49 protein-coding genes and 2 pseudogenes are annotated in these 57,152 nt (G+C 73.4%); 26 read left to right on the forward strand and 25 right to left on the reverse strand.

Features of this window, described 5'->3' with window-relative positions; translation table 11 throughout:
- The 6 genes from TR49_RS15105 to TR49_RS15130 all read right to left on the reverse strand — a co-directional run.
- Positions 1 to 791, reverse strand: a 791-nt coding sequence (locus tag TR49_RS15105; RefSeq protein WP_042381871.1) for a glycine-rich protein, incomplete at its 3' end; no start/stop codon positions are given.
- Positions 792 to 914: 123 nt separating this feature from the next.
- Positions 915 to 1,994, reverse strand: coding sequence for a hypothetical protein (locus TR49_RS15110; RefSeq protein ID WP_042381873.1), 1,080 nt, complete (start codon positions 1,992 to 1,994; stop codon positions 915 to 917).
- Positions 1,995 to 2,194: 200 nt separating this feature from the next.
- Positions 2,195 to 2,608: a hypothetical protein gene (locus TR49_RS15115; RefSeq protein ID WP_152627275.1), complete on the reverse strand. Its 414-nt coding sequence runs from the start codon at positions 2,606 to 2,608 to the stop codon at positions 2,195 to 2,197.
- 303 nt (positions 2,609 to 2,911) lie between these two features.
- Positions 2,912 to 3,169, reverse strand: a complete 258-nt coding sequence (locus TR49_RS15120; RefSeq protein WP_042381877.1) for a hypothetical protein — start codon at positions 3,167 to 3,169, stop codon at positions 2,912 to 2,914.
- A 200-nt stretch (positions 3,170 to 3,369) separates the two neighbouring features.
- A complete protein-coding gene (locus TR49_RS15125; protein WP_042381879.1) occupies positions 3,370 to 4,311 on the reverse strand; it encodes a hypothetical protein in 942 nt (313 codons plus the stop codon).
- On the reverse strand, positions 4,308 to 4,751 hold the full coding sequence (locus TR49_RS15130; protein WP_052434311.1) for a hypothetical protein: 444 nt from the start codon (positions 4,749 to 4,751) through the stop codon (positions 4,308 to 4,310). Before TR49_RS15130 ends, TR49_RS15125 begins: the two co-directional genes overlap by 4 nt.
- A gap of 262 nt (positions 4,752 to 5,013) precedes the next feature.
- Between TR49_RS15130 and TR49_RS15135 the strand changes: the two genes are divergently transcribed.
- The 4 genes from TR49_RS15135 (at position 5,014) to TR49_RS15150 (ending at position 8,606) form a co-directional block, all read left to right on the forward strand.
- Complete coding sequence (locus tag TR49_RS15135; RefSeq protein ID WP_042381880.1) at positions 5,014 to 6,132, forward strand: tyrosine-protein phosphatase; 1,119 nt, start codon at positions 5,014 to 5,016, stop codon at positions 6,130 to 6,132.
- Between the two features lie 152 nt (positions 6,133 to 6,284).
- Complete coding sequence (locus tag TR49_RS15140) at positions 6,285 to 7,262, forward strand: LacI family DNA-binding transcriptional regulator (RefSeq protein ID WP_042381883.1); 978 nt, start codon at positions 6,285 to 6,287, stop codon at positions 7,260 to 7,262.
- A gap of 101 nt (positions 7,263 to 7,363) precedes the next feature.
- The gene (gene merB, locus TR49_RS15145; RefSeq protein WP_042381884.1) at positions 7,364 to 8,059 is read left to right on the forward strand and encodes an organomercurial lyase; all 696 of its coding nucleotides are present in this window, start codon (positions 7,364 to 7,366) and stop codon (positions 8,057 to 8,059) included.
- Between the two features lie 40 nt (positions 8,060 to 8,099).
- Positions 8,100 to 8,606 carry a phosphatase domain-containing protein gene (locus tag TR49_RS15150; protein WP_042381885.1) on the forward strand — a complete coding sequence of 169 codons (507 nt, stop codon included), beginning with the start codon at positions 8,100 to 8,102 and terminating at the stop codon, positions 8,604 to 8,606.
- Between the two features lie 46 nt (positions 8,607 to 8,652).
- Here TR49_RS15150 and TR49_RS15155 read toward each other — a convergent pair whose 3' ends face one another.
- A complete protein-coding gene (locus tag TR49_RS15155) occupies positions 8,653 to 8,907 on the reverse strand; it encodes a hypothetical protein (RefSeq protein ID WP_152627276.1) in 255 nt (84 codons plus the stop codon).
- A gap of 232 nt (positions 8,908 to 9,139) precedes the next feature.
- On the opposite strand from TR49_RS15155, the gene TR49_RS15160 reads away from it, so the two are divergent.
- The 3 genes from TR49_RS15160 to TR49_RS15170 all read left to right on the forward strand — a co-directional run bounded on the left by TR49_RS15160 (position 9,140) and on the right by TR49_RS15170 (position 11,714).
- Positions 9,140 to 9,661 carry a hypothetical protein gene (locus tag TR49_RS15160; RefSeq protein WP_042381889.1) on the forward strand — a complete coding sequence of 174 codons (522 nt, stop codon included), beginning with the start codon at positions 9,140 to 9,142 and terminating at the stop codon, positions 9,659 to 9,661.
- A 65-nt stretch (positions 9,662 to 9,726) separates the two neighbouring features.
- Complete coding sequence (locus tag TR49_RS15165) at positions 9,727 to 10,950, forward strand: sensor histidine kinase (RefSeq protein WP_236653370.1); 1,224 nt, start codon at positions 9,727 to 9,729, stop codon at positions 10,948 to 10,950.
- The gene (locus tag TR49_RS15170; RefSeq protein ID WP_042381891.1) at positions 10,947 to 11,714 is read left to right on the forward strand and encodes a response regulator; all 768 of its coding nucleotides are present in this window, start codon (positions 10,947 to 10,949) and stop codon (positions 11,712 to 11,714) included. Before TR49_RS15165 ends, TR49_RS15170 begins: the two co-directional genes overlap by 4 nt.
- Positions 11,715 to 11,719: 5 nt before the next feature.
- Here TR49_RS15170 and TR49_RS15175 read toward each other — a convergent pair whose 3' ends face one another.
- The 5 genes from TR49_RS15175 to TR49_RS15195 all read right to left on the reverse strand — a co-directional run bounded on the left by TR49_RS15175 (position 11,720) and on the right by TR49_RS15195 (position 19,159).
- On the reverse strand, positions 11,720 to 12,283 hold the full coding sequence (locus tag TR49_RS15175; RefSeq protein ID WP_042381893.1) for a dihydrofolate reductase family protein: 564 nt from the start codon (positions 12,281 to 12,283) through the stop codon (positions 11,720 to 11,722).
- Positions 12,284 to 12,323: 40 nt separating this feature from the next.
- Complete coding sequence (locus tag TR49_RS15180; RefSeq protein ID WP_063770096.1) at positions 12,324 to 13,880, reverse strand: SpoIIE family protein phosphatase; 1,557 nt, start codon at positions 13,878 to 13,880, stop codon at positions 12,324 to 12,326.
- A gap of 185 nt (positions 13,881 to 14,065) precedes the next feature.
- On the reverse strand, positions 14,066 to 17,983 hold the full coding sequence (locus TR49_RS15185) for a Pls/PosA family non-ribosomal peptide synthetase (protein ID WP_084724914.1): 3,918 nt from the start codon (positions 17,981 to 17,983) through the stop codon (positions 14,066 to 14,068).
- A 431-nt stretch (positions 17,984 to 18,414) separates the two neighbouring features.
- The gene (locus tag TR49_RS15190) at positions 18,415 to 18,960 is read right to left on the reverse strand and encodes a CGNR zinc finger domain-containing protein (RefSeq protein ID WP_042381895.1); all 546 of its coding nucleotides are present in this window, start codon (positions 18,958 to 18,960) and stop codon (positions 18,415 to 18,417) included.
- Position 18,961: 1 nt separating this feature from the next.
- Positions 18,962 to 19,159, reverse strand: coding sequence for a hypothetical protein (locus TR49_RS15195; protein WP_042381896.1), 198 nt, complete (start codon positions 19,157 to 19,159; stop codon positions 18,962 to 18,964).
- Between the two features lie 222 nt (positions 19,160 to 19,381).
- Here TR49_RS15195 and TR49_RS15200 point away from each other — a divergent pair, with 222 nt between their 5' ends.
- The 4 genes from TR49_RS15200 (at position 19,382) to TR49_RS15215 (ending at position 24,320) form a co-directional block, all read left to right on the forward strand.
- On the forward strand, positions 19,382 to 19,918 hold the full coding sequence (locus TR49_RS15200) for a gluconokinase (protein WP_084724915.1): 537 nt from the start codon (positions 19,382 to 19,384) through the stop codon (positions 19,916 to 19,918).
- A gap of 145 nt (positions 19,919 to 20,063) precedes the next feature.
- On the forward strand, positions 20,064 to 21,098 hold the full coding sequence (locus TR49_RS15205; RefSeq protein ID WP_304941186.1) for an NAD(P)-dependent alcohol dehydrogenase: 1,035 nt from the start codon (positions 20,064 to 20,066) through the stop codon (positions 21,096 to 21,098).
- 25 nt (positions 21,099 to 21,123) lie between these two features.
- Entirely contained in the window at positions 21,124 to 22,953 is a 1,830-nt protein-coding gene (locus TR49_RS15210; protein ID WP_042381899.1) for a glycoside hydrolase family 15 protein, read from the forward strand.
- Complete coding sequence (locus TR49_RS15215; RefSeq protein WP_042381901.1) at positions 22,950 to 24,320, forward strand: glucose-6-phosphate dehydrogenase; 1,371 nt, start codon at positions 22,950 to 22,952, stop codon at positions 24,318 to 24,320. Before TR49_RS15210 ends, TR49_RS15215 begins: the two co-directional genes overlap by 4 nt.
- On the opposite strand, the gene TR49_RS15220 is transcribed toward TR49_RS15215, so the two are convergent.
- Positions 24,308 to 25,438, reverse strand: coding sequence for a PP2C family protein-serine/threonine phosphatase (locus TR49_RS15220; RefSeq protein WP_052434313.1), 1,131 nt, complete (start codon positions 25,436 to 25,438; stop codon positions 24,308 to 24,310). The genes TR49_RS15215 and TR49_RS15220 overlap by 13 nt on opposite strands.
- Before the next feature lie 167 nt (positions 25,439 to 25,605).
- Between TR49_RS15220 and TR49_RS45560 the strand changes: the two are divergent.
- The 6 genes and pseudogenes from TR49_RS45560 to TR49_RS15245 form a co-directional block, all read left to right on the forward strand.
- A pseudogene (locus TR49_RS45560) lies at positions 25,606 to 26,199 on the forward strand (ATP-binding cassette domain-containing protein); the annotation flags it as partial.
- Positions 26,200 to 26,337: 138 nt separating this feature from the next.
- Positions 26,338 to 27,447 (forward strand): annotated as a pseudogene (locus TR49_RS45565) (ATP-binding SpoIIE family protein phosphatase); the annotation flags it as partial.
- 194 nt (positions 27,448 to 27,641) lie between these two features.
- Positions 27,642 to 28,100: an ester cyclase gene (locus TR49_RS15230; RefSeq protein WP_042381902.1), complete on the forward strand. Its 459-nt coding sequence runs from the start codon at positions 27,642 to 27,644 to the stop codon at positions 28,098 to 28,100.
- A 10-nt stretch (positions 28,101 to 28,110) separates the two neighbouring features.
- Positions 28,111 to 29,205 carry a LuxR C-terminal-related transcriptional regulator gene (locus tag TR49_RS15235; RefSeq protein ID WP_042381904.1) on the forward strand — a complete coding sequence of 365 codons (1,095 nt, stop codon included), beginning with the start codon at positions 28,111 to 28,113 and terminating at the stop codon, positions 29,203 to 29,205.
- Between the two features lie 123 nt (positions 29,206 to 29,328).
- Complete coding sequence (locus tag TR49_RS15240; RefSeq protein ID WP_042381907.1) at positions 29,329 to 30,348, forward strand: ATP-binding cassette domain-containing protein; 1,020 nt, start codon at positions 29,329 to 29,331, stop codon at positions 30,346 to 30,348.
- Complete coding sequence (locus TR49_RS15245) at positions 30,345 to 31,181, forward strand: ABC transporter permease (protein WP_042381909.1); 837 nt, start codon at positions 30,345 to 30,347, stop codon at positions 31,179 to 31,181. Before TR49_RS15240 ends, TR49_RS15245 begins: the two co-directional genes overlap by 4 nt.
- Before the next feature lie 72 nt (positions 31,182 to 31,253).
- Here the strand turns inward: TR49_RS15245 and TR49_RS15250 are convergent, their stop codons facing one another.
- Positions 31,254 to 34,838 carry an AfsR/SARP family transcriptional regulator gene (locus tag TR49_RS15250; RefSeq protein ID WP_042381911.1) on the reverse strand — a complete coding sequence of 1,195 codons (3,585 nt, stop codon included), beginning with the start codon at positions 34,836 to 34,838 and terminating at the stop codon, positions 31,254 to 31,256.
- Positions 34,839 to 35,239: 401 nt separating this feature from the next.
- Here TR49_RS15250 and tdh point away from each other — a divergent pair, with 401 nt between their 5' ends.
- The 5 genes from tdh (at position 35,240) to TR49_RS15275 (ending at position 39,870) form a co-directional block, all read left to right on the forward strand.
- Positions 35,240 to 36,271 (forward strand): L-threonine 3-dehydrogenase, encoded by a 1,032-nt coding sequence (gene tdh, locus TR49_RS15255; RefSeq protein WP_042381913.1) that lies wholly within the window; start codon positions 35,240 to 35,242, stop codon positions 36,269 to 36,271.
- 52 nt (positions 36,272 to 36,323) lie between these two features.
- Positions 36,324 to 37,517: a glycine C-acetyltransferase gene (locus TR49_RS15260; protein ID WP_042381916.1), complete on the forward strand. Its 1,194-nt coding sequence runs from the start codon at positions 36,324 to 36,326 to the stop codon at positions 37,515 to 37,517.
- A 195-nt stretch (positions 37,518 to 37,712) separates the two neighbouring features.
- Positions 37,713 to 38,624, forward strand: a complete 912-nt coding sequence (locus TR49_RS15265; RefSeq protein WP_042381917.1) for a LysR family transcriptional regulator — start codon at positions 37,713 to 37,715, stop codon at positions 38,622 to 38,624.
- Positions 38,625 to 38,867: 243 nt separating this feature from the next.
- Positions 38,868 to 39,443 (forward strand): MarR family winged helix-turn-helix transcriptional regulator, encoded by a 576-nt coding sequence (locus TR49_RS15270; RefSeq protein WP_042382077.1) that lies wholly within the window; start codon positions 38,868 to 38,870, stop codon positions 39,441 to 39,443.
- Between the two features lie 25 nt (positions 39,444 to 39,468).
- On the forward strand, positions 39,469 to 39,870 hold the full coding sequence (locus TR49_RS15275; protein ID WP_042381920.1) for a hypothetical protein: 402 nt from the start codon (positions 39,469 to 39,471) through the stop codon (positions 39,868 to 39,870).
- A 4-nt stretch (positions 39,871 to 39,874) separates the two neighbouring features.
- Here the strand turns inward: TR49_RS15275 and TR49_RS15280 are convergent, their stop codons facing one another.
- From TR49_RS15280 to TR49_RS15325, 10 genes are all read right to left on the reverse strand, one after another.
- A complete protein-coding gene (locus tag TR49_RS15280; protein WP_268874082.1) occupies positions 39,875 to 40,597 on the reverse strand; it encodes a gamma-glutamyl-gamma-aminobutyrate hydrolase family protein in 723 nt (240 codons plus the stop codon).
- On the reverse strand, positions 40,594 to 42,084 hold the full coding sequence (locus tag TR49_RS15285) for an aldehyde dehydrogenase (protein ID WP_042381923.1): 1,491 nt from the start codon (positions 42,082 to 42,084) through the stop codon (positions 40,594 to 40,596). Before TR49_RS15285 ends, TR49_RS15280 begins: the two co-directional genes overlap by 4 nt.
- A 101-nt stretch (positions 42,085 to 42,185) precedes the next feature.
- A complete protein-coding gene (locus TR49_RS15290) occupies positions 42,186 to 43,646 on the reverse strand; it encodes an APC family permease (RefSeq protein WP_042381925.1) in 1,461 nt (486 codons plus the stop codon).
- Between the two features lie 216 nt (positions 43,647 to 43,862).
- The gene (locus TR49_RS15295) at positions 43,863 to 44,507 is read right to left on the reverse strand and encodes a TetR/AcrR family transcriptional regulator (protein WP_042382080.1); all 645 of its coding nucleotides are present in this window, start codon (positions 44,505 to 44,507) and stop codon (positions 43,863 to 43,865) included.
- 47 nt (positions 44,508 to 44,554) lie between these two features.
- Positions 44,555 to 45,400: a fumarylacetoacetate hydrolase family protein gene (locus TR49_RS15300; RefSeq protein WP_042381928.1), complete on the reverse strand. Its 846-nt coding sequence runs from the start codon at positions 45,398 to 45,400 to the stop codon at positions 44,555 to 44,557.
- The gene (locus TR49_RS15305; RefSeq protein WP_042381930.1) at positions 45,400 to 46,350 is read right to left on the reverse strand and encodes a 3,4-dihydroxyphenylacetate 2,3-dioxygenase; all 951 of its coding nucleotides are present in this window, start codon (positions 46,348 to 46,350) and stop codon (positions 45,400 to 45,402) included. The genes TR49_RS15300 and TR49_RS15305 overlap by 1 nt, the downstream gene beginning before the upstream one ends.
- Positions 46,343 to 47,824: an aldehyde dehydrogenase gene (locus TR49_RS15310; protein ID WP_042381934.1), complete on the reverse strand. Its 1,482-nt coding sequence runs from the start codon at positions 47,822 to 47,824 to the stop codon at positions 46,343 to 46,345. Before TR49_RS15310 ends, TR49_RS15305 begins: the two co-directional genes overlap by 8 nt.
- Positions 47,821 to 48,642 (reverse strand): acetoacetate decarboxylase family protein, encoded by an 822-nt coding sequence (locus TR49_RS15315; RefSeq protein ID WP_042381936.1) that lies wholly within the window; start codon positions 48,640 to 48,642, stop codon positions 47,821 to 47,823. Before TR49_RS15315 ends, TR49_RS15310 begins: the two co-directional genes overlap by 4 nt.
- Before the next feature lie 52 nt (positions 48,643 to 48,694).
- Complete coding sequence (locus TR49_RS15320) at positions 48,695 to 49,951, reverse strand: NAD(P)/FAD-dependent oxidoreductase (RefSeq protein ID WP_174501578.1); 1,257 nt, start codon at positions 49,949 to 49,951, stop codon at positions 48,695 to 48,697.
- A gap of 3 nt (positions 49,952 to 49,954) precedes the next feature.
- Positions 49,955 to 50,143 (reverse strand): ferredoxin, encoded by a 189-nt coding sequence (locus TR49_RS15325; protein WP_042381938.1) that lies wholly within the window; start codon positions 50,141 to 50,143, stop codon positions 49,955 to 49,957.
- Between the two features lie 309 nt (positions 50,144 to 50,452).
- Here TR49_RS15325 and TR49_RS15330 point away from each other — a divergent pair, with 309 nt between their 5' ends.
- The 4 genes from TR49_RS15330 (at position 50,453) to TR49_RS15345 (ending at position 55,489) form a co-directional block, all read left to right on the forward strand.
- On the forward strand, positions 50,453 to 51,802 hold the full coding sequence (locus TR49_RS15330; RefSeq protein WP_042381940.1) for a glutamine synthetase family protein: 1,350 nt from the start codon (positions 50,453 to 50,455) through the stop codon (positions 51,800 to 51,802).
- Between the two features lie 17 nt (positions 51,803 to 51,819).
- Positions 51,820 to 53,103, forward strand: coding sequence for a cytochrome P450 (locus TR49_RS15335; protein WP_042381943.1), 1,284 nt, complete (start codon positions 51,820 to 51,822; stop codon positions 53,101 to 53,103).
- A gap of 131 nt (positions 53,104 to 53,234) precedes the next feature.
- On the forward strand, positions 53,235 to 53,717 hold the full coding sequence (locus TR49_RS15340; protein WP_236653371.1) for a MarR family winged helix-turn-helix transcriptional regulator: 483 nt from the start codon (positions 53,235 to 53,237) through the stop codon (positions 53,715 to 53,717).
- Positions 53,714 to 55,489: an MFS transporter gene (locus TR49_RS15345; RefSeq protein WP_236653372.1), complete on the forward strand. Its 1,776-nt coding sequence runs from the start codon at positions 53,714 to 53,716 to the stop codon at positions 55,487 to 55,489. The genes TR49_RS15340 and TR49_RS15345 overlap by 4 nt, the downstream gene beginning before the upstream one ends.
- 507 nt (positions 55,490 to 55,996) lie before the next feature.
- Here TR49_RS15345 and TR49_RS15350 read toward each other — a convergent pair.
- Positions 55,997 to 56,959, reverse strand: a complete 963-nt coding sequence (locus TR49_RS15350; protein WP_236653373.1) for a helix-turn-helix domain-containing protein — start codon at positions 56,957 to 56,959, stop codon at positions 55,997 to 55,999.
- Positions 56,960 to 57,152 lie beyond the last annotated feature (193 nt).

Raw genomic sequence — 57,152 nt, forward strand, 5'->3', positions numbered from 1 at the left:
CCGCCGTTGCCACCGCGTGCGCCGTTGCCACCGGGGCCGCCGCTGCCGGGATCGGGCAGACCGGTGTTGGGGTCGGTGTCGCCGCCCGCGACGCCAGGGCCGCCGAGGGCGGAGTTGGGGCTGCCGATGCCGGGCGCCGTCTGGCTTCCGCCGCCTCCGGCGACTCCCGATCCGTCCGGGCCGCCGCCCTGGCCGCCGTCCTGCCCGATCGGGCCGCCGCCCGCGCCGCCGTACAGCAGCGGCCCGCCGTTGCCGGCCCCTCCGCCGCCGCCCGCGACCAGGACCCGGTCGGACCCGTCGAACGCGCCGACCCTCAGGTCGGACGCCCCGCCACCCGACCCGCCCCCGCCGTGTGCGCCGCCCCCGCCGGAGCCGTGGCCGAAGCCGCCGGGGCGGGCGAACTCCCCGTGTCGGGAGCTCCCGGGTATGCCGGCGGCGCCGACCGTGATCTGGAGCGTCTGGCCGGGCTGCACGGCAAGGGTGGCCCGCGTCTCGCCGCCGAGCCCGCCGGGGGCCCCGGTGTTCGGCGGGTTGGGGTCCACGTAACCGGCGGCGCTGCCCCCCTCGGCCCCGAACAGGTCGACGGTCACGGCGGTGACGCCGTCGGGCACGGTGAAGGTGTCGGTCCCGGTGGTCCGATAGGTGCAGGTGGGCACGGAGGCGGTGAACACGCCGGAGGCCCCGCAGGGCGACGGATCGGCGGCCGAAGCCGGGGTCACCGTGGCGGGCGCCAGGACGGCGGTCAGCAGCCCGGTCGTACCGGTCAGGACGGTCAGGACGGTTCTTCTCATGGGGTGTTACTGCCTCTCCGGACCGGCTCGGGGCCGGTCCGTGGTGGTTCGCAGGGTCGCGGAGCGGGCGACCGCACGATCCGGCCGCCCGCCGGGCAGAGGGGTGGAGGTGCCGGTCGGGCGTCAGACGCCGTCGTCGGCGCACAGCGCCCAGACGTCGGTGTGGTTGCCGGTGGAACCGGCACCGCCGGTGTGGGCGTAGGCGGTCCAGTCGGAGGCGGAGGTGGCACCGTCGCCGACCGGGTTGCCGCCGGAGTCGCTCGGGTAGCTGCCGTTGAGGTGGTCGCCGCCCGATCCGGGCCCGGTGAAGTCCGTGGTGGTGACGTCGCCTCCGCTGACAGCGGCGCCGCCGCTGACCAGCGTGCCGTCGTCGACGCCGCACCCGACGGTCGCACTCTGGCCGCTGTTGGCGGTGTTCGGGCCGCTCACCTCGCCGAAGCGGACGGTCACCGTGACTCCGCTGACGTCGATGCCGTTCCCGCTGCAGATCGCGTACGCGTAGGTGGTGTTGGTGCTGCCACCGCCGCCGCCGTTCCAGCCGACGGCGGCCCAGGAGTCAGGGTTCGTCTCACCGTCCGCCGCGGCCTTCAGTCCGTGGTCGTGGGCCGCGTCGTCGAATGTGGGGTAGCTGGCGGCAGGCTTCAGACTCCCCACGCCGGCCGGGGTGGTCCTGGCGCCGCCGCCGAGCAGGCGCGTGCCCGAAGGGCAGGTGGCGACCGCCAGGCCCACCGTCGCGGCGGAGCTCGGACCGGCGATGTCGTTCATGACCACCTGGGTGTGGTCGATGAGGTCGCTGGTGAAGCAGACCCCGTACGGGGTGCTGGAGAAGGAGCTGTTGACCGCGCCCCCGCTGCCGCCGATGCCGAGCCAGTGGGTCACGTCGGTGCCGACCACGCCGGTGGACCCGGTGTACTCGGTGCTGCCGTCCGGGCTGGGCTCGGTGCCGTTGACGTGGTTGCCTGGCGCCGCACTGCCGGTGCCGATGGCCTGGTCGATGCCCCCGCCGGAGATCAGTCCGGCGGCGCAGTCCGCGTGGGTGGAGATCTCGGAGAAGGTCGAGGTGGGGCCGAGGGTGGCGCCAGGGGTCCGTACGGTCGCACCGACGGTGTCGGCGTGGGCGGTCCCGGGCGCCGCCGTCACGAGGAGGACGCCGACAGCGAGCGCTTTCGCGGCCGCGCGGCGGCACGACAGGCCGATGGACATGGAGCAGTCCCTTCTCGCGCCGACGCGGTGAGGCGACCGTCGGCGCCGTGTGAGGCGTCTGGTGGGCGAGCAGGGACAGACTCGCGGCTGACCCACGGGTAGGCCATTGGTGATCTGCACGGTGCGTCAGCTGCCGCACTGGGTGATCAACCAGCCGCCCGGCCCCCCGATCCGCACCGGCACCCGCACCGGCACCGGCGTCAGGAACGCGTGGCGAGGCGCCGGATGCGGGCCGCCGCCTGGCGCGCCGTCCGGGAGTGGGAGCCGACGACGAAGGCGACGGTCAGCCAGAGCGCCACGTTCAGGTGCCATGACGAATGGTCACCCGGCAGATCCGCGAACAGGTAGAAGTTCCACCCGAGAAAGAACAGGATGACCAGCGCCTCGCCACTCGACCCGCCGGCAAAGAAGCGGGAGACGGACATCGGCTGCTCGACGAACCACTCGAACAGCGTCGCCACCAGCGCCGAGATCCCGAAGAGAAAGAAGTCACCGTCGCGCAGGGACTCGCCGTAGCCGTGCTTGATCCCCAGAGCGGCGAACGGAACCCCGAGCACCACGTAGAGCCACACCGCCTCGACGGTCTCGGGGCGCAGCCTCTCCCTGAACGTCATGGCCTCAGGCGGCTCGGTCCGGACCGGACGCGCCATCGTGGTCTCCTGCCATCCGTACCCAGCTGCTCGGTCCCGCCGCAGGCGGTCGACCCGGGCCTGCTGCTCCTCCAGCCTGACGCGGAGCCACTCGACCCGCCTCTCCGCCAGGCTCTCGCGGCGCTGATCGGGGCTGCCCTCGGCCTGTCCGCGGACGCGATCGACGACAACACCGACGGCTCGTGCCGCTGACTCCGATCGGCGTAGTTCCGCTCGGCGCGCTCGGGCCGCCCGGGGCACGTGCTCACACAGCCCCCAGGTGTGAGGTCAAGCCGCCTCCGTGGTCCCGGCCCCGACGGTGGTGCCAGGCGGGTGGCCGGTCGATGCCACGGTCGCCTCCTGCACCGTGTGCCACAGCTCCAGGGCCATGGCGTGCTCGCACTCCAAACCGGTGCGCCCGGGATCGCCTTCGGTCAGTGAGAGGTAGGCGTCCACCGCCTTCAGCGCCTGCTCGACGGCGCGCGGCACGCCGCCGGGGCGCTCGCGCAGCCGAGCCGTCAACGCGTCGAGTTCGTCCCTGGTCACAGCACCTGCCTCCCTGCAAGGTCGGACCCCGCGTGAGACGACGTGGTCCGGGCCGTGGGGCCTCCCCAAGGCTCGCTTCTGGTCCACTCGGCTGTCAACCATAACGCGAAACATGTGTCACGTTTCGCATGCCGTGACACTTGTGTCGCAATCCCGCAGATCCCGGATCCTGCTGACCGGACGGGTCCTCAGGCAGGTCCTCAGAGCGACCAGATCACTCCCGCGGCGGAGACGCCGGGGGACGTGGCGGTCACCGTGAAGAAGCCGATCGTGTCGGCCTCCGTGGCGAAGCACGCCGTCTGGCCCACGCGCACGGGGACGGAGGTGGACACGGACCGGCCGGCCAGCGCGGTGACGCACTGGCTGTAGGTCGGCGGTTTCGCCCCGGCCCAGTGCGCGACCAACTCGCCATCGATCACCGGCGGCTGACACGACGACGCACACAGCGACAGGGCCGTGCCGTCGGCCAGCGACGGTGTGGCCGGCGTCGCGACCACCGACAGGTCGCTCATGCCGGGCTGCGCGACGAAGGTGAGGCTGCCGCGCCACACCACCCGACCCCCGGGCGCGCCCGTCGACGCGGAAGGCGTCGGCTCCTCGGTGGCGGGGGGTGTGCTGGCGTCGGCCGTGGAGCCCTCGGAGGGGCTCGCTCCCACGGTGACCGTCGGCGCGGGCTGGCTCAGGTCCGGACCGGGATGGCGCAGCGTCACCGTGAGCACACCGGCGAGCACGCACACCATGGCCGCCGCGACAGCCCACCGCCACGGCCCCGGGCCCTGCGGCGACACGACCACCTTCCCCGCGCCGAACGAGGTCCTGCGCGTCCCTGCGCGCCTCCCGTCGGCCGGGGTGGGCGGCACGGCTCTCCGGTTCGACTCCGTGCCGGCCCGGAACTCCGCCCCGCGGGACGGCCGCTGAAGCCCGACGTCGACGCCGCCCTCGAGCCCGCCCTCGACGCCGTTCTCCAGCGCGGACCGCAAGGCGCCCGCCCGGGCCGGTGCGCGGACCGCGGGCATGTCGAACAGGGACGCCAGGTAGCGGCGCCACCAGCCGACGCCGGGGGCGCGACGCGGCGCGAGGTCCGGCGCAGGGCGCGACTCCGCGGAGAGCAGCGAGTCCGCATAGCGCCGCCTGAAGCTCAACTGCCCACCTCCCCGGGCGTCTCCGGCGTCTGCGGCGGCTGCGGATGCGCCGCCGCGGGTGGGACGGGCTCGGACGTGTCCGGGTTCCGCTCCCCCGGGCTCGCGGCGCCGCCCTGGACGACCTCCTGCACCGTGCGGAAGGACCCCAACTGCCGCAGGAGCGCCGGGGCCGAGGCGCCCGCCGCCACCGCCGCGTACAGGCCGGTGATCTGGGAGCGGAGCAGCCAGCCGACCACCGCGCCCAGCAGGACCCTGCTCAGCGCCGCGGCCACGTCCGCCGGCGGGTCGACGTAGGCCCGGAGCGGCGGGAGCTTCCGCCGCCTGGACTCACGGGCCTGCCGCCTGGCCGCCTGCCAGGCCAGCACACGTCCGTTGAACACCAGAGCTTCGATCAGTGCGCCGCCGACCGCCCCGTAGGCCGCGCCGTGGAACCAGTCCACATGGCCCCCCATCCGTCGCGGGACATGATCCAGCAGTTGACGCCCGCGTATCAACCGCATCCGGGCAACCGGCCCGCTGACAACGGCCTTGGCGCCGGGACGAGTTGAGCCGTCACCCGGACCCCGGCCGCAGATGGGTGCCGCGCCGCCCCGCGGCCCGGCCGTCGAGGCGCGGGGGCGGAGCCTCCACTTCATCCAGGCGCCATCATCCGGCCACTCATGGACCTTTACTAATTCGCATTAGTTCCTTAGCTTCCCCGCCATGAGCCTCTCCTCCCAGCTGTCCCGAAGCGCCGCCCTGCTCGCTGCCGTGACCGTCGTCGCGACCGCCGTCACCGGTACCGCGACGGCCTCGGCCGCCCCGGCCGCCCCCGCTGCCGCGCACCGCGCCGCGCACGGCGCGGACCACCGACTCGTTCCGTTCAGCTCGGCCGACGTGGTCGCCGGCACCACCGCGGGCACCCTCACGGTCACCTGGTCCACCTCGCACCCGCACGTCCGCGTGGCGGTCTTCGCCGGTTCGACCTCGACCGCCCAGCCGTACTTCCTCGGCGCGGGTTCCGGCGACCGGTCGCTCACCGTCACGGCGGCCCACGGCGACTGGATCCGGCTCGTGCCGAGCGCCGGTGAGCCGCTGGTGCTGACCGTCCGCGACCGCGGCCTGGCCAGCGACCCGAACCTGCGCGACATCGGCGGCTACCGCACCAGCGACGGCCGCTGGGTGCGCATGGGCGCGGTCTACCGCTCCCAGGCGCTCTCGCTCACCGCCGCCGACCTCGGCGTGGTGAACACCCTCGGCGTGACCGCCGACTACGACCTGCGCACCACCTCGGAGATCGCGCAGGCTCCTGACGTCGTCCCGAGCGGCGCCACCTACACCAACCTCAACGTCCTCGCGAACGTCACCCTGACCCCGACGCTGACCAGCCCTGCGGCGGCCGAGTCGTACATGGAGGCGATCGAGCAGGACTTCGTCACCGACCCCACCGCCCGGGCCGCGTTCGGCAAGCTGCTGACCGACATCGCCGACGGCCACGGCGCCGCGCTCTACCACTGCACCGCGGGCAAGGACCGCACCGGCTGGGCCACGGCCGTCCTGCTCACCCTGCTCGGCGTGCCGCAGGAGACGGTCATGCAGGACTACCTGCTGAGCAACACCTACTACTTCGACTCCCCCGCCGTGCAGGGCATGCTGAAGGCGATGCCCGGCGCGCAGGCCGCGATCTACACCCCGATGCTCCAGGTGCAGGCTTCGTACCTCCAGGCCGGTCTCGCACAGGTGACGGCGAGCTACGGCTCGATGGACGGCTACGCCGTGCACGGCCTCGGGCTGAGCCCGCGGACGATCGCCAAGCTGCGCGCGAAGCTCCTCGTCGGCTGACACCCTCGTCCCTCCGGCCGCCCGCCGCCCGCCGCCGAGTGGCCGGGTGGCCGGGTGGCTCCCTCGCCGGTGTCGCCCGTTCGGAGCCCGTCTCGCCCTCGCCTGACCAGCGCGCGTCGGCGCTAGAGTGTGGCCGGACGAACAGGGGACCGATGAGAAGAGCCTCCAAGCGGATCACCAGCGCCGACGTGGCCAGGGAAGCCGGGGTTTCGCAGACCACGGTCAGCTTCGTGCTCAACGACACGCGCGGTCAGACGATCCCCGAGGAGACCCGGCGCCGCGTCGTGGAGGCGGCGAAGCGGCTGGACTACCGCCCGCGCGCCTCCGCCCGGTCGCTGGCCGCCGGACGCAGCGACGTGGTGCTGCTCGCCCTGCCCGGCCTGCCCATCTCCGCGAACCTCTCCCGCTTCATCGAGCAGCTGGCCGCGGCCCTCGCCGGTCGCGGCCTCTCCCTGGTCACGCACCTGGCGGAGGGACACGGCCGGTCGTTGCCCGACCTGTGCGCGGCGGTCGACGCCTCGGCCGTCGTCTCGCTGATCCCCTTCGACGAGGAGACGACCGAGGCGCTGCACCGCGCGGGGGCCGAAGTCGTGCTCGGGACCGGGGAGCAGGCCAGAGCCGAACTGCAGGAGATCGGGCGGCTGCAGGCACAGCACCTGATCGGCACGGGGCGCGACCGACTCGGCTACGCCCTCCCCGACCAGCACCCCTCGCAGTTCAGGGTGCAGCAACGCCTGCACGGCGCCGCGGCGGCCTGTGCGGAACAGGGACTCGACGCGCCCGTCGCCCTGGCCGTCGCCCTGGACCCGGCTCAGGCCGCCGCGGCCGTGGACGAGTGGACCCGCCTGCGGGTGGCCGGCCTCTGCGCGTACAACGACGAGACGGCCATGGCCGTACTCGCCGGAATGCACCTGCGCGGCCTGCGCGCCCCGGACGACATCGCCGTCATCGGCGTGGGGGACATCGCCGCAGCGCCCGTGAGCATCCCGCCGCTCACCACCGTCGGCTTCGACTACGAACTGACCGGGCGCGAACTCGCGCAAGCCGTCGTGGACGGCCTCGGCGGCGCGCAGCAGACGACGCACGACAGCCTCTCCCGGCCCCTGCTGATCCGCCGGGCCTCGGCCTGAGCGCGACGGCGCGCGCGGGCCCGTCCTCCGGTCAGGGGCCAGGAGACAAGGCCAGGAGACAATAGGGGCTGGGAGACCCCCCGGACTCCAGGAGCGGAACGATGAACGACGCCGTCCCCGAGGCCGCGAAGGCGGAGCAGGTCCGCGTGGCCGTGTACGCCCACTTCGCCCGCACCGGCCTCGCCCCGTCCCCGGCGGGCCTGGCCGACCGGACCGGTCTGCCGGTCGCGGAGGTGCGCGCGGCGCTGGAAGCCCTGCACGAGCACCGTGACGTGGTGCTCGACGCGGCGGACCGCGACCTGATCCTGATGGCGCATCCCTTCGCCTCGGTTCCGCTCGGCTTCTCCGTCATGGGTGCGCGCACGCTGTGGTGGGGCGGCTGTGCCTGGGACTCCTTCGCGGTGCCGCATCTGCTCGGGGAGGAGCGGGACGTCCTCGTCGCCACGCGCTGCCCGGCCTGCGACGCTCCCCACGCGTGGGTGGTCACCCGGGACGGCCCGCCCGACGGCGGGCAGGTGGCCCACTTCCTCACCCCGGTCCACCGGATCTGGGACGACGTCGTGCACGCCTGCGCCAACCAGCGCCTGTTCTGCTCCACCGACTGCGTGCACGCCTGGCTCGGGGCGACCGGACAGACGCGCGGTTACCTCATGGACCTGGGCACGCTCTGGAGGCTCGCACGCGACTGGTACGCCGGCCGCATGGAGCCGGGGTACACCCGTCGCGACCCGACCTCCGCCGCGGCGTACTTCGCCGGGGTGGGCCTGCACGGGCGGTTCTGGGGCCTGGACGACTGAGCCGTCGGCGAGGGCGCGCCGTCTGACATGCTGTCGCACTGTGAGGCAGACGACGAAGAGCAAACCCCTGGCCGTCTTCGACCTGGACGGCACGCTGGCCGAGACCGGGCATCGGCAGCACTTCCTGGAGCGACAGCCCCGGGACTGGAGGGGCTTCTTCGGCGCGCTGCACCGGGATCCTCCGCTGGACGAGGGCGTGCGGCTGCTCCTGGAGGCGGCCGCGACCTGCGAGATCGTCTATCTCACCGGCCGCCCCGAGCGCTGCCGCCGGGACACCGCGGACTGGCTCACCCGTCAGCGTCTGCCCGAGGGACGTCTCCTGATGAGGGGCGACGCCGACCGGCGCCCGGCCCGCACGATCAAACTGGAGGCGCTGCGCGGCCTCGACCGCGGCCGGGAGCTGCGCATGCTCGTCGACGACGACGAACTGGTCTGCGACGCCGCCGAACGGGCCGGCTTCCGGGTCGTCCGGGCCCGATGGGCGAGCACGTCGCAACTTCCGTCGACCGCCCTGCGGGACGCACAGGAACGCGAGGGCCGGACCTGACCGACGAGGCCGCACGCCGAGGTCGCCGGAGAGCCGACCGCCCTGCTCAGGTCTGCGGAACGCACCGCACGGCCCACGTGCACGCCATGAAGCCGCCGAGCAGGTGGACCACCTGTGTGTCGACCCAGGCGGGATCGTCGAGCGCCGCGTCGACCAGGACGGCGTCGACGGTGTGCCCCTCGTCCTCCAGCATCTTGCGCAGGTAGGCGCCCGGTGCGGAGCGGAGCTCCTGCCGCTCGTCCTCGTTCAGGTCGAGGCGGTAGGCCTCGACGGTGTGGCCCGCCGATCGGGTCCGGGTCATCCGCGCCATGGAACGGTGTCCTTCCTGGTCAGGCCCCCATTGGGCACCACGCTAGGCCGCGCGCACCCGGCCTGCGCGGTGGACCGGCTGAACAGAGCAACGCCCGGCGCCCACCGCGCGCACCACGGGCTGCCGGCCGCGTCGTCTCAACCCACGGGTTGAGGCGACGATCCACCCGAGGTCAACTCCCGGGCCGAGGTGCCGCGCTCCCGCGAACGGCAAGCTCGAAGCCATGACGACGACCGACTACCTGATCTCCGCCGCGCTGGTCCTCCTGGTGATCCCGCAGGTCCGCGGCACCCGCCTGACCGTGCGGAACATGCTGCTGCCGCTGGTGGCCGTCGCCGCCGCGGCGGCGTACTACCTCAAGTCCTTCCCGACGCAGGGCCACGACATCCAACTCGACGTCGCTGGTGTCCTCGTGGGCGCCGCCCTGGGTGCCGCGTGCGGCGCCGCGACCGACCTGAGCCGGGTCGTGGACGGAGTGGCCGTGGCCAGGGCCGGGGTGATCGCGGCGGCGCTGTGGATCGTGGGCATGGCCTCGCGGGCCGGGTTCGAGTTCTGGGCCACGCACAGCGGCTCGTCGACGATCGCGTCCTTCAGCCGCTCCAACCTGATCACCGGTTCCGCCGCCTGGACGGCCGGGCTGCTGCTGATGGCGCTGGCGCAGGTCCTCGCGCGGCTGGCCGTGGTCCGGGCCAAGGCGCGGCGGGTCGCGACCCTGACGGCCGCTCCGCAGCCGCACCGGGTCTGACCAGGATGGCCTCGCGGTCCGGCCCCGGTCTCCACGTCCGCCCGGCTGCCCCTATCCTTCGGACCATGGCGGATCTTGGGGAGGGCACGTCGGTCGCGGTCAGCCCGCGGCTGGGCGCGGCGATCGACCGTGCCCGGGCGCGGCGCGAGCAGCGCGCCCGGCGGCTGCGGCCGGTGGTCTGGGGCATCCTGGTCGCGATTCTCGTGCAGACCGTCCTCGCCGCTCCGGGGCCGGGGCTGCACGGGACGCGCCTCGCCGTGGCCCTGCTGCTGACGGGATGCCTGCTCCCGCTGGCGGCCGTGGCCTCGGCGCGCTGGACGATCACGAACCCCCGTTCCTGCATCGCCTTCTCCCTGACCGTCAGCGGTTTCGGGCTCGCGCTCGGCGGGCTCCAGCACGGGTCGACGACCGTGCTGCCGCTGTCCGTCGCCGTGCTGACCGCCTTCCTGGTTCTGCCGCGCCGGTCGGCAGCCGGGCTCAGCGGCGTCCTGGTGGCCGCCCTGGTCGGCGTCTGGGTCGCCGGAACGGACGGCGACGCGGGGCAGCTGCTCGGCCAACTGCTGTTCTGCGCGGTCCTGGCGCTGATGGCCCTCAGCATGCGGCAGGCGGGCGACAACGAGGAACGCGCCGAGCTGCTGCTCGCCCAACTCGAGGACGCTCGGGAGGCCGAAGCCGAGGCCGCCGCCCTGGCCGAGCGCACGCGGATCGCCCAGGATCTGCACGACCTGCTCGCGCAGACGCTGTCGGGCCTGGCCATCCAGGTGCAGGCCGCGCGGCAGATGGCCCGGCGTCAGGGGGCCGGTCCGGAGCTGAGCGAGATCCTGGACCGGGCCGGCGGGCTCGTCAAGGACGGGTTGGGGGAAGCCCGCCGGGCCGTCGGCGCGCTGCGTGGGCAGCAGGCCCCCTCGCTGGAGCGGCTCCAGGAGCTGGTGGAGCGCTACCGCATGGATCTGGAGCTCGACGTGGCGCTGTCCGTCGTCGGGGCGAGCCGCCCGCTGCCGGCCCCCGCGGATCTCGCGCTGTACCGGGGCGCCCAGGAGGCGTTGACCAACGCGGCCCGCTACGCCCGCGGCGCCCGCACCACGGTGACCCTCCGCTACGAACCGGCGGTCACCGTGCTGACCGTCGAGGACCGGCGGCTCATGCCCGGTCCGGCCCCGGTGCCGCCGGTCGTCGGCTCCGGTCTGGGCCTGGTCGGCATGCGCGAGCGGCTGAGCGAGGCCGGCGGCAGTTCGGCGGCGGGGCCGACGCAAAACGGTTGGCTGGTGCGGATGGAGGTTCCGGCATGACGGAGACCGGCGTCGACGCGGGGACCGGTGTCGACGTGGCACCCGCGGGCCCGATCCGGGTCCTGATCGCGGGCGACCAGCAGGTCGTCCGCGGCGGTCTGGTGCTGCTGATCGGCATGTTCGACGGCATCGAGGTGGTCGGCTCCGCCCGCGACGGCGCGGAGGCGGTGACGCTGACCGAGCAGCTCCGCCCCGACGTGGTGCTGATGGACCTCGACATGCCGGTCCTCGGCGGGGTCGCGGCCACGGCCCTGGTGCGGGAGAAGGCCCCGGGCACGGCGGTGCTCGTGCTGACCACGTATGCGGACGACGACTCCGTCTTCCCGGCGCTCCGGGCCGGCGCACGCGGCTACCTGACCAAGGACGCCGACCACGAGGACGTCGAGCGGGCCATCCGGCACGTGCGCGGCGGAGGCACCTGGCTCGACCCGGTGGTCCAGGCCAGGCTCGTCACCGCCTTCCGGTCCGGCGACCCCGCACCGACGGCAGCCGGCACCGCAGGCACGGCCGCGGGCAGCGCCGCGTCGGACTCCGCCGCCTCTGGACCCGATGCGTTGCCCGACGGCCTGACCCGGCGCGAGGCCGAGGTCCTGGCACTCATCGCCCAGGGCCTGTCCAACGCGCAGATCTGTGCCCGCCTCGTCGTCAGCCCGGCCACGGTGAAGACCCACATCAACCACATCTTCGCCAAGATCGGCGCCACCGACCGCGCCCAGGCGGTGGGTTACGCCTACCGCAACCGGCTGACCGAGCCGACCGCCTGACGGGCCTACCGCTGCACGCGGTAACGGAGGTGGACGACCTTCGAGGGGAAGGTGCGGGTTCCGAGGAGTTCGAGGTCCACGCGGCGCCCGCGCCGGGGGAAGAACGGAACGCCGCCGCCGACGAGCAGCGGGTGGACCCGGACGCGGTACTCGTCGACCAGACCGAGCGCGGCCGCCTCGGCCGCGAGCGTCGCGCCGCCGATCGCGACGGCGCCCTCCCCCGGCTCGGCCCGCCACCGCTCGATCTCCTCCGCAACGCCGCCGGAGGCCAGGCGCGCGCGGCCCTGCACCGCCGTCAGCGTGGTGGAGAACACCACCTTCGGCAGGGGCTTCCAGAGCCCGGCCCATTCCAGCTTCGCCGCGTCGAGCTGCGGATCCTCATCCGCCGTCTCCCAGTACAGCATCGTCTCGTAGAGCCGGCGTCCCAGCAGGTAGACGCCGACCTCCCGGATCTCGTCGGTGACGAAGCCGAAGAGTTCCTCATCAGGCGCCGTCCAGTTGAAGTCGCCGTCCGGGCCGACGATGTAGCCGTCCAGCGAGACGCCCATGGAACAGATCACGGTGCGCATGGGACCTCCTCCTCGGTGATCCCAGCAGCCTCGCAGAGCGTCAGCCGCTCCCCGGCTCGCAACACGCCGGAGTCGGACCAGGGCACGCAGGGGTCTCGCAGCTGCACGGCAGGGACAGCCACACCGCCTTGCCCTCGGCGGTCGCCCGCGTCCCCCAGCGGTCCGCGAGCGAGTCGACCAGGCGCAGGCCACGCCCCGACTCCTCCGCCTCCTTCGCATGGCGTGCGCGCGGCAGGAACGGGCTGCCGTCGCTGACCTCCAGACTCAGCTCCCCGTCGGCGAGGCGCAGGCGGACCCGGATCGGGCCGCAGGCGTGGCGGACGGCGTTGGTGACCAGCTCGGAGCAGAGCAGCGCGGCGGTGTCGGCGACGTCGGGGGCACAGGACCAGCGGGCCAGGGCGTCGCGCAGGAAGCGCCGGGCCGCGCCCGGCGCGGTGGGGTCGGCCGGGAGGTCGGAGGAGTGCGCGGCCTGCGCCGGCTCGGGGATCCTGGCCAGCAGCAGGGTGACGTCGTCGCCGTAGTCGTCCGGCGCGGGCAGCAGCGAGGCCAGGATCTCGTCCGCGGCGCGTTCCAGGTCGTCGTCCTCGGCGAGGAACTTCTTCAGGCTGCGGGCCAGGCCGTCGATCTCGGCCTGGAGGTCGCCGACGGGCGTCTCGACGAGGCCGTCGGTGTAGAGGGCGAGCACCGATCCCGCCGGCACGGGCAGGGTCACCTGCAGGTGCGGCACCTCGCCCACCCCGAGCGGCACGCTGACCGGGACGTCCAGGATCCTGGCCTGCTGGTCGGGCTCCACCAGCAGCACGGGCAGGTGCCCGGCCGAACAGAGCGTCAGCTCGCCCGCGTCGGCGTCGAGGACCAGGTAGCAGCAGGTCACCAGCTGGTCCGGCAGTTCCGCGACGACGGCGTCCAGCGCCTGCATCAGTTGCCACGGCGCCATCCCGGTCTTGGCCAGGGCGTGTGCCGCGGAGCGGAGTTGGCCCATGACCGCGGCGGCCTCCAGGCCCCGGCCCATGACGTCCCCGATGAGGATGCCGACGCGGCCGGCGCCGAGCGGGACCAGGTCGAACCAGTCGCCGCCGACCCCGGCGCCCTGCCGGGCCGGCAGCCACCGGGCCGCGGTCACCACCCCCGGCACCGGCGGCGGCGAACCCATCAGGCTGCGCTGGAGGGTGAGCGCGACGTGGCGCTGCTGCTCGTAGAGCCCGGCCAGCGCCGCCTCCACCGCCTTGCGGTCGCTGACGTCGCGGATGGCGGCGGACAGCAGCGTCCCGTCGGCGGTCTCCAGCGGACTGAGGCTGATCTCGACGGGGAACTCGTCCCCGTTCTTGCGCAGTCCGAAGAGATCGAGGCCCGCCCCCATGGGGCGGACCCGGCGGTCGGCGACGTAGCGGTGGCGATGGCCCGCATGGGCCCGGCGGAAGCGCTCGGGGACCAGCACCTCCACCGGGGCGCCCAGCAACTCCTCGCGGCAGTAGCCGAACAGCGCCTCCGTCTGCGCGTTGACCAGGGCGATCCGACCGTCCCTGTCGCAGATGACCATCGCGTCGGGCGCCGCCTCCAGTAGCGCCCGGAAGGTCTTCTCCGTCGTCGTCCCCACCGCACCGCCTCTTGCTCCGAACCCGCTCGCGGACCTCCCGAGCGGCCCATTGGAGCACGACTTCCCAGGGCATATGCCGCCGTGTCGGTTATTGTCCGCAAGCCCGCTGTTTTCCGTCGACTTCCACCGACGCGACGCTCTCCTCGACCTTGCTCAGCCGACCGGTCGGCCCGGCCCTGTCGCGGTCACCCCGTCGCGGGGTCGGCGCCGGTCTGCCAGCGGGCGACCGGGTTGCCGAGCCAGCGGCCGTGGTCGGGGACCGACTCGCCGCGCATGACCAGCGAGGACGGGCCGACCACGGTTCCGTCGCCCACCCGCGAGCCGGGCAGTGCGATGGCGTGCGGGCCGACCGTCGCGCCCTCGCCGACGGTGACGCCGTCCATCCGCATGAGGCGGTCGTGGAAGAGGTGCGTCTGGACCACCACGCCGCGGTTGAGGGACGCGCCGTCGCCGATGCGGACCAGGTCGGTCTCGGGGAGCCAGTGCGTCTCGCACCACACGCCGCGGCCGATGCGCGCGCCCAGCGTGCGCAGCCACAGGGCGAGGAAGGGGGTCCCGATCAGGGAGCCGCCGAGCCAGGGCATGGCCAGCACCTCGACGAAGGTGTCGAAGAGCTCGTTGCGCCACACGAACGAGCTCCACAGCGGCTGCTGCCCCACCCGGAACCTGCCGACCAGCAGCCACTTCGCCGCGGTGGTGAGCAGGCAGGCCGCCACCCCGCCGCCGACCATCAGCACCCCGGCGACCAGCACCCCGACCGTCAACCCGTCGACGTCGAGCGTCCGCTGGAGCAGCAGCACCGCGACGTCCGCCAGCAGGGCGCTGAGCAACACCGGCACGGTCCGGCACAGTTCGACGGCCGCGCGGGCCCACACCAGGCGGCGGGGCGGCTCGTAGGTGCGCGCCGTCTCCGCCTGCTCGGGGCTGCGGTGCATGGGGAACCCGGGGCGGCCGAGCCAGGAGCCGCGGGCCGCGGCCTGCGGGGGCGCGTCGGACAGCACGCCCACCAGCGCGTCGTCGGCCAGGCCCCGGCCCGGTCCCACGATCGCGGAGTTGCCGACGAACGAGCGCCTGCCGACGGTGGCGGTGCCCAGGCGCATCCAGCCGCCGCGCGTCTCGAAGGGCGCGAGCAGGGTGTCGTCAGCGAGGAACGCCTGGTCGTCGACGTGCATCAGGCCGGGCAGGCCCAGCACCGTCGAGGCCTCCACCTGGCGGCCCACCCGGGCGCCGAGCAGGCGCAGCCACGCCGGTGTCAGCAGGCCGGCGTAGAGCGGGAAGAGGGCTCCCCGGGCGGCGCCCATGAGCCGGTGCACCAGCCACGCGCACCAGGCCTCCTTGCCGTGCGCGGGGTGGATGCCGGGGACGAGCGGACGCGAGAGCACCCGTACCGTGGCGGCCAGCAGCAGGGCGTAGAGGACCGCAGTGGCCAGGACCAGCGGCATGCTCAGCTCCAGGAGTGCGACGCAGACCCGGCTGAAGTCGGCCGTGCGCCCGACCGCCAGGTAGAGCACCCACAGGGCCGGGGCCGCGGCGAGCAGCGGCAGCAGCTGCCCCAGCGGCAGGGCGGCGGCGTACGCCGCGGTCCAGCGCCGGGAGCGGCGGTGCCGCGGGGCGGGCCAGGGGGCGAACGGCGAGGACGCGTCCGGCCGGGCCGGGGAGCCGTGCACGCGCTGGTGGGCGGGGACCGTGCCGTTCACGCAGCTGCCGGGTGCCACGTCGGCGCCGTCGCCGATGTCGGCTCCCGGCATCAGCATGCTGCGGGTGCCGACGCGCGCTCCGGCGCCGATGCGGACGGCGCCGAGGTGCAGCACGTCGCCGTCGAGCCACCAGCCGGCCAGGTCGGCCTCGGGTTCCACGGAGCAGCCGTCCCCGAAGGTCGCCAGGCCGGTGACCGGCGGCATGGCGTGGAGGTCGACGTGCGCGCCGACCCGGCAGCCCAGCATCCGGGCGTAGCGGGGGGCCATCGGGGTGCCGATCACGGAGGCGATGTTGAAGCTCGCCGCGATGCGCTCGGCCGTCCACAGGCGCAGGTGCGCCGATCCGCCGCGCGGGTGGCTGCCGGGCCGCAGACGGGCCGTCAGCGCGCGTGCGCCCAGCACGCCGATCGTCGCGCGCCCCGGCGCGCTGGCCAGCACCAGCCAGCCCGCGCCGATCAGCCACCAGGAGGTGTGCACCGTCCACGGCAGTGGGCCGATCACGTCGTCCAGCGCCCCGAGCACGAGCACCCAGCGCAGGCCGGACAGCACGGAGAGCACGGCCAGGACCAGGGCCTGGTAGACGGCGGCCCGGCGCGGCGTGGGACGGACCTCGCGCCGGTGCCCGGTCGGCGCGGACGCCTCGTCCAGGCGTGCGGCGAACTCGCCCAGCCGCGGGCTCTGGTACAGGTCGGCGACGCCGACGCCCGGGTGGCGGTCGCGCAGCGCCGAGATGAGCCGGGCGGCGCTCAGGCTGCTGCCGCCCAGGAGGAAGAAGTCGCTGTCGGCGTCGACGGGGACGCCGAGCAGCTGCTGCCACTGTTCGGCCAGCCACCGGGCCGTGCCGGTCAACTCCGGTCCGTCACCGAACGGTTCGTCCGTGGCCGGCAGCGGCCAGGGCAGTGCGGCGCGGTCGACCTTGCCCGAGGTCCTGGTGGGCAGTTCGGGGAGCACCGCGAGGACCGGCACCAGGGCCGCGGGCAGGCGCTCCAGGAGCAGTCGGCGGCCGTCCGCGCGGTCGGGCGGCGTCGCCGGGTCTTCCGGAACCAGGTAACCGACGAGGACCTGGCCGCCCGCCGCGGTGCTCTTCACCGACGCGGCCGCCGCGCGGACGCCGGGCAGGGCCAGCAGCGCGGCCTCGACCTCGCCGAGCTCGATCCGGCGGCCGCCCAGCTTGACCTGGTCGTCGGCGCGTCCGACGAAGACCAGGCCCTCCGGGTCGGCCCGGACCAGGTCGCCGCTGCGGTAGACGCGTTGGCCGGGCAGGGCCGGGTGGGAGCGGAACTTGGCGCGGTCCTTCTCCGCGTCGAGGTAGCGGGCGGTGCCGACGCCCGCGATGAGCAGCTCGCCGGTGCCGCCCCAGGGGACCTCCCGTCCCTCCGGGTCGACGACCGCCACCTCCCAGCCGGCCAGCGGGTGGCCGATGCGCACGGGCTGCCCGGCACGCAGGCGCGCGGCGCAGGCCACGACCGTGGTCTCGGTGGGGCCGTAGGTGTTCCACACCTCGCGTCCCGGCACGTCGAGCCGTTCGACCAGCTCGGCGGGGCACGCCTCGCCGCCGACGATCAGCAGCCGGACGCCGTCCAGGGCCTCGACCGGCCACAACGCGGCCAGGGTCGGCACTGTGGAGACCACGCTGATCCCGCGCTCCACGAGCCACGGGCCGAGCTCGGTACCGGCCTTGACCAGCGAACGCGGCGCGGGGACCAGGCACGCGCCGTGCGCCCAGGCGAGCCACATCTCCTCGCAGGACGCGTCGAACGCGACGGAGAGCCCGGCCAGCACCCGGTCGCCGGGGCCGAGCGGGGCGTCGGCGAGGAAGAGCCGGGCCTCGGCCTCCACGAAGGCCGCAGCACTGCGGTGGCTGACCGCCACGCCCTTGGGGCGGCCCGTGGTCCCCGAGGTGAAGATGACCCACGCGTCGTCGGACGGGGCAGGCGGGCCGACGCGCTGTCCGGGGATCCCCGGCCCGTCCAGGATGCGGCCCGCAGGGCCGAGGACCGCGCAGACGCCCGCGTCCTGCCACACCATGGCGGCCCGTTCGTCGGGGTCGTCGACGTCCACCGGGACGTAGGCGGCTCCGGCGTGGAGCACACCGAGGACGGCGACGTACAGCTCCGCCGTGCCGGAGGGCACGCGCACCCCCACCCGGTCGCCGGGACCGATCCCCCGCTCCGCGAGCGCGGCGGCGACGTTCCCGGCCGCCGCGCGCAGCCCCGCGTAGTCCAGCACCGCCCCGTCCGCGTCCAGCGCGGGCGCCGACGGCGCCGCTCGCACGCTGGCGTCGAGCAGGTCGAGGAGCGTCGCAGGTGGCGCCGGTGGCCCAGCGGGCCATCGAGCGGGTGGCAGGCCGACCTCGACCGACGACATGGGTGTCGGGATGCGCGTCGGGGCAGGGGTGAGCGTCATGAGCGGTCCTTCGGGGAGCGGCGGCCGAGGAGTGTCCGGCCGGAAGGCACGACAGAGCGGGCGCTCTGCACGAGTGAAGGGTGATCGCAGCTCAACTCCGCATGCGAACGGTCACGTTGGAGCGTTCACGTGCGGGTGGGGGTGTGCGAGGTGAAGGAGGAGGTCCTGTGACGGCGTGCGTCTACCGGGCGGCTATGGAAGGGCCGAACCCCGGGTGTATGGGGAATGCCGCGTCCGTCCGGGGTGCCGGGCATTCAGAAACCGCGGCCGACAGGGCGAACAGCAGGACGGTTGGTGCCATGGACCAAGTCTTCGGGATCCAACGCCGCAGCTCGTGCGGTTGCCGCACCATCTCAGTCTCTTCCCACCGGACTTCCAGGAAATTCTCAGAAACCGTCGCCTGACCCAAGCGCCCACCGAGGCGGAGGAGTTCAGCCTGCGGCATGGACGCGGGCCCGGTACGCGGCGGCCTTGACGCGGTTGCCGCAGGTCCGCATGGAGCACCACTCGCGGCGGTGGCCACGCGAACGGTCCAGGTACACCTGCGTGCACTCCGGACGGGAGCACTCGCGCAGCAGTGCGCCCACCACGCCGCCGAGGATCTCGACGGTCTCGCGCGCGAGCGCGGTCAGCCCCTGTGCGACGGAGCCGGTACGCGTCGCACCGTCCCCGTCGAGACGCAGCGTGATCTGCGGCCCCGCGGCGTGCCCGTTCACCACGGCGACAGCGGACGCGGGCAGGCGCGCCCCGTCGAGGCGCGCCGCGACCAGTGCGTAGATCGCCTCGCGCACCTCGACGGCGAGATGCAGGTCGACGCGGTCGGCGCCGGGGGCGGTGTCGAGCATCCCGGACTCGACGAACCAGCTGTCGAGCCGGTCGGGCGAGCCGAGCATCTCCGCCGGCGCGGCGTTGCGCCGGGCGCGCAGCGTGCCGGCGAAGTCCAGGGACAGCGTCCCACAGGGAAACGCGTGGTCCACCTCACAGCCCCAAGTCCACGGCGAGACAGGAGAAGTAGATCCACGACCGCTCGGGGTCGTAGCAGCCGGGGCCGCCGTGCGCCGACACGTCCTTCGTGGCGATCATGTCCTCGAAGCGGATCCGCTCGGGCAGCCTGCGGAAGCGCGCACGCCCCGCCTCGACCGCGGCGTCGTGCGCGCGGGGGTCCTGTGCGTCCATGGCCTGGCCTCGCTCCGTCGACGGCGTGCATCCATGCGTGAATAACCGTTCTGAACAGTGACGAGGATCCGCCGCCTGCACGTCACCTGTCAAGCAGGTGACGTGCGGGCGGTGCAGGCCGTGGCCGCCGCACACCGGCCGGGGCCGGCGGGCCCGGCTGCCGACGACGCCGTCGCGTCCTACGTTGGTGGCACGGACGCCCCTCGAGTCAGGAGACGCGCGATGCCCGTCCGCGACTCGCACCGACCGCCCCGCGTGGTGGTGATGGGCGTGTCCGGGGTCGGCAAGAGCACCGTCGCCCGCGGCCTCGCCGAGCGGCTGGGTGTTGCCCTGGGCGACGCGGACGACCTCCACCCCGCGGCCAACATCGCCAAGATGTCGGCGGGCGTCCCGCTCGACGACGCGGACCGCCGGCCCTGGCTGGAGGCGATCGGCCGGTGGCTGCACGAGCGCGACGACACCGGCGGGGTCATCGCCTGCTCGGCCCTCAAGCGGAGCCACCGGGACATCCTGCGCGCCGCCTGTCCGGGCGTGGTCTTCCTCCACCTGTCGGCGGGTCGCGAGCTGCTGGCGCGGCGGCTCGGCGGCCGCACCGGCCATTTCATGCCGGCGTCGCTGCTCGGCTCGCAGCTCTCGGAGCTCGAACCGCTCGGCCCCGACGAGCCCGGCGTCGCCCTCGACGCCGCCGGGGAGCCGGACCAGGTCACCCGGACGGCTGCGGAGCTGCTGGACCGGTGGGACGACCGGGATTCCGGGTGAACGCGGCCGGACACCCAGGGCCGTCGCCGGTTCCCCGAGTGCGCCGCATCGCCGCTCGGTCGAGCATGAAGCGGTACCTGGCAGCAGGACGCGTCGACGCGGGCGCGCCGCAGGAGAGGTCTGGGAGCGCATGAAGGCGTTCGTGATGAGGGAGATCGGGCGCGTCGGCGTGATGGAGAAGCCGGTGCCGCGGCCCGGTCCCGGCGACGCCGTGGTCCGGACGACCCGGGCGCTGATCTGCACCTCCGACACCCACACCGTGATAGGCGGCATCGGCCCCCGCGAGGACCTGACGCTCGGCCACGAGGCGGTGGGCGTCGTCCACGAGGTCGGGGCCGAGGTCCGGCACTTCAAGCCCGGTGACCGGGTCCTCGTCGGCGCCATCACGCCGGACTGGGGTGATCCGGCCTCCCAGAACGGGCACTCCTCGCAGTCCGGCGGCCCGCTCGGCGGCTGGAAGTTCGCCAACGTCAAGGACGGCGTCTTCGCCGAGTACTTCCACGTCAACGAGGCGGACGCCAACATGGCGAAGATCCCCGACGACGTGTCCGACGACGCGGCGGTGTACTGCGCGGACATGCTCTCGACCGGCTTCATGGGCGCGGAGCACGGCGCCATCCCGATCGGCGGGACGGTGGCCGTGCTCGCCCAGGGCCCGGTGGGTCTGATGGCGACGGCCGGGGCGCGGCTGCGCGGGGCCGGGCTGGTCATCGGGGTCGAGTCGGTGCCCGGCCGGCAGAAGCTCGCGCGGCACTACGGGGCGGACGAGATCGTCGACTTCACCCGGGAGGACGTGGTCGACCGGGTCATGGAACTGACCGGCGGCGAGGGCGTCGACACCGCGATCGAGGCGCTCGGCGCCGACGCGACGTTCCAGACCTGCGTCAAGATCACCAAGCCCGGCGGGACGGTGTCCGTCACCGGCTACTTCGGCGAGGGCGAGTTCGTCCGGATCCCGCGGGTCGAGTGGGGCGTCGGGATGGCCGGCAAGACCATCGCGACGGGCCTGTGCCCCGGAGGGCGGCTGCGCATGGAACGGCTGCTGCGCCTGCTGGAGGCCAAGCGGGTGGACCCCACGCACATGACGAGCCACCAGTTCGCCTTCGACGACATCGAGCAGGCCTTCGAGGTGATGTCCAAGAAGCTCGACGACGTCGTCAAGCCCCTGATCGTGTTCTAGGGCCTGGCAGGAAGCGCAGGGCAGCATGCTTAACGTCGATCCGCCGTTCCGGCCGGTGCGCGCACGGGACGGCTATCTCCCGCTGGAGGACTTCGGGCTCGTCGGGGACGGCAGCACCGCGGCCCTGGTCGGGCTGGACGGCTCCATCGGGTGGATGTGCCTGCCCCGGTTCGGCTCCGAGCCGCTCTTCTGCGGCCTGCTCGACCACGCCCGCGGGGGCCACTTCACCGTGGCGCCCGACGGCCTGACGGAGGCCCGGCAGCGCTACGAGCCCGACACCGGCGTCCTGGTGACCGAGATGCGCGGCCCCGCCGGCCTGGTCAGGGTCACAGACGCCCTGCTCCTGCGCTCGGGCGCGGACCTGACCGACGACGCCCCGCAGAGCCGGTCCGAGCTCGTCCGCTCGGCCCTGGTGCTCGACGGCGACGTCCGCCTGCGGGTCGATTTGGAGCCGCGCGGCGGCGCGTTGACCCGCGCCCTGTTCAGCGGCCTGGAGATCCAGGTGCCGCGGCGGCCGGACCTCCGGCTGCACCTGCGCTCCAACCTCCCCCTGGACTCGCTGCACACCACGCACGACCTGCATCGGGGCGACCGCCTCGACCTGGTCCTGTCCTGGGGCCGTTTCCACCGCCACCACCGCTTCGACGCGGAGGCGATGCTGCGCGGCACCGCCGACGCCTGGCGCCGCTGGATGGCGGGCTTCGCCTACGCCGGCCCGCAGGAGCCGCTCGTGCGGCGCTCGGCGATCACGCTGAAGCTGTGCGACGACTGGGCCAACGGCTCCCTGGTCGCCGCGCCCACCTCCTCCCTGCCCGCGCCCATCGGGGGCGTGCGCAACTGGGACTACCGCTACACCTGGATCCGCGACGCCGCCTACGCGGTGTTCGCCATGCGCCGTGTCGGCTTCGGCGGGGAGGCCGACGCGTTCCTGGGCTGGGTGCTCGACGCGTTCGAACGCAGCGGCAGCCCACGGATCATGTACGACCTCGACGGCCGTCCCGTGCCCGACGAGATCGAGGACGCCGAGCTGGAGGGTTACCGGCGCTCGGCACCGGTGCGCTGGGGCAACGGTGCGGCCGACCAGCGCCAGCACGACGTGTACGGCGAGGTGCTGGACTGCGCGGACCAGTGGCTGCGCGCCGGCGGCGAGCTGGAGCCCGCCCTGTGGGCGGGTCTGTCGGGCCTCGCCGACGCGGCCGAGAAGGCCTGGATCCAGCCCGACCAGGGCATCTGGGAGGTGCGCAGCGAGGGCCGGGTGTTCACCTACTCGGCGGCGATGTGCCAGGTGGCATTGGACCGGGCGGCCGTGATCGGCGAGCGGCTGGGGCGCTCCGAGAAGACCGCGGGATGGCGGACCTCGGCCGAGAAGCTGCGCCGGCTGATCCTGGAGGAGTCCTGGGACGAGGACGCGCAGACCCTCAGCGAACACCTCGACGGCGGTGGTGGACTGGACGCCAGCCTGCTGGCCCTCCCGCTGCGCCAGGTCGTGCCGGCCGACCACCCGCGCATGGTGGCGACGACCGCGGCCGTCGCCGGCCGGCTGTCCGCGGGCGGCGGCCTGCTCTACCGCTACCTGCACGACGAGTCGCCCGACGGCCTGCCCGGCGACGAGGGCGCCTTCGTGCTGTGCAGTTTCTGGCTCGTCGACAACCTGACCGCGCAGGGACGGCTCGACGAGGCCGCCGAGCTCTACGACGTACTGTGCCGCCGGGCGAGCCCGCTCGGGCTGCTCTCGGAGCAGATCCACCCCTCGACGGGAGAGTTCATGGGCAACTTCCCCCAGGCGTTCAGCCACATCGGCATCATCGCCAGCGGTGTGAACCTGGCCCGCGCGGCCGCGGGCGGCCCCGCATGATCGACCGGCTCGTCGTCTTCGGCGCGACAGGCGACCTCAGCGCGCGGTACCTGCTGCCCGGGCTGGCCGCCCTGCACGCCTCCGGCTGCCTCGGCGCGGGCTTCCGGCTGGTCGGCGCCGACCGCAGCAGCTGGGACAGCGGACGGTTCCGCGCCTGGGCCGAGGAGCAGCTCGACCGCTACGGCGCCGAGTTCCCGGCCGACGCGAGGCGGGCCGTCGCCGACTGCGCCGAGTTCCGGCGCGCCGACGTCACCGAGCCGGCCGACGTGGCGGCGGCCGTCGCCGGCGAGGGGCCGGTCGCCGTCTACCTCGCCCTGCCCCCGGCGCTGTTCCCCGCCGCCGTCACCTCCCTGCACCGTGCGGGCCTGCCCGCGGACAGCAGGATCGTGCTGGAGAAGCCGTTCGGCGAGAACCTGGACGGCGCGGTGGAGCTCAACAGGCTCCTGGCCGACCTGGTCCCCGAGCCCGCGGTGTTCCGGGTCGACCACTTCCTGGCCATGACCACCGTCCAGAACCTGCTCGGCATCCGGCTCGCCAACCGCGTCCTGGAACCGATCTGGAACAGCACGCACATCGCCGAGGTGGACATCGTCTGGGACGAGACCCTCGCCCTGGAGGGCCGGGCCGGATACTACGACGGCGTCGGCGCGCTCAAGGACATGCTCCAGAACCACCTGCTGCAACTGCTCTGCCTGGTCGCCATGGAGCCGCCGGTCAGCCTCGACGAACGCGACCTGCGCAACCGCAAGGTCGACGTGCTGCGTTCGGTGCGGCCTCTCACCGAGGCGGACGCGCTGCGCCGGACCCGCCGCGCACGCTACACCGCAGGCCGGATCGACGGACGCGCCGTCCCCTCCTACGCCGCCGAGGACGGCGTGGACCCGGCGCGCCGCACCGAGACCTTCGCCGAGGTGGAGCTCGAACTCGACAACTGGCGCTGGTCGGGAACCGTCTTCCGGCTCCGCAGCGGCAAGGCGCTCGGCGCCGACCGCAAGGAGGTCGCCGTCCGCTTCCGGCCCGTCCCCCACCTGCCGTTCGGCGAGGACGAGGAGGCGGCTCCCAACCTGCTGTGCTTCGGCCTCGATCCCGAGGACCTGACCCTCCAGCTGACCGGCACGGGCGCCCACACCCACACCCTGGCGCCGCTGACGCTCCAAGCCCGCATGCAGCCTCCGGAACTGCCCGCCTACGGCCGCCTGCTCCTGGATGTGCTGACCGGAAACCCCGCCCTGTCCATCCGCGGCGACGAGGCGGAGGAGGCCTGGCGCATCCTCGCCCCCGTGTTGTCGGCCTGGAACCGCGACCTCGTCCCGCTGCAGGAGTACCCCGCCGGCTCCGCCGGGCCCGTCGAGAACTACGGGCGCTGACCGGCCACGGCCTCGGACTGGCGGATCGCGATGGCGGCCGCGTCATCGCCCAGTCTTCCGCCGCAGTGGGCGAGCAGGTCTCGCCTCAGGTGCTGCAGCAGCGCCTCGGGGGCCTGGTCCGTCCACCGGCGGACACGTTCGGCCAAGGGGTAGAACTCCCCCACGCGGTTCCGGGCCTCGACGACTCCGTCGGTGTACAGCAGCAGGGTGTCCCCGGCGCCGAAGGGGACGCTGTCCACGACGTACTCGGTCACCGCCAGCAGGTGCATGCCCAGCGGCGGGATCGGGTTGGCGCTGTCGAGGACGCGCACCTCGCCGTCGTGGATCAGCAGCGGCGGCGGGTGCCCGCAGTTGGTGATCTGCACGAAGGGCTCGTGGTTCGGGATGTGGAGCAGCAGCGCGGTGATGAAGTGTTCGGCCGCGTGGGCGTAGTCGTCGACGAAGTCGGCCAGGTAGCGGCTCACGCTGAGGTCGAGCGCCGCGGCGAGGTCGGGCAGTTTGGCGTGGCTGTCCGCGGCCTCGCGGAACGCGCCGATCAGCAGCGCCGACTCGCCGACGGCGGTCAGGCCCTTGCCCCGGACATCCCCGATGATCATGCGGGTGCCCTGGTGGGTGCGCGTGGCCGTGTAGAGGTCGCCGCCGATCTCGGCCTGGTCGGCCGCGGCGAGGTAGAACGAGGCGACCCGCAGCCGACCGAGGCGGTTCGGCAACGGGCGCATCAGCGCACGCTGGGCCGCCTCGGATACCGACCGGATCTGCTCCAGCTCCTGCAGCCGCCGGTCACGGATCCTGGACGCCACCACCACCAGCGTGGACAGCGCGGTGGTGGCCATGATCTGGACGGCCTCCTCACGCTGGATGTCGAGGACGTCCAGGCGGGCGGCGATGAAGATCTGGGCGCAGACGGCCGCCAGCCCGACCACGGCCGTCAGCCAGGCTCCGCCGATCAGCGCCGCGATCAGGGGCGCCAGCACCAGCAGCACCCCGTAGTGCACGTCGTCGGGGGTCAGCACGTCGACGAGGGTGACCGCGACGACGAAAGCGAGCGGCACCAGGGCCAGCGCATGGCGGGGCCGCCACGACGGCCACCGCGGGTGACTGCCCTTGCGTTCTGCCACACGTCCACCATGCGCCCTCCGGATCGGCCGTTCCAGGCGACGAGGGGCTCCCGCGGGCGACCGCCAAGCCCCTCGGTCGCCCGAACAGCCCGGCGCGTGGGGGTCGGCTGCGCGGCCGCTTCGCGGGAGACTGGAGGGACTCGCACCGGGAGAGGACATCGCGCCGCATGGCTGATTCACCGTTGCTGTCCCTGCGTGGCGTCTCCAAGCGCTTCGGCGCCGTGCGAGCACTCGTGGGCGTCGACCTCGACGTGAGAGCGGGCGAGGTGGTCGCGATCGTCGGCGAGAGCGGCGCCGGCAAGTCCACGCTGATCCGGGTGATGGCCGGCGTCGAGGCGCCTGACAGCGGCGACGCCCTGTGGCAGGGCGAGCCCCTGGACCTGCGCAAGCCGCGTGCGGTCCGACGGCTCGGCGTGGCCGCCGTGCACCAGGACCAGCAGCTGTGCCTCAACCTCGACGTGATCTCCCAGCTCTTCCTGGGGCGGGAGCTGCGCCGCTTCGGGCTCCTCGACGAGGTCGGCATGGAGCAGCGGGCGCGTCGGCTGCTGGACTGCCTGCGGGTGCGCATCGCCGACCTGCGGGCGCCGCTGGCGGCGCTGACCGCCGCGGAGCGCCAGTCGATCGCGATCGCCGGGGCGCTGATCGACGATCCGGCGCTGCTCCTGCTGGACGAGCCCACCGCCGGGCTGGACCCGCAGCAGAGCGCGCTCCTGCTCCAGCTCGTCCGCCGGCTGCGCCGCAGCCGGCTGGGGATCGTCCTGGTCAGTCACAACATCGACGACGTGCTGGAGGTCGCCGACCGCGTCGCCGTGCTGCGGCTGGGCCGCAACGCGGGGGTCTTCGAGACCCGCTACGCCGGCCAGGAGCAGATCGTCTCGGCGGTCTCCGGCAACCAGATCCTCGCCGCCGCCCTGCAGCGCAGCCTGCTGCCCCTGGACCTGCCGAAGCTCGAGACGGTCGACACGGCCTTCCGCTACCTGCCGGCGCAGGCCGGGGCGGGCGGGGACTGGTTCGACGTCATCCCGCTGTCCGGCGCCCGGGTCGCGCTGGTCGTCGGGGACGTGGTCGGGCACGGTCTCAGCGCCGCCGCGACCATGGGGCGGCTGCGCACGGCCGTGCACAACGTGTCCCACCTGAACCTGCCTCCCGCCGAGTTGCTGGCCCACCTCGACGACGTGGTCAGCCGTCTCGACGAGGAACGCGGCGCGGCCGGAGGCCACAACGACATCATCGGCGCCACCTGCGTCTACGCCGTCTACGATCCGGTGGCCCGACAGGTGGCGGTGGCACGGGCCGGGCACCTGCCGCCGCTGCTGGTCCAGCCGGACGGCCGGACGGCCTTCGCCGACGTCCCAGCCGGGCCGCCGCTCGGTCTCGGCGGGATGCCCTTCGAGGCGGTCGAGCTGCCGCTGCCGGACGGGGCTCAACTCCTGCTCTTCACCGACGGTCTGGTCGAGCGTCGGGACCGCGACATCGACGTCGGCCTGGACCTGCTGCTGCGGACGGTCCGTCAGGACGGGGACTCCTCCCCCGGGCGTCTGTGCGACGCGGTCATCTCGGCGCTGCTGCCCGCGGACGAGGCGGGCGAGGCGCCCGACGACGTCGCCCTGCTCGTCGCGCGGGCCCAGGGGCTTCCCGCCGACCACGTGGCCACCTTCGACGTCCCCGCCGACCCCGCCGAGGTCGCGGAGGTCCGGGCGAAGGCGACCCGCCAGCTGCACCGCTGGAACCTCGACGACCTCGCCTTCACGACCGAACTGATCCTCAGCGAGCTGATCACCAACGCCATCCGCCACGGCCGCGGCCCGATCACGGTCCGGCTCCTCCGCTCACGCTCCCTGGTCTGCGAGGTCTCCGACGGCAGCAGCACGGCGCCGCACGTCCGCTACGCGGCGAGCACGGACGAGGGCGGTCGCGGCCTGTTCCTGGTGGCCCACATGTCGGAGCGCTGGGGCACCCGCTACACCGACCGCGGAAAGATCATCTGGACGGAACAGCGGCTCCCCTGAACCCCGCCGCTCCCGCCCCGCGGTCTCACCTACGTTGGCCGCAGCCGACGTCGAGGGCCTGCTACGGACAGTCCGCCTGCGCTACGCTGCGCTCCAGACCATACGGAGCCCAGAGTTCCAAGCCGGCGAACCCCACGTGGAAACCCCAGAGAGCTGGGGTTCCGCGTCCCTCACCGCGCGTCGAGGATCGCGGTATGGACACCAAGACCGACACCACCGAACAGAACACGATCGAGCAGAACAAGCAGGCGGTGACCGCGTTCATCGACGCCCTGTTTACCAGGGGCGACCTCGCGGCCGTCGACACCTGGCTCGCCGAGGACTTCGTCAACCATGATCCGCCTCTGGGTCTCGGTGCGGACCGGGAGGGCATGCGGGCCGCCGGAGCCATGTTCCGGGAAGCCTTCCCCGACTGGCACTCCGAGCTGGACTTCCTGGTCGGCGAGGGTGACCTCGTCGTCGAGCGGTTCACGGCCTCCGGCACCCAACGGGGCGAGGTGATGGGCGTCGCCGGAGACGGACGCACGGTGGTCCTCCAGGGGATCAACATCTTCCGGATCCGGGGCGGCCGCATCGTCGAGCGCTGGGGACGGCTGGACGACCTCGGCCTGCTGCGCCAGCTCGGGCTCGTGCCGGCGCCGACCCCGGCGTAGCGTCGGTGTCATGGCCACCGGCCTTCGGGAACGACACGTCGAGCGGTTGATCGACTGCTGCTACACCGGTCTGGACGCGCCCGGGCTCACCGCCGAGGTGCTGCGCCGCCTGCCGGGGGTCCTTTCCGTCGAGGCGGCGTTCCTCGGCACCGTCGACCCGGCGACCCTGCTGTTCACGTCGGCGGTCGCCGAGGAGCCGCTGTCCGGCGTCACCCCGCTCTTCCTCGACAACGAGTTCGGACGCGACGACGTCAACAAGTTCGCCACGCTCGCCCGGGGGCCGAACACGGTGACGTCGCTGGACCGGGCCACCCGGGGTCGGCGCGCGGCCAGCGCCCGCTACCGGGAGTTCATGGCCGGTCTGGGGCTCGGGGACGAGCTCCGGGCCGCCCTGGTCGCGGGCCACGACTGCTGGGGCGTGCTGTGCCTGCACCGCGCGGACGCCGAGGCGGGCTTCTCCGGGCAGGACCTCGCCGTCCTCAGGAGGATCGCCCCGCACCTCGCCGAGGGACTGCGCCGCAGCGTCGTCCGGGGGACTGCGCCGCGCGGGGCTCCGGGGGCGTCGGGCGCGGGCGCCCCGGGCGTCATCGTGCTCGACAGGGACCTCACCGTGCTCTCGACCAGCGCCGAGGCGGAACGGTGGCTCGCCCGCATTCCGGGACCCCGGGTCCGTGGGCTGCCCCTGGCCGTCTACTCCGCGGCCGTGCGCCTGGCGTGGCCCGAGGACGCCCCGGGGCCGGGGGCCCAGGGGCCGAACGCGCCGGACCGCGCAGGCTCGGTGCGGCTGCGGACCGGCGACGGCCGCTGGCTGGCCCTGCACACCACCCGCCTGCGGGGTCCCGCCGGGGACCAGGTCTGCGTGCTGGTCGAACCCGCCCGCCCCGCCGAGGTCGGATCCCTGCTCCTGGCCGCCCACGGGCTCACCCCCGCGCAGCACCGGGTGACGGCCCTGGTCCTTCAAGGGTGCTCGACCAGGGAGATCGTGGCCCGGCTGCACGTGTCCGCCTACACCGTCCAGGAGCACCTGACGGCGGTCTTCGCCCGCTTCGGCGTGGGCAGCCGACGGGAGCTGATCACCGTCCTTCTCTCCGCGGGCGGGTCCTGAGCCGCCGTCGCGGAGCACCGGCCTGGGGCTGTCAGCGGTTTGTCAGCGGAGGCTGTCAGCGTTTCGTCAGCGGCCTCGGGGCCGTATCAGCGCGGTGTCAGCGGGGTCCCGCACCTTGAGGGCATGACGCGAACCGACAAGAACCCCGAATCCGGCCGCCCGGTGGCCGTGTCCGTGCGGGGGCTGGTCAAGCACTTCGGCGAGACCAAGGCACTCGACGGGGTGGACCTGGACGTGCACGAGGGCACGGTCCTCGGTGTCCTCGGCCCGAACGGCGCCGGCAAGACCACCCTCGTCCGCTGCCTGTCCACCCTGATCACCCCCGACGCCGGCCAGGCCGTCGTCGCCGGGTACGACGTGGTGCGGCAGCCCCGGCAGCTGCGCCGGGTGATCGGCCTGACCGGCCAGTACGCCTCGGTCGACGAGAAGCTCTCCGGCCGGGAGAACCTCTACCTCATCGGCCGACTGCTGGACCTGTCCCGCAAGGAGGCGCGCTCCCGCGCGGACGCGCTGCTCGAGCGCTTCTCGCTCACGGACGCCGCGACCCGTCCCGCCCGTACCTACTCCGGCGGCATGCGCCGCCGCCTCGACCTCGCCGCGTCGATGATCGGCCGCCCGCACGTGCTGTACCTGGACGAGCCGACGACCGGCCTCGACCCGCGCACCCGCAACGAGGTGTGGGCCGAGGTCACCGGCATGGTGCGTGACGGCGTGACGGTGCTGCTCACCACCCAGTACATGGAGGAGGCCGAGCAGCTGGCCTCTGAGCTGACCGTCATCGACCGCGGGCGGGTCATCGCCAACGGCGGGATCGACGAGCTCAAGGCGAAGGTCGGCGGCCGTACCCTGCGGATCCGCCCGGCCGACCCGCGCGAGCTGCGCCCGCTGGCGGACGCCCTGGAGGAGCGCCGACTGGCCGGCGCCGGCGCGGTGATCGACCCCGAGTCGGGCGAGGTCCTCGTGCCGGTCGTCAGCGACGACCAGTTGACCGCAGCCGTCGGCGCGGTCACCGCCCGCGGCATCACCATCGGCTCGATCTCCGTCGAGCTGCCCAGCCTGGACGAAGTGTTCCTGTCCCTCACCGGCCAGAAGGCGTCCGCCCCGCAGCAGGCCGCGCGCGAGCTTGAGGAGGTCGCCGTATGAGCACCGCCACCCTGTCCCCCACGGCCCCCACGATCACGATCCAGGCCGACCCCAAGATCAGTCTGCGCGGCCATCTGCGCCACACCGGCGCACTGATCCGCCGCAACCTGCTGTGGATCAAGCAGGATCCGGAGTCCATGATGGACGCGGTCCTGATGCCCATCATCTTCACCCTGCTCTTCGTCTACGTCTTCGGCGGCTCGATCGGCCAGGCGCTCGGCGGCGGTCAGGCGGCGTACGTCCAGTACGTGATCCCCGGCATGATCGCGATGATGAGCATGAACATCGCGCAGGGCGTCGGCACCGGCTTCAACGAGGACTTCAACAAGGGCATCATGGACCGCTTCCGGTCCCTGCCGATCGGACGCGGCTCCGTGCTGATCGCGAAGATCTCGGTGGAGCTGGTCCGTCTCCTCGTCGCCGTGACCATCCAGATGGTCGTCGCGCTCCTGGTCGGCTTCGACATCCACGGCCACTGGGGCGGCCTGCTCGGGGCCATCGGGCTGACCGCGCTGTTCGGCTCCGCCATCATGTGGATCTTCCTGGTCCTCGGTGTGACCATGAAGAACGCCCAGTCCGTCCAGGCGATGGGCTTCCTGGTGATGATGCCGCTGCAGTTCGGTTCGTCGATCTTCGCGCCGACCAACTCGATGCCGGGCTGGCTGGAGAACTTCACCAAGTACAACCCGATGTCCGCCCTCGCGGACGCGTCCCGTGGCCTGATGACGGGCGGCCCCATCGGCCACGGCCTGACCGTCACGCTCGCCTGGACCGCCGGACTGACGCTGGTCATGGCGCCGGTCGCGATCCGCAAGTTCACCAAGAAGGCCTGACCGGCCGCACCCGGGTCCGCGACGGGCCGCGTCGGTCCGGGTCGGATCCGCGTCGGCCCGCATCGGTCCGCGTCACAGCAGGGCGGTGGCCTCCTCCGGGGAGAGGCCGCCGCCCTCGGCGTAGGCGCCGTCGTACCGTTCCCCGCCGAGCAGGGCCCGCACCTCCGCCTCGGCCGCGGTCCGCCAGCGCCGCTCCGTGGGCGCCCGCACGTGCCCGTCCGGCAGCGACGCGTCCGCCGCGCCGACGAGCCGGGCGGCCCGCAGCGCGCCGGCCTCGTCGCCGCGCTGGGTGAGGGCACGGGCCGCGGTGAGCAGATGCTGCGCCCGCAGATGCGGCATGATCACTGAGACCAGCGGGTCGTCGCCGAGGTCGAGGGCGCGCGCCACCTGCTCCAGGGCGGCCTCGGTGCGCCGGTCCAGGACGTCGATCATCGCCTCCATCCCCGCGAGCACGCCGTGGACGAACGGGACGTCGTTCGAGGTGGCGTCCGTGCGCAACAGGGTGAGCTGCTCGCGGGCCTGGGCGGTACGGCCGGTCTCGCCGAGCCGCAGGACCAGGAACATCCTGGCCGCAGGCCGCGCCTCGTTCGCCAGCCGGCGCGACGACTCCAGGGTCTCCCACAGCATCCGCTCGCCGCGCTCCCCCTCGCCCTGCTCGATCAGCACCTGCCCGAGCCGCACCTGAAGGATCGTCACCTGGGTGTGGGCGCCCATCTCCTCGGCGAGCTCGCGGGCGCGGGTGTAGTCGGCCGTGGCCTCGACGTAGCGGCCGAGCTTCTCGTGCGCCTCCCCACGGGCCGATAGCGACTCGGCGACACCCCACTCGTCGCCGAGCCGGGTGAAGATCCCCATCGCCTCGTCGGCGTCCGCGAGCGCCTGCTGCGCCCACTCGCTGCGGTTGGCCAGGAGGTTGGCGCGCAGCTGGAGGACCAGGGCGAGCTCCCAGTCGTAGCCGAGTTCGCGGCAGGTGCGCGCGGTGACGTCGGTGAGCTCGTGGAGCCGGTCCGGGTTGCCGGACATCAGCACCGCGAAGTACCACACGTTTCCGGGCGGGCGGCAGGCCTGCGGCAGGTCGGCGCGGTAGGTGTCGATGATGGCGCGCAGCCGGGCCCGGCCCTCCTCCGACTGCCACCACTCCGTCTCGGTGTCCAGGTACGCCAGCCGGTGCAGCTGGACCTGCCGACGGGCCTCGTCGAGCAGGTCCCCGCTCAGCGGGGGCGGGACGTCCGTGCAGCGCTCGAAGAGCGGCGGCGCGGGGCGCACGGGCCCGGCGAAGGGGTCGGGGCCGAGCGCGGAGGCCGCCTCCGCCCACGCGCGGGCGTCGGCGCGCAGGTCGCGCATCTGCCAGAACCAGCTCAGCGACAGCACGAGGCTGATCGCCTCCTGCTCGTCACGGGCGTCGACGGCGCGGCGCAGCGCGGTGCGCAGGTTCTCGTAGTCGCGCTCGAGCCGGGCGACCGCGGCGCGCTGGCCGTGCCCGCGCAGCAACGGATCGGTGGTGCGGGCGAGTTCGCGGTAGTAGGTGAGGTGCGCGCGCTCGGCCTCGGCGCGCCGGCCGCGCTCGTCGAGCCGGTCGCCGGCGTACTCGGCGACGGTCTCCAGCAACCGATAGCGCATGCCCGCGTCGCCCTCGTCGGGCCGGGCCACGACCAGGGACTTGTCGACCAGCGACGCCAGGGCGTCCAGCGCGTCCGGCCCGCACACGGCCTCGGCCGCCGCCAGATCGCAGCCGCCGCGGAAGACGGACAGCACCGAGAGCACGGCCCGCTCGGACTCATCGAGCAGGTCCCAGGACCAGTCCACGACCGCGCGGAGCGTCTGCTGCCGGGGCAGCGCGGTGCGAGCGCCGGAGGTGAGCAGCCGGAACCGGTCGTCGAGCCGGTCGGCGATCTGCCGCGGCGTGAGCATCCGCAGCCGGGCGGCCGCGAGTTCGATGGCGAGCGGCAGCCCGTCCAGGCGGCGGCAGATCTCCGCGACGGCCTCCGGGTCCTCCTCCGGGGTGAACCCCGGGCGCACCGCGCTGCCACGCTCGCCGAACAGCCGCAGCGCGAAGGGCTGCGGCAGCGGCTCAACGGGCCGCAGCAGCTCCCCCGGCACTCCGAGCGGCTCGCGGCTGGTCGCGAGGACGGTCAGCCCCGGGCAGCGGGCGAGCAGTTGCTGGGCCAGCTCGGCGGCCGCGTCGATCACGTGCTCGCAGTTGTCCAGGATGAGCAGCATGCGCCGGTCGGCGCAGTGCTCGACGAGCCGCGCGAGCGGGTCGTCGCCGTGCCGCTCGGAGACGGCGCGCAGCTCCTCAGCGCCCGCGCCGTGGAGCACCGTCTCCCGGACACCGAGCGCGCTGACCACGGCCTCCGGCACGGCGCGTGGGTCGCGCACGGGAGCCAGCTCGGCGAGCCACACGCCGTCCCGCGCGCCCTCGCTCCCGGCCAGCCCCTCGGCGGCCTCCTGCGACAGCCGCGTCTTGCCCGCCCCGCCGGGCCCGAGCAACGTGACCAGCCGCACCCGCCCCAGATCCGCCCGGATCGCCTCGATGTCGGCCCCACGCCCGACGAACGAGGTGAGCCGCGCCCGCAGATTCCCCGGCTTCCGGGCCAGCCCGGCGGCGATCCCCGCGCCGGAAACGTCCGCTGCTGGGGGTGCGGGGGCGGGACCCGGCGCGTACCCAGAACCCGGAGCGGGTGCGGGGCCGTGCGTCCCCTCAGAACCGGGCGCAGGCGCGGCCCCGGAACTGGGCGCGAGTTCAATGCCGTCCGCCGTGCCGGGCGCCGTCCCGGCACCAGGCGTGAGCGGTGAACCAGGCACGGCCGCAGACCCAGTGCCCTGGGCGGGCGCGAAGCGCGGCGCGGACGCGGTGCCTGGCGCGGGGGTGGAGCCCGGCATCGGCGCAATGCCGGGGGCCATGCCTGGCGCGGGGCTCGGGGTGGGGTCGACCGGGGAGAGCATCTGGGCGTGCAGGGCGCGGAGCGCGGCGCTCGGGTCGGCGCCCAGGCGGTCGGCGAGGGTGCGGCGGACGTCCTCGTACGCGGCGAGCGCCTCCGCCGTGCGGCCCGCGTCGCGCAACGCGCGCAGACGCTGCGCCTGGAACGGCTCGTCCAGGGGGGACGCGTCGCACAGAGCGGTCAGCTCCGGCAGCACCGCCTCCGCGCGGCCGAGCGCGAGCAGCGCTTCGAAGCGGGCCCGGCGCGCGTCCGTGTGCCGGACCTCCCAGCGGCGAGCCTCCGCCTCACGGTCGGGCAGGTCGGCCAGCGCGGGCTCCTGCCACAGGGCGAGGGACTCGTCCAGCAGGGCAGCGGCCCTCGCGGGGTCGCCCTGGGCGAGGGCCCTGGCCCCGTCCGCGGCGAGGCGGTCGAAACGGAAGAGGTCGACGTCCTCGGGGACGGCGGCAAGCCGGTACCCGCTGTCGACCGAGACGATCGCGCCCGGCCCGAGAGCCCGGCGCAGCCGCGTCACCAGGGCCTGCAGCGCACCGTGGGCCTCGGCGGGCGGCTGCGCGCCCCACACCTCGTCGACGAGCACGGCTACGGGCACGCCACGCGGCGCCCGCAGGGCGAGCACGGTGAGCAGGGCACGAAGTCGCGCCCCGCCGACGGGGAGGGGCGTGCCGTCGTCGCGGACGGCCTGGGTGGTGCCGAGGATGCGGTAGCGCACGGGCCCCATTGTCCCTGCTGCCCGAGGGGTGCCCCCGGGCGGGATGCGATCTTGCGACACCGCACCTGCCGCCCCGTCAGAACGCCGTCGGAACGCCGTCAGAGCGCCGTCAGAGCGCCGTCAGGACGCGACGCGGATTCGCCGCGGAACTCGCCGCGGAACTCGGCGTCGAACCGAGCGCGGCTCGGGCCGCCGTCGACCGTGGGCCGACCGGGGCAAAGGAGCGTCGCACGGCCGCAGGTCGGACGCGATCGTGAAGCGCTGCTGTGACGCCTGTTAAGAATTCCTCGATGGACCGCACCCCCTCCCACCAGGCACATTGGCGTTGCCCGGACCGGAACGCACCGTCGCGGGCCGTGCCGCGCCTCCCCACGCGGCCCCGTCTCCGCTACGCCTCAGGAGTCGCAGCTGTGAAGGCACTGGTCAAGAAGCACGCCGAGCCCGGCCTCTGGCTGACCGACGTCCCCGAGCCGGAGATCGGCCACGGCGACGTGCTGATCAAGGTGCTGCGCACCGGCATCTGCGGCACCGACCTGCACATCCGTAAGTGGGACGGCTGGGCCCAGCAGACCATCCGCACCCCGATGACCATCGGTCACGAGTTCGTCGGCGAGGTCGCCGCGATCGGCTCGGCGGTCGCCGACATCGCGGTGGGCGACCTGGTCAGCGGCGAGGGGCACCTGGTCTGCGGCAAGTGCCGCAACTGCCTGGCGGGCCGCCGCCACCTCTGCCGCAACACCGTGGGCCTGGGCGTCAACCGGGACGGCGCCTTCGCCGAGTACGTCGCGCTGCCGGCCTCGAACGTCTGGGTGCACCGGGTGCCGGTCGACCTGGACGTGGCCGCGATCTTCGACCCGTTCGGCAACGCCGTCCACACCGCGCTCTCCTTCCCGCTGGTCGGCGAGGACGTGCTGGTCACCGGGGCCGGTCCGATCGGCATCATGGCCGCCGCGGTGGCCAAGCACGCCGGCGCACGAAACGTGATGATCACCGACGTCAGCGCGTACCGCCTGGACCTGGCCCGCCAGGTCGGCGCCTCGCTGGCGCTGGACGTCTCGGAGCACACGATCGAGGAGGGCCAGCAGAAGCTCGGCCTGCGTGAGGGCTTCGACGTCGGCCTGGAGATGTCCGGCCGTCCCGAGGCGCTGCGCGACATGATCGCCAACATGACGCACGGCGGGAAGATCGCGATGCTCGGCCTCCCGGCCGAGGAGTTCCCGATCGACTGGGCCAAGGTGGTCACCTCGATGATCACCATCAAGGGCATCTACGGCCGTGAGATGTTCGAGACCTGGTACGCGATGTCGGTGCTGCTCGAGGGCGGGCTCGACCTGACCCCGGTGATCACCGGCCGGTACGCCGCGAAGGACTTCGACGCCGCGTTCGACGAGGCGGCCGCCGGCCGCTGCGGCAAGATCATCCTCGACTGGTCCACCGTCTGAGACCCGCAGACCACCCGCTGACGTCCACCGTCCGACACGCTTGAGGAGAGCCGTGTTCAACTCCGTCCGCCAGGACATCCAGAGCACCCTTGCCGAGATCACCGAGGCGGGGCTGTTCAAGCCCGAGCGGGTGATCGGCAGCCCGCAGAGCGCCGCCGTCACGGTCACCGGCGGCGGCCAGGCCGGTGAGGTGCTGAACTTCTGCGCCAACAACTACCTGGGCCTGGCCGACCACCCCGAGGTGGTCACGGCCGCCAAGGAGGCGCTGGACCGCTGGGGCTACGGCATGGCCTCGGTCCGCTTCATCTGCGGCACCCAGGACGTGCACAAGGAGCTCGAGGCGCGGCTGTCCGCGTTCCTCGGGCAGGAGGACACGATCCTCTACTCCTCCTGCTTCGACGCCAACGGCGGCGTCTTCGAGACCCTGCTGGACGAGCGCGACGCGGTCATCTCCGACGCGCTCAACCACGCGAGCATCATCGACGGGATCCGGCTCAGCAAGGCCCGTCGCCTGCGCTACGCGAACCGCGACCTGACCGAGCTGGAGACGCGGCTCAAGGAGAGCCAGGACGCCCGCCGCCGCCTGATCGTCACCGACGGCGTCTTCTCGATGGACGGCTACGTCGCCCCGCTGCGCGAGATCTGCGACCTGGCGGACCGCTACGACGCGATGGTCATGGTCGACGACTCGCACGCGGTCGGCTTCGTCGGCCCCGGCGGCCGCGGCACCCCCGAGCTGCACGGCGTCATGGACCGGGTCGACATCATCACCGGCACCCTGGGCAAGGCGCTGGGCGGCGCCTCCGGCGGCTACGTCGCGGCCCGCGCCGAGATCGTGGCGCTGCTGCGCCAGCGCTCCCGCCCGTACCTGTTCTCCAACTCGCTCGCCCCGGTGATCGCCGCCGCGTCGCTGAAGGTGCTCGACCTGCTGGAGACCTCGCACGAGCTGCGCGAGCAGCTGCGCGCCAACACCGCGCTGTTCCGCACGAAGATGACCGAGGTCGGCTTCGACGTGCTGCCCGGCGACCACCCGATCGCCCCGGTGATGGTCGGCGACGCGGCCAAGGCCGGCCGCCTCGCCGAGCTGCTGCTGGAGCGCGGCGTCTACGTCATCGGCTTCTCCTACCCGGTGGTCCCGCACGGCCAGGCCCGGATCCGGGTCCAGCTGTCCGCCGCCCACTCCACCGAGGACGTCGAGCGCGTCGTGGCCGCCTTCGTCGCCGCCCGGGAGGAACTGGAGGCCTGACGGCCGGGCGCTCCCGCCCGCCGACCTCGCGCCCGCCGAGTCCGTCGCACCTGGTCCGCGCTGCCCGGTCTTCGGCCGGGGGTTGCCGTGGGCCCGCCACGGCTGAGCGGGCCTGGACCGGCTGCTGGGAGCGTCGGCTCTGCCGGGCATCGGCTACCGCGTCGGCCACCCGCTCTCCGCTGGCAGAATGGATGGGTGATCGACGCGAGACGCCTGCGGACCCTGCGCGCCGTGGCGGACCACCGGACGGTGACCGCCGCGGCGGCTGCGCTCTACCTCACCCCGTCGGCCGTCTCCCAGCAGCTGGCGGCGCTGGAGCAGGAGACCGGGCACGCGCTGCTCACCCGGGACGGCCGCGGGGTGCGGCTGACCGCCGCGGGTGAGATCCTCATCGGCCATGCCGACGCCGTGCTGGCCCAGCTGGAGCGCGCCGAGGCGGACCTCGCGGCGTACGCGAGCGGCGCCCGCGGCACGGTGACGGTCGCGTCCTTCGCCACCGGCATCGCGCTGGTGCTGGCCCCGGCGATCGGCGCGCTGGCCGCCAGTGCCCCGGGAATCCGGCTCAAGGTCCTGGACGCCGAGGGCGACGCCAGCCTGCCGATGGTCCTGGACGGGCAGGCCGACCTCGCGGTGGCCGTCGAGTACCGCGGCGCACCGCGCGCCGACGACGGCCGCCTGGCCCGCTTCCCGCTCTACGCGGAGCCCTTCGAGGCGGTGCTGCCGCTCGACCACCCCCTCGCGGCGGGCCCTGGGCCGGTCGCGATGGCCGACCTCGCCACCGAGACCTGGATCGGCCCCTACCCCGGCAACCCCTGCCACGACGTCGTCCTGCTCGCCTGCGAACAGGCCGGCTTCACCCCTCGTCTGGTGCACTCCTCGGACGACTTCAGCGCGGTGGTCGCCCTCGCCTCGGCCGGCGCCGGCGTCGCCCTGGTCCCCCGCTCGGCGCTGCGCGGCACCGACCTCTCCCGCGTCACGGTCCGCGCGGTCGACAGCGCGGCCGCCACCCGCCGCGTCTTCGCCGCCATCCGCGGCGGCGCCGAACACCACCCCCTGATCCATCCGGTCCTCGCCGCCCTGGAGACCACGGCGGCGACCCTCGCCTGACGGCCGGTCCTCACGCCCGGGCGACCCCAGCGGAACCCTCCCCTGCGCGGGCCGATTCGTCGCAGGTCGACGGGGTAGTCGCGGGATGCGGGCTCCCCGACCTCGCGGCTCGGAGCGTCCGTGTCGCGGGGCCCGAGCTCCCCCCTCCCGGGCCCCGCGGCCCCGTCCCGAGGGGCGTACCGCAGTGCCGGAGCACTCCCGGAGCCCGTACAATTTTGGCTCCGAACGATGGGAGTGTGGCGGGTGCCTTCGGAGCGTTCCCTCAGCGAGGCCGAGAAGCTGGCCGAGGCCAGGCTCGGCGGGATACCGCTGCGGCGTGAGCAGATGGCCGTCGTCGCGAACATCTACCGGGCCGCGTCCGCGGTGCGGCAGCACCTGGAGAACTCCGTGCTGCGCGAGGCCGACCTGACCTGGACGGCCTTCGTGGTGCTCTGGGTGATCTGGATCTGGGGCGAGTCGGAGACCCGGAACGTCGCCGAGGAGGCGGGCATCTCCAAGGGCACGCTCACCGGCGTGGCCCGCACCCTGGAGTCCCGCGGCCTCATCTCCCGCGCGGGCCACCCCAGTGACGGCAGGCTCGTGCTGCTGGACCTGACGCCGCAGGGCCGCGCCCTGATGGAGCGGGTCTTCCCGGCGTTCAACGAGGAGGAGGCTTTCGTCACCAGCCGCCTCAGCGACGAGGAGTGCCGCCGGACGGCCGACGGCCTGCGCGAGGTCGTCCTCCAGGTCGAACAGCACGGTGAGGAACGCCGGTTGACTCTTCTCGACGGCCAGACCCCCGCCCCGCGCCGCAGCGGCCGCCGCCCGAAGCGCGCCTGACGCCACTTTCCGGGATAGGAGCGCAGTGACCGACGTCCTGCTCGTGAGGTACCAGCGGACCACCCCCAACCTCCGCGGCCACCACCCCGGCGTCTTCGCCATGGTCAACGGACTCGCCCACGCGGGCCGCCTCACCGAGGAGCAGTACCGGTTCTGGCGAGAGGGCAACGCCTGGTTCGAAGCGGCCTACACCGACCCGTCGACGGTGGACCCCCAGGTGTACGACCGCGAGCTCCACCCGGGCGCGGCCTCGTGGTTCAAAGCCACCGCCGTGGAACTGATCGAGCGAGCCGGCGGCTACCTCGCCATCCTGGACGCCCACGGCGTCGCCTACGAACGCGTCGAGTCCACCGCCCCCGGCAGGATCGTCTACGAGGACGAGCACCAGGTCGTGGTGACGCCATGGACGGACGCTGTCGGCTCCTAGCGGGCTAGGCGCTTCGGACCAGGGCGTCGAACAGCCTTTGCTGGGAGGGGTCTTCGGCTGCGGTGTCCTCGGGGTGCCACTGGACCGCGAGGAACCAACCGGCCGGGTCCCGCAGTTCGAGGGCCTCGATGGTGCCGTCCGCGGCACGGGCGGTGACGGTGAGGCCGGAGCCGGGGCGGTCCACGCACTGGTGGTGGTAGCAGGAGCCGTCCAGCTTGTCCGCGCCGACCGCGTCGGCGACGCCCGAGCCGGCGTCGAGGGCGATCGGGTGGACCAGGTGGCGGTGGTCGCGGCCGGGGCCGCCCATGTCCTGGTGGAGCGTGCCACCGAGGACGGTGTTGACGACCTGCAGTCCGCGGCAGATCGCCAGCATCGGCATGCCCGCGTCGAGGGCGTAGCGGGCGACGGCGAGGTCGAAGCCGTCCTGCTCGTCGTCGACGTCGTAGACGCTCGCGTGGATCGAGGCGTCGCCGTAGCGGCGCGGCGCGAGGTCACCGCCGCCGGGCAGCAGCACGGCGTCGAACGCGCCGAGGCGGGCGGCGACCTCGTTGGGGTCGGCCTCGCCGCCGGGCGCGTGGGGGTGGATGGTCACCGGTTCGCCGCCGGCCCGCCAGACGGACTCGACGAGCGCGCGGGCGTTGACCTCGGCGGCCATGCGCAGCGCGGAGGTGGAGGCGGAGAACCGCGCCGGCACGGCGATCAGCGGACGGGCGAAGACGTGGTTCACAGCTGGATCCAGGTGGTCTTGAGTTCGGTGTACTTCTCCAAGGCGTGCGCGGACTTGTCGCGCCCGTTGCCGGACTGCTTGACGCCGCCGAAGGGGACGGTGAGGTCGCCCTCCTCGTAGCAGTTGACCCAGACTGTTCCGGCGCGCAGTGCGCGCGAGACGCGGTGGGCGGTGGCGAGGTCGGCGGTCCAGAGCCCGGCCGCCAGGCCGTAGTCGGTGGCGTTGGCCAGCGTGACGGCTTCGTCGACGTCGTCGAAGGTGAGCACGGAGAGCACGGGCCCGAAGATCTCCTCGCGGGCGAGCCGCATGGAGGGGTCGACCTGGTCGAAGACGGTCGGCTGCAGGAAGCTGCCCGTCTCGGTGGCGACGCGGCCGCCGCCGGTGCGCAGCCGGGCACCCTCGTCGATGCCGGTCGTGACGTGGTCGAGGACGCGGCCCAGATGGGCCTCGCTGACCAGGGCGCCCATCTCGGTGGCGGGGTCGAGCGGGTCGCCGACCCGGATCTCGCGGGCGCGGCGCACGACGGCGTCGACGACCTGGTCGGCCACGGAGCGATGCACGAGGAGCCGGGAGGGCGCGGTGCACATCTCGCCCTGGTTGAAGAAGATGCCCCAGGCGGCGGTCGCGGCGGCGCGGTCGAGGTCGGGGGCGTCGGGCAGGACGATGTTGGGCGACTTGCCGCCGAGCTCCAGCCAGACGCGCTTGAGGTTGGAGTCCGCCGCGTAGTGCAGGAACTGGCGGCCGACCTGGGTCGAGCCGGTGAAGGCCAGCACGTCGACGTCGGGGTGGAGGCCGAGCGCGCGTCCGGCGGTGGGGCCGTCGCCGGCGACGACGTTGAGCACCCCCGGCGGCAGTCCGGCCTCGGCGGCGAGCCGGGCCAGCAGCAGGGCGGAGAGCGGCGAGGACTCCGAGGGCTTGAGCACGACGGTGCAGCCGGCGGCGAGCGCCGGGGCGATCTTCCAACCGGCGAGCGTCAGCGGGAAGTTCCACGGCACGACCGCGCCGACGACCCCGGCGGCCTCGCGGGTGACCAGGGCCAGGGCGTCGGGGGCGACGTGCGGGGACTCGTCGGTGACCTTGTCCGCCAGCTGCCCGTACCAGCGGAAGGTGGTGATCGCGGCGCGCAGCTCGATCGCGTAGGCGTCGCTGATCGGCTTGCCCATCTCCAGGCTGACGGTGAGGGCGAGCTCGGCGCGGTGCAGTTCCAGCAGGTCGGCGAGGCGGATCAGGACGCGGCCGCGTTCGGCGGGGGCGAGGCGGGGCCAGGGGCCGGAGTCGAAGGCACGGCGCGCGGCGGCGACGGCGGCGTCGACCTCCTCGGCGCCCGCGTCGGCGACCTCGACGAGCACGCGTCCGTCGCGCGGGGAGACGACCTTGAAGGTGGCGCCGCTTCCGGGCTCTTCCTTGCCGTCGACGAAGTGGGCCTGGGGCGGCCGCAGTTCGCGGGCGCGTCGCACCCACTCCTGATGCGTGGTGGTCTCGGACATCCGCTCGTCCTCCTCGTGAGCTGCGGCGACACGGTTCTTTGGGTTCAAACGTCAAGGGGATGGGTGTGCGCTGCGAAGCGCACACCCAGGGGGGTTGCCGACTACGCGACGGTGCGGCGACGGCCGCGCGTCAGCCGGGACACCACCGCGCCCACGGCCAGAACCGCAGGGACGGCGACGACCAGCCAGGTGGCGGTGGCCTTGCTGCCGCCGATCAGGGTGGTGAAGTTGGCCAGGATCAGCCAGATCGCGCCGCCGAGGCCGAGCGCGCCGAGGATCGGTGCGACGAGGGTGTTCCACAGCCGCTGGTCGAGCCGCGAGCGACGGAAGAAGACGATCACCGACACCGAGGTCAGCAGGTAGAGCAGCATGCAGGCGAGCACGCCCACGCCGCTGAGCCAGGAGAAGAGCGTCAGCACCGGGTCCTTGCCCAGCACCGCGAACGGGACGACCAGCAGCACGGCGATGCAGGTCTGCACGCAGCCCGCGACCCACGGCGCGTGCCGGCCGTTGAGGGTGCGCAGGCGGCGCGGCAGCAGGCCGTCGCGGCTGAGCGAGAACAGGTAGCGGTTGGCGGAGTTGTGGAAGGCCAGGATTCCGGCGAAGAGCGAGGTGGCCAGCAGCACGGGCAGGACGGTCCCGGCCCAGCCGCCGAAGAGGGCGGCGATCGGCGCGAAGACGAAGCCGGTGCTGTCGCCGCCGTTGACGGCCTTGGTGGCGGCATCGGCCACGTGCGAGGCGCCGTAGGAGGAGACCAGCATCCAGGAGATGAAGGCGAAGAAGCCGGTGATCACCGTGACCGAGAGGTAGGTGGCCCGCGGCACGGTCTTGCGCGGCTCGCGCGCCTCCTCGCCGTAGATGGCGGTGGCCTCGAAGCCGAACATCGACGCCACCGCGAACATCAGCGCAACGCCGGGGGCGCCCTTGAGGGCGGCGCTGGGCGAGAAGCTGTGGGTGAAGTCGAGGCCCTGCGGGCCGCCGCCCTTGAAGAAGGTCACCAGGGCGAAGGCGGCGAGGATGCTGGACTCGGCGATCACGAAGACGGCGAGCACCTTGGCGCCCATCTCGATCCCGGTCGCGCCGAGCACCTGGACCACGGCCATGGTGGCCAGGGCGAAGAGCCACCAGGGCAGGTTCGCCCCGGTGTACTGGGCGACCAGGCCGCTGACCGTGGCGCCGTAGAGCCCGTACATCGCGGCCTGCACGGAGCAGTAGGCGAAGAGCGCGACGGCGGCGCTGCCGGTGCCGGTGGCATGGCCGAGGCCCTTGCCGATGTAGGTGTAGAAGGCTCCGGCGTCGACAACGTGGCGGCCCATGGCGACGAAGCCGACGGAGAAGAGCAGGATCATCGCGCCGACCGCCGCGTACGCGGCCGGGGCGCCGGCGCCGTTGCCGAAGGCGATGGCGATGGGGACCGCGCCCGCGATGCCGGTGAGCGGCGCCTGCGCGGAGAGGACGAAGAAGAGGATGCCCAGGACGCCGAGGGCGTTGGGCTTCAGTTTGCCCGTGGCGGGGGCGGTTTCCTGGGTGGTGGGGTCGGCTACGACCGTCGGAGAGTCCACTCGGATCACCTGCTGGGGAGGAGGCTACTGTTTAGAGCCAAACGAGTTGCCTCATCCTGAGGCGGAATTATCCACTTGGCAAGGGGTTCGGGGCGGTGGATTTCCGGTCGGCGGTCAAGATCTGGTCACGGCCGATGGGTGCAAAGGTATGCCCCCAGGGGCATACCTCAGCGTACCGGCAGGCCAGGACAAACCGGACAGAAGTGCGCAGGCGTCTCAGTCGGCGGACGGATCGGGCGCGCCCGTGTCCCCGTCCGCGGCGTCGAGCAGCCGCAGCAGGGAGCGCAGCCGGGCGATGGCGGCCTCGGTGGTCTCCGGCCCGCCGAAGACCAGCTGGTGCAGCACGAGGCCGTCCAGGGCGGCGAAGACGAGCCTGGTCAGGCCCTCGTCCGCGCCGTGAGGGAGGATGCGCGCAAGCTCGCGCCGGGTCGCGTCGAAGTACTCGTCGTACAGGCCGCGCACGTGCCCGAGCAGTTCGGGGCGGCGGCGGGCTTCGAGCAGCAGCTCGTACTGGAACGCCTGGGTGTCCGGGTCGGAGCTGACCATCTCCGAGACGCCAGCGGAGAAGTCCGCGACGCTTCCGGTGCCGGTCTCCAGCGCGCTGATGGTCAGGCTGGTCCGGACGGTGTGCGCGAGCGCCTCCTCGATGAGGGCGTCGCGCGAGCCGAAGTGGTGCACGACCAGGCCGTGGGTGACCCCGGCCTCCTCCGCGACGGCCCGGTAGGTGAGCTTGCGCAGCCCGCCCCGGGCCACCACCCTGACGGCGGCGTTCAGCAGCGCCTCACGCCCGGTGCCGTAGTTGACCGCCTTGCGCGCCTTACGGGGCTTGCGCGGCTCGCCCGCCTCGTCCGTCTCCGTCATGCCGGTGACCTTAACAAGGCGGGCCGACGCGCGGCCGGACGCCATGATCAGCGCTTCGGCGGCCGGACGCCCCGGAACTCCCAGTCGCCGCCGAGCGCCGTGGAGAGGACCTCCTCTGACTCCGTCGGCTGCGCACCGACGTCGCTGCGGATCGGGGTGGGACCGGTGACGATCCGGTTGCTGAGCCGTCCGAGGCCCTCGACCTCCACCTCGACCAGATCGCCCGGCTGGACCGGGCGCGAGTTGGCCGGGGTGCCGGAGAGCAGTACGTCGCCCGGGTACAGCGTGATGGTGCGGGCGATGTCGGCGACGAGGTAGTGCATGTCCCACTCCATCTCGTCGGTCGAGCCGTCCTGCACCACCTCGCCGTTGACGTAGGTGCGCAGCGACTTGCCGCGGAAGTCCCAGTCGGTGACCAGGCCGGGCCCGAGCGGGCAGAGCGTGTCGGAGCCCTTGACGCGCAGCATCGAGCCGGCGTCGGTGTCGCGGAAGTCGTGCAGGCCGTAGTCGTTGGCGACGGTGTAGCCGGCGATGTACTCCCCCGCCTCGGCCGGGGAGATGTTGCGCGCGGTGCGGCCGATGACGATGGCGACCTCGCCCTCGTAGTTGAGCCACCTGCAGCCCTCCGGGCGCACGACCGCGCCGCGGTGGGAGTTGAGCGAGGAGGTCGGCTTGTGGAAGTAGGTCGGCGCCGGGCCGAGGCCGATCTGGAACTCGTCCACCCGGCTGCGGTGGTTGAGGTGCACGGCGATGATCTTGCTGGGCACGACCGGCGGCAGGTGCTGCGCGTCGGCGGTCTTCACCCTGCGGCCGTCCGCGGCAACGAGCTCCTCGCCCTCTCGGACGACCTGGACGGCGGCGCCCTCCAGCAGGATGCGGCGGTATTCGGGCATCAGAATCCCTCCCCGTGGGGGTCGACGTGATGGTGGGGGTCGTGGCGGACACCGCCGCCCCGCGGTGCGGTCCAGCCGGCCGCGGGCCGGTCGAACCAGAGGTGGACCTGGCCGGTGCCGATGGAGTTCTCGTACTCCCCGTACTGGCGGCCGGGCGCGGTGCAGGCCTGCTCGCCGAGCGCGCCGGCCATCATCAGGTAGTGGAAGAAACGGGCCTCCGGCTTGAACCGCCAGAACTCGTCCATGGTGTCGAGCACCCGGTCGTGGCGGCCTTGCCTGAACCACTCGATCCGCTGCAGGTCCGCCTCGCGGGCCTGCGGGGTGAAGATGTGCCGGGTGTCGCTGGACTCGTGGTCGCGCAGCTCGCGCAGCGGCCAGAAGGTGTGCGAGAGCGCGCCGGAGGCGATCAGCAGCACCCGCCGTCCGGGCGTGGCGGCGATGCCGTCGGCGAGTGCGCGGCCCAGGCGGAGGTGGTCCTCCATGTCCCCGGTCTGGCAGACGCCGATGGTCACCCAGCGCTTGTCGGGCAGGCCCTCGCCCAGGTACTTCCACAGGTTGATCGTGGCGTAGTAGACGGGCAGGTAGGCGTCGTCGACCGCGGTGATCCAGGTGCCGTGCTTCTCCGCGAACTCGGCGATGTTCGCCGCCAGTTCGGGGTCGCCCGGGTAGTCGTAGGGCATCCGGGACATGCCGCGCGGCAGCTCCTCGGAGGTGAACAGCCCCGCGCGCCGGTCCTGGGCGGTGACGACGAACTCGACGGTGGTGGCCCAGTGCGAGTCCAGCACCACGACGGTGTCGTAGTCCTCGCGCTCGAAGACCTCGCGGCGCAGCTGCTGCAGGCCCGTGACGAGGGTGATCTCCCGGCCCTCGTTCAGCTCCCGCCGGGTGGCCTCCGGCAGCACGATGGTGGGGACGTGGGCCAGCAGGCCCGCACCGACGATCTCACCCATGCTCCACCGATCCCTTCCGGTCCCAACCCTTGGGCGCCGTCACGGTGTTCTTGACGTCGCAGTAGAAGTCGAAGCTCCAGTTCCCGCCCTCACGGCCGACGCCGGAGTGGCGGGCGCCGCCGAAGGGCGCCTGGAGGTCGCGGACGAAGAAGCAGTTGACCCACACGGTGCCCGCGACCAGCTGTGCGGTGACCCGCTCCGCCCGCTCGCGCGAGCCCGTCGCGACGGTGGCGGCCAGTCCGAAGCGGGTGTCGTTTGCGAGCGCGACGGCCTCGGCCTCGTCTGCGAAGGTCTGCAGCGTGAGGACCGGTCCGAAGACCTCTTCCTGCACGATCTCGCTGCCCTGCGCCACGTCGGTCAGCAGCGTCGGGGCGTAGCACTGGCCGTCCCCGCGGTGGCCGCCGATGACGGCCCGCGCGCCCGCCTCCACCGCCCGCTGCACGAAGCCGTCGATCTTCTCCAGCTGGCGCGGGTGGATGTTGGGCCCGATGTCGGTGGCCTCGTCACGCGGGTCGCCCTGGACCAGCCGCGCGGCCCGCTCGGTGAACCGTCGCGTGAACTCCTCGGCCACCGAGGCCTCGACGAGGAAGCGGGTGGCCGCCAGGCAGACCTGGCCCGCGTTGTCGTACTGCTCGACGGCGAGGTCCACCGCCAGGTCGAGGTCCGCGTCGGCGAAGACCAGCAGCGGCGACTTGCCGCCCAGTTCGAGGCTGAGCGGGGTCAGGTTGGCGGCGGCCGAGGCGGCGATGCGCCTGGCCGTCGGGACGGAGCCGGTGAAGCTGATCCGGCGCACGTCCGGGTGGGAGGTGAGCGCGTCGCCGATCTCCGCGCCGTAGCCCTGGACGACGTTGAGGACGCCGTCCGGCAGGCCCGCCTCGGCGGCGATGTCGGCCAGCAGCGAGGCGGTCAGCGGCGACCACTCCGCGGGCTTGAGCACCACCGTGTCCCCGGCCGCGAGGGCGGGCGCGACCTTCCACGTCGCCAGCATCAGCGGCGCGTTCCACGGCGTGATCAGCACGCACGGGCCGGCCGGGTCCCAGGAGACGTGGTTGGTGTGGCCGCGGGTCTCGAAGTCCTCGTGGTCGAGGGAGAGCAGCCAGTCGGCGAAGAAGCGGAAGTTGTGCGCGACGCGCGGCATCACGCCGCGCCGGTGCGAGCGCAGCAGCGCGCCGTTGTCGTGGGTCTCGACCTGCGCCAGGTCCTCCAGGCGCTTCTCCACGCCGTCGGCGACGGCGTGCAGGATGCGGGCCCGCTCGGCGCGGGACGTCGCGGCCCAGGCGGGGAAGGCGGCCTTGGCGGCGGCGACGGCCGCCTCCGCCTCGGCGGCGCCGCCACGGGCGATATCGCCGAGCAGGGCGCCGTCGATCGGCGAGTGGTCGGGGAAGGTCCCGGCGGAGGCGACGCGGCGGCCGCCGATGAAGTGGCGCGTGTCGACCTCGACGCCTGCCACGGTGGTGAGATGACGGTCGCTCATGCCGGCTCCTCCTGAAGGACCGTGGTGGTGTCCGAGGCGAGCAGTCGCCCGCCGTCCCAGGTCACGCCGACCTGGCGGTAGTAGGCGCCGATCGGCTCGCGGATCTCCAGCCGGGCCAGCTCCTCGGTCGGAGCATCGAAGAGCTCCAGCTCCGCGTCGGCGGCCCAGGCCTGTCCGCCTTCGAAGGCGGCCGCGCCGGACTCGACGAGCTCGTCCAGGGCCAGGCCCTTGCCCTTCTCGATCGACGGCAGCCAGCGGTGGTGCGCCATGGGGTGGCCGTTGACGAAGCCGTTGGTCCCGGACGGTTCGCGCAGCGTCACGACCGCCTGGGCGAGCCGCCGGTCGGCGGCGGCGAGGGTCGCCCCGAAGCGGGCGCCGGCCTCGATGCGGGGCGCGGGGCCGAACGGGTGCGGGCGGGTCATCTGGATCGAGCCCAGCTTCTTCGGGTAACCCTGGTGCAGCCCACGGGCGATGGCGAAGTCCTTGTCGACCCAGATGTGGACGCAGCGCGAGTACGTCCGGCCCTGGTAGGAGCAGCGGACGACGGCGAACGCCTCCTTGTACTGGGACCGCACCGGGTCCAGCAGCTCCTCACGGCTGTCGGAGCAGGACTGCCAGTCGGCCCAGATCAGCGCGACGGCGCCTGGGTCCTCCTCCGCCAGCTCCAGTGGCTCGGGGAGCAGTTCGCGGACCCGCGCAGGATCGGTTCGGTACTCGATGGTGAGCAGGTCGCCGGAGTAGTGCCACGGCGGCGAGGGGATCAGCGAGGAGCGGCCCGAGGCGCTCTTGGGGTGGAACCAGCCACGCAGGGCGGTCATGTGGACTCCTTCTGGGGAGGACGCGTCAGCGGGGGGCGGCGCTCGGGGCGCTTCAGGAGGCGGTGAGGGCGGGCTGCCGCAGCAGCTCGGCGCGGTAGCGGACCGCCGCACCGGCGGCGGCGCGGCCGCCGAGGGCGACGACGCCGACGAGACGGCCGTCGCGGTGGTAGCCCATGACGACGTCGCCGCTGGTGTCGCCGTCGAGGACGCGGACGTCGCCGGTGCCGAGCACGGGCGCGCCGAAGGACTGGAGGCGGAAGTCGTGCTGGTCGCTCCAGAACGTGGGCAGCGGGGCGAAGGGCGCGGGTCCCGCGGTCTCGCCGACGAGGTGGGAGACGAGCGTGCGAGCCGCGTGCTTGGCGGTGTCGCCGGGGATGCACCAGTGCTCGACGCGGCGCGGGACGTTGTCGTAGCGCGGGTTGGGGAAGCGGGCGACGTCGCCGACCGCGACCACGTGCGGCAGGCCGCCGACGCGCAGCTGCTCGTCGGTGAGCACGCCGTCGCTGAGGTCGAGGACGTTGCCCGCCAGCCACTCGGTGTTGGCGACGGAGCCGACGGACTCCACCACCACGTCGGCGGGCAGCTCGGTGCCGTCGCCCAGCAGGACGCCGGTCACGCGCTCGTCGCCGGTGAAGGCGGTGACGCCGGTACCGAGGGCGAAGCGGACGCCGCGCTCCCGGTGGCGGCGGAGCAGCTCACGGGCCGTCACCTCGCCGAGCGGGCGCAGCATCGGCAGCGGCTCGGGGTCGACGACGGTGACCTCGGCCGCGCCCAGCGCGACGGCGGTCGCGGCGACCTCGCAGCCGATGAAGCCGGCGCCGACGACGACCACGCGAACGCCCGGGCGCAGCAGTTCGGTCCGCAGCCCTTCGGCGTCGGCGAGGGTGCGCACGGTGTGCCGGCCGACCGTGGGCCCGGGGCAGCGCAGGCGGCGCGGGCGCATGCCGGTCGCGACGACGAGACCGTCGAAGGCCAGCCGCTCACCGGCGCCCTCGGTGCCTTCGGCGTCGACGCGCTCCAGCTCGACCCAGCGGTCGTCCAGGTCCGCCCCGGTGACGCGGGTGCCGAGGCGCCACTCGACGTCGGCGACGGAGTCGCGCAGCGCGAAGGCCAGCGACTCGAACGGCGCCCTGCCGGCGAGCACCTCCTTCGACAGCGGCGGGCGGTTGTACGGGAGATGGGGCTCCTCGCCGACGACGGTGATCGACCCGAGCCATCCGGCGGCGCGCAGCTGCTCGGCGGCACGCAGTCCGCCCATGGAGGCCCCGGCGACCACGATCCGGCCGGTCAGCCCAGGGAGCTTGATCATCGTCTAGGCCTCGATCCGGATGGCCTGGAGCGGGCAGACGTCGGCGGCCTCCTCGACCTCGGCGCGCAGCGCCTCGTCGGGCTCGCTGACGTAGGCCAGGCGGCCGGCGTCGTCGAAGCTGAAGACGTCGGGGGCGGCGAAGACGCACTGACCGTGGTCCTGGCACTTGTTCATGTCGACGACGACCTTCATGGCCGGTCCTCCTAAAGGCGCGAGGGGAGGGTCCCGGCAGCCGACCGCGCCGCGGCCGACTGCCGGTTCCTTGCCAACGGGGCTGGGGGTCGCCCCGAACTCGTTTGGCTTCAAATAAGCTAAGTCGGCCGAGGGGTCTGGTCAATAGCTATCCAGGTGGATAAATTTCTTCTCGTCACCTCTTGCGACTTCCACGAACGACACTTAGCGTTTGAGGCCAAACGACAGACGCCGGCGTCCCACGCCCCCTGTCGCGGGACCTGCCCCCACTCCCCTGCACCCCGCTCTTGCCCGCCCCAGGAGGCATCAGTGAGCGCATCCCCCTCCCCGGAGCTCAGCGCCCGGCTCCAGCAGCTGGCCGCGCAGGGCGTCGACGTCGTCCGCGTCGTCTACCCCGACCTCATCGGCACCGACCGCGCCCGCGACGTGCTGCTCGACCACCTGCCCACGGCCTGCGAGCACGGCCTCGCCTTCTGCCGGGCCGTCTACCACACCAGCCCGCTCGGCCATGTGGTCCCCGTCCCCGGCGGGCTCGACGCGGGGCTGCCCGACGTCACCGTCCGGCCCGACCTCGACACCCTCGTCGCGCTCCCCTGGGAGCCCGGCGTCGCCGCCTGCCTCGGCGAGGTGACCGACCCCGCCACCGGCGCCCCGGCCCCCGAATCACCGCGCGACCTGCTGCGCGGCGTCCTCGCCCGCTGCGCCGAGCAGGGCCTGCGGCCGGTCGTCGGGCCCGAGCTGGAGTACTTCCTGTGCACCCAGGGCCCCGACGGGAGCTGGCGGCGCTACTCCGAGGTCGAGGGCGTCGTCTACACCGCCGGCCTGCGCGCGGACCCGGAGAACCACCTGCTGCGCACCCTGCGGCAACTGCGGGAGCTGGGCATCGGCGTGCTCTCGGGCAACCACGAGTTCGACGGCGGCCAGTTCGAGATCAACCTGACCCACTCCGAGGCCCTCGACGCGGCCGACCGGGCGTTCCGCTTCAAGAGCGCGGTCAAGGAGCTGGCCCGGCTGGAGGGCAAGCTGGCCACCTTCATGGCCAAGCCCTTCAACGGCTCCGGCGGCTCAGGCTTCCACCTGCACCTGTCCTGCACCGACGCCGAGGGCGCGAACATCTTCGACGACCCGGCCGGGGCGTTCGGCCTCTCCGCCACCGCCCGCCACGCGATCGCCGGCATCCTCGCCCACGCGCCCGCGCTCGCGGCGCTGGCCAACCCGACGGTCAACTCCTACAAGCGCTTCGGCCCGGACACGCTCGCGCCGTGGCTGATCGACTGGGGTCTGGACAACCGCAGCGCCATGGTCCGCATCCCGCCCGAGCGCGGCTCCGGCGCACGCCTGGAACTGCGTCTGGGCGACGCGAGCGCCAACCCCTACCTGCTGATCGCCGCGACCGTCGCCGCCGCCCTGCTCGGCGTGCAGGCCGGCGAGGAACCCCCGGCGCCGCTGGACGGCTACGGCTACGACGTCAGCCGCTCCGCCGTCCTGCCGACGAGCCTGCCGGACGCGCTGGACGCCCTGGAGGCGGACGACGCGCTGACCGAGCTGCTCGGCAAGGGGTTCACCACCTCGTTCCTCGCCTACAAGCGCCACGAGATCGACCGCTTCCAACGGCACGTCACCGAATGGGAGTTCGACGAGTACGCCTACCATCTCTGACCCACCTGGAGCCTCCCGTGACCATCCTCCCCCTCGACTCCGTGCACGTGCCCCTGCCGCTGGACCAGGTGGACCTCGCCGACCTCGACAACTTCACCGACGGCGTCACCCCCTGGCGCATGTTCCACACCCTGCGCCACCAGGACCCCGTCCACTGGCAGCCCGAGCCCGAGCCCAACTCCGGCTTCTGGGCCGTGACCCGCCACGAGGACATCGCGCGCGTCGACCGCGACGCCGAGACCTTCACCTCCACCCGGTTCGTGAACCTGGAGGAGCTGGACGACGACCAGATCAAGAAGCGCGCCTCCATCCTGGAGCTGGACGGCGTCCGCCACCGCGCGATGCGCAGCGTGCTGCAGCGCCAGTTCGGCCAGAGCACCATCAACCAGTACGCCGACTTCCTGCGCGGCCTGACCGCGACGACCCTGGACAAGGCGCTGGCCAAGGGCAGCTTCGACTTCGTCGCCGACGTCTCCGCGGACTTCCCGATCAACGTGCTGGCCCGGCTGCTGGACGTGCCGCCGGAGGACAACCAGAAGCTGATCAACTGGGGCAACCGGATCATCGGCAACACCGACCCGGAGTACGCCGACGTGCTGCTGGAGAGCGAGGAGAGCGAGAAGTACCGCGACCTGCCGTTCCGCTCCCCCGCCTCGCTCGAGGTCTTCGACTACGGCCGCGAGCTGGCCCGGCAGCGCCGCGGCGGCAGTGGCACCGACCTGGTCTCCCGCCTGGTCAACGAGACCCCGCGCGACGGCGTCCCGCTCAGCGCCCAGGACTTCGACAACTACTTCCTGCTTCTGGTGGTCGCGGGCAACGAGACCACCCGGCACACGATCAGCCACTCGATGCTGGCCCTGATCCAGCACCCCGAGCAGCTGGCCCGCCTCCAGGAGGACCCCTCCCTGATCCCGGTCGCGGTCGAGGAGTTCCTGCGCTGGGCCTCCCCCGTCTACCACTTCCGCCGCACCGCGACGCGCGACGTCGAGCTCGGCGGCAAGACCGTCCGCGAGGGCGAGAAGGTCGTCATGTGGTATGCCTCGGGCAACCGCGACGAGAAGGTCTTCGGCAACCCCTACGACTTCGACGTCACCCGCGCCGACAACGACCACGTCAGCTTCGGCAAGGGCAGCCCGCACCTCTGCCTCGGCAACCTGCTGGCCCGCACCGAGATCCGGATCATGTTCGAGGAGCTGATCCCGCGCCTCTCCTCGATCCGCCTGACCGGCGACGTGCCGCGGGTGCGGTCCAACTTCGTCAACGGGATCAAGAAGCTGCCGGTGGAGGTCACCCTCGCCTGACCTGCAGCCGCCGGTGGTTCGGCCGGACACGCCCGAGAGGCGTGTCCGGCCTTTCTGCTGTCGGGGCTGCCTTCGAGGCGACTTCGAGAGGGGGGGTAGTTACATCAGACTGATTAATCTAGTGTAAGTATGTGACCACCATCCCGACCCCCGCGCACACCGAACCAGCCCAGCCCCCCGAGCCGCTCGAGCACGCCTCGGAACTGGCCGTGGCCCTGCGGCTCAGCGTCGGGCGGGTGGCTCGGGCGCTGCGGCAGGCCCACGCCGTCGGCGACCAGACACTGTCGGAGGTCTCGGTACTGGCCCGGCTGGACCGGGACGGCTCGATGTCGCCGGGCGCGCTGGCCGCGTGCGAGCGGGTCCGTCCGCAGGCGATGGCGACGACGCTGGGCGGCCTGGAGGACCGCGGGCTGGTCAGCCGCCGCCAGGACGCGACGGACGGGCGCCGCCAGGTCGTCTCGCTCACCCCGGAGGGCCTGCGCTTCCTGGCCGACCGGCGCTCGGCCTCACTGCAACGGCTGACGGCGGCCGTCAGCACCTCGCTCTCCCCCGCCGAGCAGCAGCAACTTCTCGACGTCATGCCCCTGCTGGAACGAATCGCGGAGCAGCTGTGATATCCGAGCAGAACCCGGCCTCAGGCGCGAGCGCCGTCAGAAGCGAGCGCTACAAGTGGGTGGCGCTGTCCAACACGACCCTGGGCGTGCTGATCGCCACGGTGGACGCCTCCATCGTGATCATCTCGCTTCCCGCCATCTTCCGCGGCATCGGCCTGGACCCGCTCTCCCCCGGCAACATCGGCTACCTGCTGTGGATGATCCTCGGCTACACCCTCACCACCGCCGTGCTGGTGGTCGCGCTGGGACGGCTCGGCGACATGTTCGGCCGGGTCAGGATGTACAACCTCGGCTTCCTGGTCTTCTCCGCCGCCTCCCTCGCCCTCTCGCTCGACCCCCTGCACGGGGCGAGCGGCGCGCTCTGGCTGATCGGGTTCCGCATCGTGCAGGCGGTCGGGGGCTCGATGCTGACGGCGAACTCCGCCGCGATCCTCACCGACGCCTTCCCCGCGCGGCAGCGCGGGATGGCACTCGGCATCAACCAGATCACCGCCCTGGCGGGCATGTTCCTCGGCCTGCTGGCCGGCGGCGTGCTCGCGGCGATCGACTGGCGCGCGGTGTTCTGGGTCAGCGTCCCGATCGGCGTCGTCGGCACCTTCTGGTCCTACCGGAGCCTGCGCGAGGTCGGCACCCGCAAGCCGGGGCGGATCGACTGGATCGGCAACATCACCTTCACGGCGGGCGCGGCCTGCCTGCTCGCGGGCGTCACCTACGGCATCCAGCCCTACGGCGGCCACTCCACGGGCTGGACCAACCCCTGGGTGATCGCGGGCCTTGCAGGCGGCGTGAGCCTGCTGGCCGTGTTCTGCTTCGCGGAGACCCGGGTCGCCGATCCGATGTTCCAGCTGAGCCTGTTCCGCATCCGCGCCTTCGCGGCCGGGAACATCGCCGCGCTGCTGATCGCGATCGCGCGCGGCGGCATGCAGTTCATGCTGATCGTCTGGCTCCAGGGCATCTGGCTGCCGCTGCACGGCTACAGCTTCGAACGCACCCCGCTGTGGGCGGGCATCTTCATGCTGCCGCTGACCGTCGGCTTCCTCATCGGCGGCCCCGCCTCGGGCTGGCTCTCCGACCGCTACGGCCCCCGCTTCTTCGCGACCACCGGCCTGCTGCTGGTCGCCGGGTCCTTCCTCGGCCTGGTGGCGCTCCCGGTTGACTTCTCCTACGGGGCCTTCGCGGCGCTGCTGTTCGTCAGCGGCCTCGGGCAGGGGATGTTCTCCGCGCCCAACACCTCGTCCGTCATGGGCAGCGTGCCCGCCGGGCAGCGCGGGGTCGCCTCCGGCATGCGGTCGACCTTCCAGAACTCCGGCACGGCCCTGTCCATCGGCCTGTTCTTCTCGCTGATGGTCGTCGGCCTGTCCGGCTCGCTCCCGCACACGCTCAGCAGCGGCCTCCAGGCGCAGGGCGTCCCGGCCGGGACGGCCGAGCAGGTTGCCGGACTGCCGCCGGTCGCCACGCTGTTCGCCACATTCCTCGGCAACAACCCGATCGGCCACCTGCTCGGACCGAGCGGGGTGCTGCACACGCTGCCCGCGCAGAGCGTGCACACGCTGACCGGCAACCGGTTCTTCCCCGAGCTGGTCTCCACCCCGTTCCACCACGGCCTGGTCACCGTCTTCGGCGCGGCGGCCGTGATGGCGCTCGTCGCCGCCGTCGCCTCGCTGCTGCGCGGCAAGCGCCCGGCGCCTGCGGCGGGCAGCGCCGCGGGCTCGTCGACGGTCCCGACCCCGGCGGACCAGGGCGGCTCCGCGGGGGTGGGGACCGGGCACTGACCCGACGTGGCGACCCGCGACGGTGCAGCACACCGCCCGGCCACACCCCCCGGACAGCTCACCCGGCGGCGCCCGTCGCACCCGCGGCGCGCTCCCGGGCCAGCTCCGGCAGGACCGCGGTCACCCGCCGGCCGCCTGCCGTCGTCGCACCAGCTGTGACGGCGCCCCCCAGCGCGGTCACCTGCGACAGCAGCAACCGACCGTCGACGGCCGTCTCGTCGTCGGGGACGAGGGCGGCCAGCGCGCGCCGGGCGCGCGCTGGCCGAGCTGATGTCGCCGGGCAGGGCAAGCGCGGCGGATACGTGGTCGGACATGTGGTGACCCCTCGACGGGTGCGGCCCCCGCGTCCTCCAGCCCAGCAACGCCGGGGTCGCTCCGGGATCGGCCATCCGTTCATCCCTCGTCGTCCGAAAGGACGACCCCTCGGCCGCGCCGTGCACGTGTGCGACGCGCCGGCCGAGGTCCGACCCGGCGCGCCAGTCCGGTTCTCCCCGGCGGTGGGAGCCCTCACTCCCACTCCCATCGGATACCGAAGCGTCCCGGCCCCGCCCCCAGGGCGACGGCGTGCACCGTGCAGGCCCGGTCCAGTCGCAGCAACCGCTCCTGCGGAGGGGTCTGGACCGCGGTGGAGCGGAACACGTGGCAGCTGCGGGGCTGCGCGGCGGGGTCGAATCGGACCTCGAGCAGACGTTCCCTGATCCGGCGGTTCAGCCGGGTGCCGAGCCGGGAGACGGGCGGCCCGGCCGGGGCCCAGTGGGCGGTGTACTCGACGATGACCGACTCGCCTCGCACCAGCGGCCGGTCGAAGAGGATCTCGGCCGCCAGCAGACCGTGGTCCACCGCGTGCACGACCGTGCCCAGGCGACAGGGGCCGGCGACCTCCACCTCCGGCGCGGTCGCGGCGGGGTCGGCCCGCAGAACGGCGATCCAGCGGTCCGCTCCGTCGCCTTCGGCCCGCAGCAGGCGCCGGTTCCACAGGGAACGTTGACGGCGTTCCGCGTCCACGTTCAGGCGGCTGTGGCAGCTCAGCCGGCTGAGGGTGAGGTCCCAGCGGGTGTCCAACGCGTGCCACAGGCCCGGGTCCTGACCGTCCCTTGTCCAGACCTCGGACAGGGGCGTGCCGCAGGACGCCGCCCCGGTACGGCGTCCGCGCGGCCGCGGCGGGCCGAGGAGGGCGGAGAGCGCGCCCGGCGGCTGCCGCAACACCTCCTCGACGGCAGCGAGCGCGACAAGCGACCTGGCCCGCTCGGGGCGGCAACGGCCGTTCTGCCAGAAGCTCAGCGTGGCCACCGACAGCGTGATCCCGCGGGCGCGAAGCCGGTCCGCAATCCGTTCCAGGGTCAGACCCCGCTCTGCGATGGCCTCGCGGAGCGCCACGTCGAAGTCGAAGGGCCCTCCGGACCGGTCATCCGTCCTCGGCCGTGCCTCGGAACCGCCCGACGTCGTCAGGGCTTGCGGGGTGAACAGCACGGCCTTCCTGCTCCCTGTGTCAGCGGGCTCCTCGAGCCCTTCTCGCCACTCCCCCGCCCGAGGTCCGCGACAGCGGCGCCAGCGGCACCGCCGTCCCAGGATCTTGAGCAGACGTTACCCAGGCGGAGCCGTCGCAACCTGTGAATTCACGAGGCGGAACCCGCTTGGGACACCGCTTCAGTTCTCTCAAAAC

The organism is Streptacidiphilus melanogenes, from assembly GCF_000787835.1.
In the GTDB taxonomy this organism is placed as follows: domain Bacteria; phylum Actinomycetota; class Actinomycetes; order Streptomycetales; family Streptomycetaceae; genus Streptacidiphilus; species Streptacidiphilus melanogenes.

What these genes read in the sequence shown, in the direction of transcription:
- TR49_RS15195 (WP_042381896.1), bottom strand. Translation starts at nt 19,159, where the DNA reads ATGGACGCACAGGACCCCCGCGCGCACGACGCCGCGGTCGAGGCGGGG.
- TR49_RS15240 (WP_042381907.1), top strand. Translation starts at nt 29,329, where the DNA reads ATGACGCGAACCGACAAGAACCCCGAATCCGGCCGCCCGGTGGCCGTG.
- TR49_RS15115 (WP_152627275.1), bottom strand. Translation starts at nt 2,608, where the DNA reads ATGACGTTCAGGGAGAGGCTGCGCCCCGAGACCGTCGAGGCGGTGTGG.
- TR49_RS15310 (WP_042381934.1), bottom strand. Translation starts at nt 47,824, where the DNA reads ATGAGCGACCGTCATCTCACCACCGTGGCAGGCGTCGAGGTCGACACG.
- TR49_RS15215 (WP_042381901.1), top strand. Translation starts at nt 22,950, where the DNA reads ATGATCGACCGGCTCGTCGTCTTCGGCGCGACAGGCGACCTCAGCGCG.
- TR49_RS15245 (WP_042381909.1), top strand. Translation starts at nt 30,345, where the DNA reads ATGAGCACCGCCACCCTGTCCCCCACGGCCCCCACGATCACGATCCAG.
- TR49_RS15250 (WP_042381911.1), bottom strand. Translation starts at nt 34,838, where the DNA reads ATGGGGCCCGTGCGCTACCGCATCCTCGGCACCACCCAGGCCGTCCGC.
- TR49_RS15205 (WP_304941186.1), top strand. Translation starts at nt 20,064, where the DNA reads ATGAGGGAGATCGGGCGCGTCGGCGTGATGGAGAAGCCGGTGCCGCGG.
- TR49_RS15170 (WP_042381891.1), top strand. Translation starts at nt 10,947, where the DNA reads ATGACGGAGACCGGCGTCGACGCGGGGACCGGTGTCGACGTGGCACCC.
- TR49_RS15110 (WP_042381873.1), bottom strand. Translation starts at nt 1,994, where the DNA reads ATGTCCATCGGCCTGTCGTGCCGCCGCGCGGCCGCGAAAGCGCTCGCT.
- TR49_RS15315 (WP_042381936.1), bottom strand. Translation starts at nt 48,642, where the DNA reads ATGACCGCCCTGCGTGGCTGGTTCCACCCCAAGAGCGCCTCGGGCCGC.
- TR49_RS15295 (WP_042382080.1), bottom strand. Translation starts at nt 44,507, where the DNA reads ATGACGGAGACGGACGAGGCGGGCGAGCCGCGCAAGCCCCGTAAGGCG.
- merB (WP_042381884.1), top strand. Translation starts at nt 7,364, where the DNA reads ATGAACGACGCCGTCCCCGAGGCCGCGAAGGCGGAGCAGGTCCGCGTG.
- TR49_RS15185 (WP_084724914.1), bottom strand. Translation starts at nt 17,983, where the DNA reads ATGACGCTCACCCCTGCCCCGACGCGCATCCCGACACCCATGTCGTCG.
- TR49_RS15305 (WP_042381930.1), bottom strand. Translation starts at nt 46,350, where the DNA reads ATGGGTGAGATCGTCGGTGCGGGCCTGCTGGCCCACGTCCCCACCATC.
- TR49_RS15165 (WP_236653370.1), top strand. Translation starts at nt 9,727, where the DNA reads ATGGCGGATCTTGGGGAGGGCACGTCGGTCGCGGTCAGCCCGCGGCTG.
- TR49_RS15320 (WP_174501578.1), bottom strand. Translation starts at nt 49,951, where the DNA reads ATGATCAAGCTCCCTGGGCTGACCGGCCGGATCGTGGTCGCCGGGGCC.
- TR49_RS15200 (WP_084724915.1), top strand. Translation starts at nt 19,382, where the DNA reads ATGCCCGTCCGCGACTCGCACCGACCGCCCCGCGTGGTGGTGATGGGC.
- TR49_RS15155 (WP_152627276.1), bottom strand. Translation starts at nt 8,907, where the DNA reads ATGACCCGGACCCGATCGGCGGGCCACACCGTCGAGGCCTACCGCCTC.
- TR49_RS15175 (WP_042381893.1), bottom strand. Translation starts at nt 12,283, where the DNA reads ATGCGCACCGTGATCTGTTCCATGGGCGTCTCGCTGGACGGCTACATC.
- TR49_RS15300 (WP_042381928.1), bottom strand. Translation starts at nt 45,400, where the DNA reads ATGCCCGAATACCGCCGCATCCTGCTGGAGGGCGCCGCCGTCCAGGTC.
- TR49_RS15285 (WP_042381923.1), bottom strand. Translation starts at nt 42,084, where the DNA reads ATGTCCGAGACCACCACGCATCAGGAGTGGGTGCGACGCGCCCGCGAA.
- TR49_RS15140 (WP_042381883.1), top strand. Translation starts at nt 6,285, where the DNA reads ATGAGAAGAGCCTCCAAGCGGATCACCAGCGCCGACGTGGCCAGGGAA.
- TR49_RS15135 (WP_042381880.1), top strand. Translation starts at nt 5,014, where the DNA reads ATGAGCCTCTCCTCCCAGCTGTCCCGAAGCGCCGCCCTGCTCGCTGCC.
- TR49_RS15230 (WP_042381902.1), top strand. Translation starts at nt 27,642, where the DNA reads ATGGACACCAAGACCGACACCACCGAACAGAACACGATCGAGCAGAAC.
- TR49_RS15210 (WP_042381899.1), top strand. Translation starts at nt 21,124, where the DNA reads ATGCTTAACGTCGATCCGCCGTTCCGGCCGGTGCGCGCACGGGACGGC.
- TR49_RS15160 (WP_042381889.1), top strand. Translation starts at nt 9,140, where the DNA reads ATGACGACGACCGACTACCTGATCTCCGCCGCGCTGGTCCTCCTGGTG.
- TR49_RS15325 (WP_042381938.1), bottom strand. Translation starts at nt 50,143, where the DNA reads ATGAAGGTCGTCGTCGACATGAACAAGTGCCAGGACCACGGTCAGTGC.
- TR49_RS15235 (WP_042381904.1), top strand. Translation starts at nt 28,111, where the DNA reads ATGGCCACCGGCCTTCGGGAACGACACGTCGAGCGGTTGATCGACTGC.